Below are 57671 nucleotides of genomic sequence, written 5' to 3' on the forward strand. Positions count from 1 at the left end.
AAAGATTAAAGATTAAAGATTAAAGATTAAAGATTAAAGATTAAAGATTAAAGATTATAATGAAGGTAAAACGTCATGAAAAAAGTGATATTAGCTGTAATATTCACTGGATTTGTTACGTCAGAAAGTGTGCAAGGCGAACAGTGGAAACATGAATGCGTTGGATACTATCAGATAGATTTACCCCCGGGGCTTGAAATGGCTTTGTATGCTGTTAAAAATGTCATTAACCCACCGAAAGAACCGCAAAGTAGGCATAACGTTCTCGTTCAGCTTACAAGAAAGGCAGTAATAACATTTGGTGATGCTGTTTACGAAAATGGTGATGATCGTACTCAAGCTCAATTTACTGAATTTGAATACGAAAAATACAAAGTCGGTATCTCATCTGAAGATAAAAATGAAATAAAGTTTTCAGATTATAGAAAAAAAATCAAGGAGGACTATGAATTTAATGCAACCGCAACAAGATTGTTAGAACGAAAAAACTCAGAATTTTCAGGTGAACCTATCATTTCCGAAAGCGAATTCAATCGTCGATATGGTTTTTTAATTTAAGATTATAATAATGCATTTGTAGTTTACGGTTTCAGAGGATACGAAGTTCACTTTAATAGCGGATATCGACTTTATCAATTTTGGGCAGATAGAGATAGTTATTTCGAAGACAAATCACAAACTGCTCAAAACCAATGGCATAAGAAAGAGCCTGAAGTTAAATCTCTACTGAGCCGTTTTAGCCCACGAGAATTATACGAAGTCCCTAACAAAAAAGGCTTCTGTATTCCTTATGGATTCATCGCCGATGATTCCGGTCAGGAACCACATAATATGGCTGTGACATACCGTCTTAAAGAGCATCCGGATGTCACTATATTCATCCAGGATTTGGGTCAGGAACCGAGTGATGGATTCATAAGACCGAAAAATGAGAGTGAAAAAGATTTCATTACATACCTTTGGGAGCGCAAATATCAGTGGGGTTCAGTCTATAAGGATTTGATTAGTCCAAAGTGGCGCACTATTGAAATGGATGGGCGTAAAGGTTTAGGGACTTTCGCGATGGCGGAATTCAGTGATGGCCGCGTTGATTATGGCTACGCAGCGTATGTACGTGGCAATCACAACGCCAGAAACGTGCAGCCTGACCTGTTGGTTTACGTTATGCAGTACAGCGTACAGGCAAAAGATCGCCCTCCAATGGATAAGAAAGAGTTGGAGAAAATGGCTGAACGCATCGTGGCCTCAGTGAAACGGCGCTAACTTTGAGCAATATATTGCGCCGTTGCAGTAAGCGTATCAGCCTGCAACGGCGCAATGATCTGAAATGAATCAAACACAACCACCACAAAATGCCGCAATGCGATCGCATCCCGTCTCTAACCGCTCCATGCTCGTGGCATACGACAAACGGATAAACGGGCTCATGCCGTACGCCGCGCCCTGCACCGTCACCACGTGCTGCTCCTCAATCAGCGCCAGCACAAAATCGGCATCATTGGTGATCAATCTGCCACCGGCGCTGGTTTTGCCGATGTAGCCCGCGATATTCACAAACAGATAAAATGCGCCCTGCGGTTTGTGACAGCGCAGGCCATCAATCGACGTCAGGCGCTCCAGTACATAATCACGGCGCTGGCGATAGATGCGCGCGCGCTCCTGCAGCAGATCCTGCGGGCCTTCCAGCACCGCCACCGCCGCGGCCTGGGTTAAGGTGCAAACGCCGCCGCTGTTCTGCGTATTCACGTTGCTCATCGCTTTGATCAACGGCGCCGGGCCGCCGCAGAAACCCAATCGCCAGCCGGTCATGGACCAGGCTTTCGACACGCCGTTCACCGTCAGCACGCGGTCAACCAGGCGCGGCTCAACCTGCGCCAGCGTGTAAAAATGCACATCGTCATAAATCAGGTGTTCATAGATATCGTCGGTCATGATCCACACCTGCGGATGGCGCAGCAGCACCTCGCCCAGCGCGTGCAGCTCCGCTTGGCTCGCCACCGAACCGGTGGGATTGCTCGGGTAATTGAGCAGCAGCCATTTGGTTTTGTCGGTAATGGCGGCGTCTAAATCGGCCGGCAGCGGTTTGAAGCCGTTCTCCTGCGTGCAGGGTAGCGCCACCGGCACGCCACCAGCGAATCTGACGATATCGGCATAGCTGATCCACGACGGCGTCGGGATCACCACTTCATCGCCCGGATTGATGGTCGCGAGGATCGCGTTAAAAATGATCTGCTTAGCGCCGCCAGCGGTGAGGATCTGGCTGACGTCGTAATCGAGCTGATTATCGCGTTTGAACTTCAGCTGGATCGCTTTGCGCAGCGCCGGCGTGCCGTCGGTGGGCGGATAGCGCGTATCCCCGGCGCGCGCAGCGGCATAAGCGGCTTCAATCGCGTGAGGTGGCGTGGGGAAATCGGGTTCACCGGTAGAAAGCGCCACCACATCAATGCCCTGCGCCGCGAGATCGCGGGCCTTTTGGGTCATGGCAACGGAGGCAGAAACGGTCACATTCTTTAATCGATCGGCTATCTCGGGCATGGGTTAATCCTGGCTCAGTGTCAGCATGAACGGCTTGCAGCAAGCTGCAAACACGACGTTTACCAGAGGATAGGTTTTTGTCCGAAGCGGCGGTTAATAGTGCTTTGTTGTGGTGATATAACACAAAGCGATGACTGAACCGACCGCACACTTTCGCCATAAAGATGGCGAGCCTGATGTGGAAATGCGCGGCAGGTCACGCGCTAGCGCCTGACGCAATGTTAATAGAGTGTTACTTTGAGTGCCGGTTAACAGCGCGCAACGCCCGTTTACTCACTCCCATCATCGCCAAATCTAATGAGTGAATCGCACCATACCAGTGCAAAGGTCGCTGTTTTACCCTCGCCGTCACGGCAACTATCCAACTCAGCACCTGCCGTAGGAGGCACTGTGGCTCTACCCTCCTGTCTGAGTTCATTCGCGAAAGCTTATTTGGCATCAACTTTGCTTGATACCCGCTATGCGTTCTGTTGGAGGAAGCGTTCATGAATCTTCGTCGCCTGAAGTACTTTGTTAAAATTGTTGATGTGGGCAGCCTGACCCAGGCCGCCGATATTTTGCATATTGCCCAGCCCGCGCTGAGCCAGCAGCTGGCTACGCTGGAAGGGGAAGTGAATCAGCAACTGCTCATTCGTACCAAGCGCGGCGTGACGCCGACCGAAGCCGGGAAAACCCTCTATTCCCACGCGCAGGCGATTTTACGCCAGTGCGAGCAGGCACAAAGCGCCATCGAGCTGGTCGGCGCGTCACTGAGCGGCAGCGTCTCAGTGGGCTTAGCGCCGGGCACCGCGGCACAAAACCTCGCATTACCGCTGATGATGGAAGTGCAGCAGCAGCATCCCGGCATCGTGCTCTACTTCAATGAGAACTTCGGCACCACGCTGAGCGAACTGATCATGAATGGCCGCATGGATATGGCGGTAATTTACGATCACCGCACCATTCACGGCCTGCGCTTTATGCCGCTGATGAAAGAGGATCTCTACTTCGTCTGTCCGTTCAGCCTCGCGCAACCGGTGAAAGAGATCCCGCTGGCGCAGGTGGCGCAATACGATCTGTTCCTGCCGCGCGTCTACAACATCATGCGCAAAGTGCTCGACGATGCCTTCGTACACAACAATCTGCAGTACCGCGTGAAATGCGAGATCGAGTCGCAAACCACGCTGAATGCCGCCCTGAGCGCCGGTCTCGGCACCACCATCATGCCGGAATCCGCAGCGCGCGCGATGCTGAAAAGCGGCGATGCGTGGATGGCGAAGATCGTCGATCCGGATGTGCAAGTGTCGCTGTCGTTCTGCATGTCGGATCACCTGCCGCTGTCACAGCCGGCCGAAGCGGTGAAATCGATCCTGCTGTCGCTGATGTCGCGCCGCAACGTTGAGAATCATCCTCTGACGTTGGTGGGATAAGTCCCGCTTATTGCCGCAAAGCGAAACCCTCTTACTGCCCGTATTGCGAACGCGCTAGATTACGATTTTGCCCGCTCGGGCGGGCGTGTTTCGCTTTGACGGGAATTCCATGGATAAAACCGCAATACCGCTGCCGACGCTGCGTGCGCTGGCGCGCAAGATGCAATCCTCCGGGCTGAACAGCCTGGCGCTCGATGGCAAGCACTGGTCAGTGCGGTTAACCTTCGCCGCCACGCCAGCCACGCCCGCGCCTGTCACGCTTCCCGCCGCAGAAATCCCCCTCATCCCGCAACGCATCGGCGCACCGATGCCCGGCACGCTGCTGCGCCGCCATCCGCATAGCCCGCAGGATTTTGTCGCGCCTGGCCAGCACATCGAGGCCGGTGCGGTGGTGGCGCTGGTGCAGGTTGGCCCGCTGTATGTGCCGGTGATCAGCCCGGATAGCGGCACGGTGCAGTCGTTCGCGGTAGAGCATTTGTCTGCGGTGGAGTATGGCGAGGACGTGTTGATGTTTCGGTCGCCATGAATGGCGGCCCTGCGGGGTTATAAGGGGCGCTTATTGCCTCAAAATTTTTATGTCTTATGCCCTTGCGGCATAACTGCATACAGTCAAAAGACGCCATAACGAGGAGAGGCAGATGCCATTTTCAGATTACAAAACCGCGCTGGTGACCGGCGCATCGGCGGGAATGGGCGAAGCGATTGTTGAGCGCCTGTGCCAGGAGGGCATCACCGTGCACGCGGTGGCGCGCCGTAAAGAGCAGCTGGCAGCGCTGGCCGATCGTACCGGCTGTATTCCGCACGCGGTGGATGTCAGTGACATAAAGGCGCTGACCGCGCTATGCCAGGATCTCGAAATCGACATTCTGGTGAATAACGCTGGCCTGTCGCATCCGGGCTCGATCCTCGATGCCGATGAGAACGTGATTGAAACCCAGGTGGACGTCAATCTGCGCGCGGTGCTGCATCTGTGCCGTTTGCTGGTGCCGGGCATGGTGGCGCGCGATCGTGGCCACGTCTTCAACATCACCTCGATTGCTGCCATCTACAACTTCAACGGCAACTCGGTGTATCACGCCACCAAAGCCGGCGTGCATGCCCTTTCGCGCCAGCTGCGCGTCGATTGCTACGGCGCGCGCGTGCGCATCACCGAAATCTGTCCGGGCCGCGTCGCCACCGATATCTTCGGCAACGTGTCAGGCGATCACGAAGAGGCGCGCCGCCGCTTCATTGATGGCTTTGAATTGCCGCAGGCCAAAGATATCGCCGACTGCGTTGCTTTCGCGCTCGCGGCACCGCTGGCGGTAAATATCGGCAACATCGAAATCACCCCGACATTACAGGTGCCGGGCGGTCTTTCCACCATGCGACCGGGCGACCACAGCGCGTAGCAGGCGATGATGAGGTAACAGAATGGCTCTCGATTTCAGCAGTGTGATAACCGGCCAATACGGCCAGATGATCGTTGACGGAACGGTGATCACCCTTGAACTGGCGTTGGGTGCCTGGCTGCTGGCAATGGTGCTGGCGCTGCTGCTGGTGGTAATTCGCCTGACTGAAAACCGCATCGCGGTTGGGCTGGTCAAAGCCTATGTCTCTTATCACCGCAATGTGCCGACGCTGATCCAGTTGATGATGTGGTACTTCGCCATTCCTACGCTGCTGCCGGAAGCGCTGCAGATGTGGATCAACAACTACAACGCCGAGTTCATGTTCTCCCTCACCGCGCTGGGTCTGTGTCAAGCGGCGTACTTCTCCGAAGATATCCGCAGCGGCCTGCGCGCCATTCCCGACGGGCAGAACGAAGCCGCGCGCGCACTCGGCATGAGCTACGTGCGCGCCATGCACGGCGTGATTCTGCCGCAGGGCATTCGCAATGCGATGCCCGCGATGATCAACCACACGGTGCTGCTGTTTAAAAACACCAGCCTGGCGATGGTGATTGGCGTGGCGGATCTGACCTATGTAACGCGCGATATTGAGAACCAAACGTTCCGTACCTTCGAATCCTACATCGTGGCGACCGTGGGCTATCTGTTCTTCTCCCTGCTGCTGATGGGCCTTGGCGCACTGCTGGCCCGCCGCTTCCAGCGCGTCTATGCGAGGTAATGGCGATGTTTGAGATGTTCACCATTTTGCATGACAACGGCATGCTGCTGTTGATGGGGCAATACCCAAACGGTCCGATTGGCGGCGTGCTTTGTACGCTGCTGATCTCGGTGCTGGCGGTGCTGCTGGCGTTTCCGATTGGTGTGCTGCTGGGCCTGGCGCGTCTGTCGCCGTGGCGCTGGCTGAGCTGGCCCGCCACCGGCTGGGTTTACCTGCTGCGCGGCATCCCGCTGATGATGGTAGTGTTCTGGACTTACTTCTGTGTACCGCTGCTGATCGGCCACAACATCAGCGGCTTCGCCACCATGCTGTGTACGCTGGTGATTTATGAGAGTGCCTATATCGCCGAAATCGTGCGCGGCGGCATTCAGGCGCTGCCGCACGGCCAATACGAAGCCTCGCGCGCGCTGGGCATGAGCCACCTGAAAACCCTGCGTCTGGTGATTCTGCCGCAGGCGCTGTTCAACACCCTGCCCAGCCTGGTTAGCCAGCTGGTGTCGATTATCAAAGACAGTACGCTGGGCTATGTGATTAACGTGCCGGAGCTGACCTTTGCCGCCAATCAGGTGAGTAATCAGCTGCTGACCAAACCGTTTCAGGTGTTCGCCATTGTGGCGCTGAGCTATTACCTCATCTGCTTCAGCCTCACCTGGCTGGCCAATAAACTCGAAGCGCACATTGCGCAGAAACGTCGTCAAGCGCCGCAGCCAACGCCCAGCGTGGCGCCCGCGGTGATGCTGACTAAAACCTCCTCGCAATAAGGAAACCGCATGGGACCGATGATCATGTTTAATCAGGTTAATAAATGGTACGGCGCGTATCAGGCGCTGACCAACCTGAGCGCCGAGATTAATCCCGGCGAAGTGGTGGTAGTGTGCGGCCCTTCCGGCTCGGGCAAATCGACGCTGATCCGCACCGTTAACCGTTTAGAACCGATCGATGACGGCCAGATTGTGTTTGATGGCACCGATATTCACGGCAGCAGCACGCGCCTCAATCAGCTGCGCACGCGCATCGGCTTTGTGTTTCAGAGCTTCAACCTGTTCCCGCATGTGACGGTGGCCGAGAACATCATGATGTCGCCGATGAAAGTACTGGGCGTAAAGCGCAGCGAAGCGCGTCGTCAGGCGGGTGAATTGCTGGAGCGCGTGGGCTTAGCGCATAAAGCCGATGCTTATCCGGCGCAGCTTTCCGGCGGCCAGCAGCAGCGCGTGGCGATTGCCCGCGCGCTGGCGATGAAGCCGCCGGTGATGCTGTTCGATGAACCGACCTCGGCGCTCGATCCGGAGATGGTCGGCGAAGTATTGTCAGTGATGCGCGGTCTGGCGCAGGAAGGGATGACGATGATGTGCGTGACCCACGAAATGAACTTTGCCCGTGAGGTGGCGGATACCATCTGGTTTATGGACCAGGGACAGATTCTGGAGAAATCACAACCAGAACAGTTCTTCACCCAGCCGCAGCACCCGCGCGCGCAGCGCTTCCTCAGCGACCTGCGATCGCATTAAGGGGGATATTTTTTCACTATCGCCATTTTTAATTAAAGTTTGGTCCTAACTTGTCGTTCTTCTTTATGCCACCACCAGGAGAAGACCGATGAAAACAGCATTCGTATTATTTTCTGGTTTGCTATTTGCCCAAGCCGTTCTGGCAGAGGGCGGTACCGTTACTTTTACCGGTGCGATAGTTGAGCCTGCCTGTACGACGATGACCAATAGCCAGCATGCCGCAGTGCAATGTAGCCAGAATGGTGTCGATAAAGTGCGTCAGGTTAGATTCAATAAGCAACAGCAGACGCTGCCGTTTCAACTCGGCAATGTCAGCGTGCAATCATCGGGTCATATTAAAGCTGTTGAAGTGATCTATCGGTGAGTCATCACTGACAATCTTCCCCCGTCAGGGGGAAGATTATTTATTGATAGGTCAGTGTGAAAGTCGCGGAACTGTTAGCTGTGCCGGGTGTAATGGTTGCGGTCGTTTGGTAATAACGCGCCTGAAGCGGAATGTTATAATTCCCCGCGCTGGCCGAGGTTCCGGCAACAATATTAGTGCCCAGTTGCACAGGCGCATTGTTAAACAGCAGCTGCACGCCCACTCCACTTGCCGTATTGGCACCTGATGTCAGATTTAATACCCCATTGGCGGAGTTTTGGGCATTTCCATCAATTTTCACATTGATGCGGGTGCCGGCATTACAGTTAAGCGGAAGGGTAAAATTACGCGTAAAGCTGGCATCGGGTGAACTGCCCGTCCCACTGAACGCACGCTTATCCACATTGCCCATATTCACGGCGATGGCAGTATTACTGACTGAACACGCCAGCGTTGTGACACTAAAACCATTCATAAGAATCGTCGATCCCGGTGAATGCCAGAGCGCCTGGTTGTTGCGCAAAATAAACGCTCCGGCCTCCTGCGCGGTAACCATCCCCGAACCGGTTGGCCCCGTTTTATAGAACTGTAGCAACGCTTGCTCGCGCAGAGGTTGTCCCGCCATTAAGCCATTGACCGAACACAGCAACCTATTGTTCGCATTACCATCTCCCGTACCGGTTCCATCAACCCAGCCACTAAAGTTATTGCAGTTGTTCACTGAGATGGCACCGATAGCAAAGCCTATTCCCGCAATATTGGTGCTGTAAATTCGTCTGCCTCCAATGGTCGTGACATAGTTACCGGTGCCTTTTACGCCCACACTTTGATAAGTCAACGCCGGTGCCGTGTTAGTACAGTTAAACGTGTTCACCGCACCCGAGGTGATCTGGCTGCCAATCAACGATCCCACCGGTAAATCGCGTTGAATCACAATGGCAGGAGGAGAAATTGTCGTCGCTGCTGTGGTGGTGATACAGGTATAAGCCTGCGCAAAGTTAACGTACAACCCAATGAAAAATATGCTCGGTAATAAAATAAATAAACGCATAAATGCTTCCTTTAGCGGCATTGTGCCGTCACAGAATTGACACCAGACTGAGCCTTTCCTAACGTAAACGGAGCCTGACATTCGCCGCCCTTCCAGTTCACCTTAACCACGCCCGCTGCGGGCACGCCGCTGAGGTAAACATGTTGTTTGTCATCAACGATGCCATGCGAAAGGGTTTCGCCGTTGGCAACGCTGGCACGTGCGCCGAACGGCACTTGACGCCCACGCAAGGTGACGACCATTTTTGCCCCCGATACCGTGAGATAATTGGCTAATGCTACGGCCCCCTGCGTAGGCACCACTGTTTGGCTGTCACTCAGCAGATCGACGTTATCGCCGAGCGAATTGGCATCAAGCGAAAGCGAGGTGCGGCGATAAGGTGTTACGTTAGGTACGACGGCATAACCTCTGCCATCAGTCAGCACGCCGGTTTGGTTGAGCACGCGAACTGCTTCCGCGTCTTCAGCGCGCACTAAGGCCATGGTGTCACCCAACGGCTGGCTCAGAGTCACACCATAGGGATGCACCACGATGCCGCCCGTTGCGCCGTAATTCAGTTGTCGGGTATTACGCGAGTAGTTATAGCCAGCCTGGTATTCGCCAAAGCGTGCTTTATAGTTGACTGACGCATTGCCATTGGCGCCAACCCCTTGATTGGTGTAACCCTGCTGCACGCTATAGCTCAGGTTATTGTCTGCCAGTGCAGTGCCTGACAACCCCACCGCGCCAGTGGTTTTATCGTGATTGTCGGTGCTGCCCGAGAAGTTCAGCCAGCTTTTGGGTAAAAATCGGTCAAAGGGAATCTGCACCGCCAGCGAAAAAATTTGATCGTGGTTGGTGTAGAACGGCGTCTGTGAATAGCTGTAGTTAAAGGAGTAATTGATGGCGTTGAAGCTGGAGTTATAGCCCAGCGTCAAACTGCGCTCCTTTTCTGTCACGCCCCAATATTGTTGCTGGTAAGCGGAGAGAAAAAGACTGCCATAATCACCCAACGATTGATTAACGTTGAGTTGGGATTTACTGCGTCTGTTATGGCTATAACGCCAGTTTCGCCATTCGCGTCGGGCTTGTTCAACTTCATTGCGGTTGTTGGGATTACCCCGGAAACCCGGCGGTAGTGTATTCGCGTAATAGCCATTAGCTTCATTAAAATCGTAATAACCAGAGGTGGAATAACGGTAGCCTGCCAGAGTAAAAGTGGTGCCGCTCATTGCGACATCTTTTGCATATTGAAAACGAAATGAGCCACCGCGATGAGTTTCTTCCATTAAACGGGCATTGGCGAATGTCCCGTCCAGCGAAATCGAACCCAATAACCCCAGACCTTTCCCCACACCAACCGATGCTGACGTGTAATCACCCGACAGGATAGATCCACCATAAACGGTTGAGCTATAAGGCAAACCATAGATAGCTGTGCCTTGTATAAAGCCCGGCTTTTTTGCCGATCTCCCGGTTGAACGATATTGCCCGGCCGTGAAAGCATATTTGAAACGCCCTTCACGCTGCATGATAGGCACCGCAGAAAATGGCTGAACAAACTGTCGGACGCTGCCATTCGCTTCTTTTATTACCACCTCAAGATCGCCACTGGCCGAGGTAGGATAAAGATCGTTTATGGCGAAAGGTCCGGGTGGCACATAGGCTTGCCAAATGATGTTACCGTCCTGACGAATGGTAACTTGCGCATTGCTCTGCGCAATGCCTCGTACAACGGGTGCGAATCCTCGTAAGCTTTCAGGCTGCATATTGTCGTCTGAGTAGAGCTGAGCTCCACGAAAGGGGAAGCTATCGAATACCTCTGATGGCGTATAGCTCTCTCCCAATACCAGCTGGCTTTTCCAGGGTTTGATGTCACGCTGAACGTAGGTATTAATACTGTTCCACTTATCATTACCCTGACTATGGCTATAGGTGGTGTAATTGCGCGCGCGCCAGGCCCCGAGATTGATACCGCTACGCAAATTGAGATACGCGTTGTTATCACTTCCCTGACGATAATCACTCCAGTTATTGGCACCTGAATAGCCATAATTCATAAATAGCGCGTTGACACCATCGTCCCACTCCTCTGGGCCAACATACCCTTGTGCGTTTTGTCGCACATATTCTTGTGGAATGGAGACATTTAAGCGTTGCTGGCTTAAATCAAAGCGGGTTTGCGCCTGCGGGATGATGGCAGCGATATTCGTCACTTCCTGCGCAGGTGAGATTTTCACGAAAGCCGGTGTGGCATTCTCTTTCACGCCCCACCGCATAAAATCGGCTTTCATTAATAGGGGCTGCAGACCCTTCGCACCGGGTTCAAAGCGTATGCTTTTTGATCCAACAAAATTGTCGTTCAGGTAAACGTCGGCGTTGTAAACGCCCGCCGCCTGGCCTCCACTGTGGCTAAAAGTGGAAAGATCCAGATTTGCACGCTGGCCGCTGTGTCGTTCCACCGTGTCAGGATCAAAATAATCCTCTGCAGCCACATCATTAATGGGTATTGCAGCCAGTATTACCATGTTAAGTAAGGTGCGCTGAAAAGCAGGCCTCAGCGTTAAAGGTATATTTTGTCTCATCGACATGGCCCTCTCCTTTAATCGGTGCCCACTTTTAATGTTTGTTCTGCTGTAATGCCGCCGAAATCATTAATCGCTCGCCAGCTCACCGGATTGCCAACGTGCACTTTTTGGCCAAGAACGATTTCCTGTGAAGGCAACACCATCGGCGGTTTGGTCATAGTTGAACCGTTTACGGTCAGGTCGTAGAGCGAAACGCTGTAAGGCGTGGGATTAAACACGGCGAGTTTGCCCTCACGCTGGCGAAATTTGAGCCTGGTAAAAGCCAATGCGGGATCGCCGCTTAACTCTGCGGGCCGGTAAAATAACTTCATTTTGTTTTTAATGGTGATAACGAGATCGTTAGTGGCCTGACGATTGACCGTCGGGATAATCTTGATATTCAACCAGTGCACGGATTCCTGATCGTCTGGCAACGTGTGACCACTGTAGATAACGCGCACCGAATTCTGGCTATGAGGCTCAAGGCGGAAGAGCGGGGGCGTGGTGATGAAAGTGTCATCAGCGGTATCACTCTCTTCCTGACTGCTAACCCAGGATTGAATTAAATAGGGACGGTCGTCTGGATTAGTCACACTTATCGCGGCCAGCTTGTTTTTACCGTCATAAACCAGGCGTGTGCCACCAATCTGCACACCAGACTGAGCCATAGGCGACAGGCACAAAAGTGCCATGGCCAATGGCCAAAGACTTTTTTTAAACATCCATCTCTCTCCGTGACGAAAGAAAGAGCCGCATGACGCGGCTCTGAAACTACTTAGTTGTAAGCAATGGTGAAGGTCGCCGTGGAGTTTGCTGTACCCGCAGTAACTGGCGTGGCCGTAGCGTAATATTTCGCTATGTAGGTCAGTACATTAGGGCCGGCTGCCGTGATTGGACGATCAGCCGATTTGCTGGCGATAGGGATGAGAGTGGAACTGTCTTGCTCATACAGCGCGACACCCACATTAGTGGCAGTTTGCCCTGAGTTCAGAGCGAGGATTTGGTTATTTCCCGCAGAGGTTGCGCCATCGAAACGTACGCTGGCCGAGGTTACCGCAGCAGGACAACTTGTCAGATTAATGTTGAAGCGAGTCGGTGCCGCGGTGACACCGGCTCCGGTGAAGGTTTTGCTCGAAACGGTGCCCAGATTCACGGTTTGGTTGGCAGAGCCAGTATCCACCGTGCAAGCGTTATCGGTAATTGTACCCGTGAAATTAATCGTGCCATCAGCAGCAGTTGTCGTGCCAATAAATCCAAGAGAAGCCGTAATTGCAACCAATACTGCGAACTTGCTTTTCATGATTAAGCCTCAAAAATCGTCATAAAAAATGTCTCTGCTCAAGCAATGAACTTTCATTTCCACAGCAGATAAAACATTAATCGAAGTAATGTTGGAGCCCTTCGACCGCTTTAAGTAAATGACAATTTTCAACCTATTGAAAGTTTTTTTGATTATTCGTGCTTAATTTGAAATATAACCCTAAAAAAATTAGCGCAACGGTTAATTTACAGATCTTTGATCTTTTTTAAGATCCTTTTTTAGAATAAAAAACTTAACATTTGTATTTTAACGATCTAAAGATCTAAAAAATCACCTAAGACAGCATTTTATGCGAATGAGACAAAATGTGACTTCTCCAGGATATGTCTTCTTTTTCTGCTATTACCGTCAAAGATGCTCCTTTATTTTCAGGAAGACAGCATGAATTCGGTTTTTATTTGTACAATAGTTATAAGCCAGGTTTAACTATTACAGAAATAAAACTGTTATATTGCGTTGGGTTAATGATGAGGGGTGTGATTATTGGTTGCAGACAGAATATTGTTCTACGCCTGGTATAAAAGCGCATAAAGGCGCCAAAAAGCGCGTAAAAACGCAGAGAAATCGAAGATAAAATGGCATCAAATTTTTAGGTAAAGCGTGAAAAAAACGGCAAGTATGACGCCTGAACTGATATCGCATCAAGCCAGCGCTTTACACACTTGCCTATCTACAGGTCGCCTCGTAAGCGTATGTGTTGTTGTCCATCTAGCGGTATTTTCGTCCTATCCCCCTTTTAATCTTGTTCCTCGCAAGTCGTTCCTGCCTTGCTTTTTTCAAATCACTTAAAAGGTTTAAGACCCGTCTCAAGCGCTAACAACTTCTCCCCGCGTGAGAATTCCCCCTCACCTACTTCATGACCCCCTTTTAGCCAAAACACGAGAATTTTATGGACAACACACGTTCGTCAGCGTCACGCGCCGATGCCTCATCCCGCTGGATGCGACCGCTCATCTTTACCCAGATTGCCGTCCAGGTGGGCATGGCACTCACACCCTTTTGGGCATTATCTGTTGAAGCCGCCATCCGTCCGGGCGAAGAGACCTCACTCAGCAGCGCTGCCCAGCAGGCCAGTGGACTGGCTGAGGCGCATCAATCCGGTAACCTAAGCGGCTATCTCAGCCAGCAGGTCACTGGCGCCGCCGTAGGCCAGGCGCAAGAATGGCTAAAACAATGGGGAACCGCACGCGTCGAGCTTGGCACGGATGAGCACTTTAAGCCGCAGACTGGCTCGTTTGACCTGCTGTTACCGCTCAATCAGACGCCGGACCGCCTATTTTTCGCTCAGCAAGGCCTGCGCAATAAAGACGGTCAATTTACTGGTAACCTCGGTCTCGGCCAGCGTCACTTCACTAGCCGCTGGATGTTTGGTTACAACGCCTTTTACGACCAGAACATTAGCCGCAGCCATAAACGAATGGGCATTGGTGCCGAAGCGTGGCGCGACTATCTCAAGCTTTCCGGAAATGGTTATTATCGCCTGAGCAGCTGGCGCAACTCTGTAGATGTTGAAGATTACGATGCTCGCCCGGCAAACGGGTTCGACCTTCGGGCCGAGGCCTGGCTACCCGTCTACCCGGCGATTGGCGGGCGTTTTATGTACGAAAAATACTACGGTGAAGAAGTTGCATTGTTCAGCAAAGAGAGGCGCCAAAGTAACCCTGCTGCCTTCACCGCAGGTTTGAGCTATACCCCGGTGCCATTGGTGTCGTTCACACTGGACCATAAAGCCAGTGGTCATCAGCGCGAATCCCAATTAGGCCTCCAGTTCAACTATCAATTGGGTCAGACGCTCAGTAGCCAGCTCGATCCCAGCGCCGTAAATCTAAACCGCACTTTAGCTGCTAACCGTATGGCGCTGGTTGAGCGTAATAACAATATCGTGCTGGAATATCGCAAACAGGAGCTGATTCAACTTGGCCTGCCGACCGAAATCAATGGCCGCAGCGGTAAAACCGTGGCTCTGAATTACAAGATCATCAGCAAGTACGGTCTGGCATCAATTATCTGGAACGACGCCGCGATCGTCGCTGCGGGTGGTCACATTCAGGACCTGGGTAACAACCAATACCAAATCGTGTTACCGCGCTTTATCGCTGGCGGCCATAACCGCTATACCCTAAGCGGCGTGGCCATAGACACACGTAATAACCGTTCGAAAGTTTCCTCGACTGTGGTCAACGTCAGTAGCCCGGCGATAAATGCCAGCACTAGCACGCTGAGCGCCTCGCCTGCCACTTTGCTTGCCGACGGTAAGGCCACGTCGCAGATCAGCATCCTGCTGCGCGATGAAAACGAGCAGCCAGTGACCGATGTGGCTGCGTCCATCGCGCTAAGTGCTACCGAGTTGAGCAACGCCCCGGAGAAAGCCGGTGTTGGTGCTCGCCCCAGCACCCATGCGGCTACCGCTGCCGCGAAGACGCCGGTGTTGAGTGCTGTCACAGAAAAAGGCAATGGCGAATACCTCGCCACGCTAACCGCCGGTACGCGTGCAGCAGACGTTAAACTCAGTGCCACCATCGATACGCTGCAACTGAGCCCGCTGACCATTAAACAAATTAGCGACACCGGTAGCGCCACCGTGGCTGACGGCGATCTACGTCTGACACGGGATAATGTAGTGGCCAACGGCAGTGCCATTGCTCGCGCAGAAGCTCGCGTGACAGATGCTATGGGCAACCCGGTTGCGGGTGTGACCGTGACCTTTGCATTGAGTGGCTCCGCGCAAGTCGCAGCAGGCAGTAGCCTGACGGCCATCAGCGACGACAACGGCTTGGTGGTAATAGCCTTTACCGATACCGCGGCAGAAACCATTACAGTTACCGCGTCTACCGCCAACGGCAGCGCCAACGCCCTGGCGAATTTCATTGCCGACGCATCCACCGCCGCACTGGATAGGAGTAACCTTACAGTTGATCGAACCACTGCCATCGCCAATGGTAGCGATTCTGTCACTTTCAGCGCGCTGATTAAGGATGCCAATGGCAATCCAGTACCGGGCGTGAAGCTCAACTGGCACAGTAACGGTGGTGCATTGAGTGCTGCTGTGAGTCAGAGTGGCAAAAACGGTATTGCCATCGTCACCTTGAAAGATACTGCGGCGCATGATGTGCAGGTACAGGCACAGCTTGGCACGCAGGCCGCCGTGGATGCACCCGTCATCAGCTTTACCGCCGATGCCGCTAGCGCCACCATCGACGCGCGCGACTTTATTGTGGATAAAACCAGTGCCGTGGCCGATGGCAGCGATCTCGTGACTTACACCATTACTGTGAAGGACAAAAACGGAAACCCGCTGCCCGCACAAGTTGTAAACTGGCAGACCTCACTCGGAACACTTAGCCAGACAACAAGCGTGACAGGGCCAGACGGCAAAACCCAGGTCACGCTGACCTCAACCCAAATGGGCCAGGCGGGTGTAAGCGCAGCGCTGGTTGGCAAACCCGCGCTAAGTGCCGTCCTCGTGACTTTCGCCGCCGATGCCAGCAGCGCGCGAATCGGCAGCGGCGATCTGACCGTGGATAAAACCACCATTGTGAGTAGCGGCACGGATGCAGCACGCTTTACGGCGGTGGTTAAAGACGCTAACGGCAACCCAGTGGCGCATCAGCAGGTCAACTGGACCAGCAACCTTGGCAAACTCAGCGATGCAACGTCTGTCACCAACGTCAACGGTGAGGCCACGGTTACCTTCACCGGTACCACTGTAGGGTCGGCGCAGATCATCGCTGCGGTCAACGGCAACCCGGCAAATGCACCGAGGGTAAACATCGTCGCCGACGCGGCATCGGCCCGTCTGGACAGCGGTGATCTCACCGCCAACAAAACTAGCGCGCTGGCTAACGGCAGCGACAGCGTGTCTTATACGGCACGGGTCATCGATGCCGCCGGTAACCTGGTGAGTGGCGTAACCGTTGGATGGAGTAGCGATCGCGGCACGCTGAGCAGTGCGGCCAGCGTGACTGGTCCGGACGGTAAGGCAACCATAACGTTAACGTCTACGGCTGCAGGTAACGCGCAAGTAAAGGCGGTGGTGAACAGCCGCGCAGCGGTTAATGCGCCGGTGGTTGACTTCAAGGCTGACGCCGCTTCGGCTAGCATCAGCGACGGTGATTTAACGGTAAACAAAACCAGCATCACAGCGGGCACTCTTGACATGGCGATCTTCCGCGCCGTAGTGAAAGACGCCCACGGCAACCCCGTAGCCAACCTGCCTGTGTCTTGGGCAACCAGCGGTGGAACGCTGAGCGGTACGACGTCTACCACCAATACCGCTGGTGAGGCCACTATCTCACTCACCGCCACATTAGCAGGCACCGTGCAGGTTAACGCTCGCGTCAACAGCAGCGCGGCTGTGAATGCACCGCCAGTGACGGTGACGGCAGATACCGCCAGTGCACAAATCGCCAATGGCGGTGTGACGGCGGACAAAGTCAGCGCCATCGCGAATAGCGGTGAGAAAATTACTTACAGTGCAACGATTAAGGATGCCTATGGCAACCCGCTGAGCAATTTATCTGTGAGCTGGAGCACCGACCGCGGCAACCTGGCGCAGAATAGCAGTAAAACCAACGTCTCAGGCGTGGCGACGGTAACGTTAAGCTCAACGGTTTTGGGAGCAGCTATCGTCACGGCGCAGCCGGGTAGCGGCACGGCGGTGGCGGCGACGGCGGTGGAGTTCACGGCGGAGACCAGTAGCGCCAGCCTTAACGCCGGTGATCTGATCGTGGATGCACGACAAATTCCAGCGGACAACACCAGTAAAGCGACCTATACCGCACTGGTGAAAGATCGCTATGGCAATCCCGTGAAAGGGCTGCTTATCAACTGGACCACCAACTTTGGCCAACTTAACGGGCAAACACAGCGCACAGATGATGAGGGAAAATCGCATAATACCTTGCAATCAGGTGCACCAGGCAAAGGGATTGTCAGCGTGAGTGTCGGAGCCAACGCGCCAGTTACCGCACCGGAAGTCGAATTTGTGGTCGATAGCTCCACCGCCACGATTACATCAATGCAAACCTCTAAAAACGCGGTATACGGTTTTGGTGGCGAGAATCCAGTGATTAGCGTGGTGGTAAAAAATGCGCAAAATCAGGCGGTACCCAATTACAAAGTTAACTGGTCGACCGATATTGGTAGCATCGATAGCGAATCATTCACTGATGCTACAGGTACGGCGACCGCCACTCTTGATAGCTTGCATGTGAACAGCAATAAGAGACAGGGCACTGTTCAAGCGTTGCTGGCTAACACTTCTCAGAAAACGATCAGTCAGACCATTACTCCGGTATACAGAGCCGGCAATCATCAATACCTTGCCCTTGCCTATGACTCGACTGGGGTAACACCGCCTGTTCAGGAGGTGAGAGATTTTTGTAACAATATGGGTGCCCATCTAGCTGGTTCCGCAGAATTGGCCGTATTTGCCCAGGAAGGCGGCGACTTTGTTGAAGCCAGAACGCTGTTAACACAAAGTGGATTCATCAGCACTTGGTATGCATTGAGTGATAGCTGGAAAGGCCTCAAAGGCAATTTCGATTCCACCCTAGGCACCGTAGGAGATATCGCCTCAAAATCAACAGCTCCTACTGTTTACATTGTTTGCACGCGATAAGTCATTCGGTATGCTCATTTTGGGTCGGCTGGACATGCCGACCCATTTTCTTTACCGCCCCCTTAGCACGTCACCCACACTGATCCCGCATCCGCAGACTTCACGCACTGCTCCACCCATCGCACGCCCATCAAACCGGCATGCGCGCCCGGATACCAGAAGTCTTTCAGGAATGCCTGATCGCCACGATCGGTGGCATCCATTGCCAGCGCAAAACGGCGATAGAGATTGGACCAGGCTTCAAAAAATCCTTCCGGATGTCCGCCGCCAATACGGTCGTCAGCCAGCGCACTCGGATGCAGATAACCCATGCCGCGCTCGAGAATCTGCACCGGCTCGCCCTGCACTTCATAGCGCAGCTGATTCGGCTGCTCATCCCACCACTCCAGGCTGGCTTTCTCGCCGATCACCCGCACCTTCTGGCCGTGCATCGAACCGCAGTTCACCGCCGATACCCACATAGTGCCGACTGCGCCGTTGTCGTACTCCATCATCACGAAGGCGTTATCCTCCAGCGGCGCACGGGTTTTGACAAAGCTCTGGCGGCTGCACAGCAGGCGTTTGATCTGCAGATGCGGCACCATGGTTTCGGCGATAAACAGCGGATGCGTCGCCAAATCGCCCAGCACATAGCTCGGCCCGACGAAGCGCGGATCGACGCGCCACTTGGTGCTCTCGTTCTGCAATTCTACCGCTTCGTTATGGAAGCCGTGCGCGAACTGCATGTTGATGATGCGGATCTCACCCAGCAAACCTGCGGCAATCATTTCGCGTGCCTGATGAATCAGCTGATGTCCGGCGTAACCATAAGTCACACCGATGATTTTCTTCTTCTCAGCACACAGCTGTTCCAGCTCATCGGCCTCGGCAGCGGTGAAGCACAGCGGCTTCTCACACACCACATGGAGACCCGCATTCAGTGCGGCGCGGCAGATGGCGAAGTGCGTGTTATTGGGTGTGGCGATCGACACCGCTTCGATGCCGTCGGCGCGCGCCGCTTCTGCCGCAAACAGGGTTTCGTAATCTGCGTAGCAGCGATCGGCTTCGATACCTAGCGAAGTGCCAAAGGCGCGGCCGCGCTCGGCGTTGATATCGAATGCGCCTGCCAGCAGCGTGAAGTTGTTATCACGCGTGGCCGCCGAACGGTGAATGTAACCAATCTGGCTGGTGCCGCCACCGCCAACCATGCCCCAGCGCAGCGAGCGATCGAGAGCTTTAATGCCGTTGATCATGTTGTTCTCCTCAGAATCCGACCGATTGCAAATAGTGCAGGCTGGCGGTGACGTCACGCAGGCTGGTGTCGGCATCACGCGGATCGCGCTCCTGCTCGACGGTGATCCAGCCCTGATAATTGCGCTCCGCCAGGAAGGCGCGCACCGCTGGATAATCAATTGCCCCTTTGCCAATCGGGCACATCACGCCTTCTGCGCAGGCGGCAAAGAAATCGACGCCGCGCGCAATCACGTCGCGCCATACCGCATCGTTAACGTCTTTGAAGTGCAGATAATCGATGCGATCCCAGTAGCGGCTGAGGTAAGGAATCGGATCCATGCCGGAGTAGTACAGATGGCCGGTGTCGAGGCACAAACCAGCGACTTCATGCGGAATGTCTTCCACCAGCTGTTGCAGCTCGTCGGCGAACTCAATGCATCCGCCGGCATGCGGATGGATCACCGCACGCACGCCGTATTCGTTCCAGGCAATCTGGCTCAGCGTGGTGATGTGCTGCATCATGCGCTGCCACGCTTCAGCTGACAGGCGCGGCGCCTTGGCGGATTGACCGGCGTATTTGGCGCGTTCTGGATTACCGAAGTCGATAATCACCAGATAAGGTGCGAGCTTGTTGTCCGCATGGGTTTTGGTCGCGGTCGGTACCAGAGACAGGTTACGACAGATGTTGTGCGTCAGTTCAACCATCGCCGGGAAATTGGCTTCACTCACCAAATCATCAAAAATGGTGCCCGCCACCAGCGACAAGTCGTGCGCTTCCAGCTGCTGACGCAGTTCGGCAGGCTCAACCGGCAGATAGCTCCATGGGCCCAGCTCAATGCTTTTATAACCGGCCTGCGACGCTTCACTCAGGACTTTCTGCCACGGCGGCAGGAAGGGATTTTTCGGGTCATCAACGCCCCAGCTACAGGGCGCGTTAGCAATATGGATAGTCATGATCGTTCCTTGAGGTAGTGGATGGCGCAAGTATCAAATAAATATTTCATCATCAACAACCATGAAACATTCATTTTTTGATAGCGATCATAGTATTTCGCATCATTAAAATGATAGAAAATATATCAAATACAGCAACGACGCGGCCTACAGGTTTTCACGCGTGACGATATCAAACGGCAGGATGATCTGGGAGAAATGATCGCCCGGCTGCGCATGATGCTGCTGCACCATCTGCGCCAGACGCATGGCCATTTCGTCGATGCGGTTGCGGATCATCACCGTAATGGTGCCATCAATCAGCGCCAGCTCGCCCTCTTTCACCGGACCGTGACATATCAACGCCACCTTACGCTGCGGATGCTGGCGCAACGCATGAATCACACCCTCAATGCCGCCGCAAGGCGCGAAGATCAGCGCCAAATCGGCATGTTCTTCCAGTAACTGACGCGTGGAACGGTAGCCGCCATCAATCGATTCGTTGGTCTTCAGCGGCTCCAGCACGCGTCGCGCGCTGTCCTGTTCACGCAGATAGGAGCGGAAACTGATCTCATTGCTCTCCTGACAGATAAAGCGATGGTCGCCCACCAGCACGCCGACCGACCCCGGCTGATGCAACAGGTGCGTGGCAATCCACGCGGCGGTGCGTCCGGCTTTCTGGTTATCCAGACCAACGTAACCGGCGTGACCGCACGGCGAAAAGTTGGAAAACAGCGCATAAACCCGCACGCCCTGACGCGATATGTTTTCTATCGCATGGCGAATCAGCGGGTGGTCCAGCGCAACTAAGCCAACCGCATCCACCTGCCCGGCCAGCGCATACAGCGAGGCCACCACCGCTTCCACATCATCAATGTCGTGCCAGGTAAAAAGCGGTTCGCTGCCTGCCGGATGAAACGGCTGCGTATGCTGGCGCAGCGCATCAGTGAGGGAATGATAGAACGAGTAGGATTTTGACAGCAGGATAAAGCCCATGCGCAGCGTCACGCTGGCGGCAGGCGCGGTGCCGCTCAGCAGCGGCACATTGCCGATGCGATAACCGAGGCGATTAGCGGTTTCCAGCACCTTCTGCTCCGTTGCAGCGCGCACCGGTGCACGACGATTTAACACGCGATCGACGGTCGCCACGCCAACCCCGGCGGCGGCGGCAATCGCGGTCATGGTGATTTTACTCATGCGCTACTTCCCTGAATGAAATGATAATAAATTATCAAAAATAATGCCTTAACCTGCGGTAAATCACCAATCATCCCGCACAGAAATCATCAGTAATTGGCTTCGAGTGATAGAGAATCTCTCATTATTTTGATCGCTCTCGCAAAAATGAAATAACTCATTTCATCTTAATACCATTCAGAATAAATGTTTGATATTCATGTGCGTATTCAAAGCGGTCCGGCTGATGGTTTCACATCAGAATACGTGATGAAGCGCGTAAAAAGATCAGTATGGTCATCATCAAAGTCCGCACCGCTTAACGCTCAGGAGAAAACAATGAAAATCGCTTTTGATGTGGATGTAATCAGGGATCTCGGCATCACGCGCATGGTGCATCAGGTGGCGGAATGGGGCTACAAGTACATCGAGCAGTCGCCGCACCCGCAGATCAACCCGTTTTATAAACATCCGAAAGCCAGCCGTGAAATCATGCGCGAATACAAAAACGCGCTGAATGCCACCGGGCTGGAGATCTCCTCGTTCATTACCGTATATCGCTGGTCCGGCCCGGATGAACTGCGTCGTCAGGCGGCGGTGAAGAACTGGAAACGCATGATCGAGATTGCCGTCGAAATGGGTGTGCAGGTGATCAACACCGAGCTTTCGGGCAATCCCAACGAGCCAGAAATTTGTGAAGAGATGTTCTATCGTTCGATGGAAGAGCTGCTGCCGATCATCGAACGTGAAGGCATCCGCGTCGAAATTCAGGCGCATCCGTGGGATTTCTGCGAGCAAAGCAACGAAACTGCAGACATTGTGAAGTCGTTCCGCAGCGAAAACGTGAAATACATCTACAGCGCACCGCACACCTTCTATTACGACAAAGGTGTGGGCGATGTGAAGAACATGCTGCATTACGCCGGCGACGATCTTTCACATATGCTGATCGCCGATACCATGAACCACACTAAGCACTGCCGTTATATCGTCAACCCGCCAGGCGTGGATGCCACCATCCACCAGCACGTGGCGGTCGGTGAAGGCGAAGTGAATTTCGATGCGCTGTTTGAAGCACTGCGCGAGATGAATTTTGCCAACCGCACCTTTAAGGTTGGCGGCGAGTCGATTATCTCAGCGGCGCTGTTCGGTTATCCGGAGAAGATGAAGTATCAGGCGGTGGAAACCCGCGAACTGATTGAGCGTGAGCTGTTGGGATAGTTGAGTGCGCGCTGATGCCCTCACCCTAACCCTCTCCCACCGGGAGAGGGTTAGGGATGGTGCGGCTTGCTCGATTGATCCCTTCTCCCGCTGGCGGGAGAAGGTTAGGATGAGGGCCCGCTCTATTGGAATGCACGCAACATGAAAGCAGTGACGCTGGCCGAGCTGGCAAAACAACTGGGCGTCGGTGTCGCCACGGTTGACCGGGTACTCAACGATCGCGGTGGCGTATCGCCCGCCATGAGCAAAAAAATCCTGCAGGCAGCGCGTGACGCCGGTTTAAAACGCATTTTGCCCGAGGAGCATCGCCATCCGTGGCAGATCGAAGTGCTGCTCAGCGGCAACGCCTCCTTCTTCTTTCAGCAATTAGCGCAAGACTTTGCCAAACTCGCCGACCAACTCGGTTATCGCCGCCTGCGTCTGCATCGCACGCTGATCCCGGAAAATGCACCGGAAAAACTCGCCGCACACATCACCACCAGCAGTAAAAAGATGGATGCGCTGATCGTCTTCGCCCATCAAAACCCGCTGATCTACGATGCGCTCGCCGCCTGTAAAGCGCGCGGCGTGCCGGTGATCACGCTGGTCGCCGATCTGCCCGATGCCGCGCGGCTGTGCCACGTCGGTATCGATCAATACAAAGCCGGGCGCACCGCCGGTTTGATGCTCGGTAGCATGCTGTCGCAGCCGGGTGAAGTGGTGTTGATGAGCGGACGCGCGGATTACGCAGCCCACCGCCTGCGCATTGAGGGCTTTCAGGCGGTGCTGGCCGAACGCTTTCCGCAGCTGCGCCTGCGCGAGATTCTTGCCGGTCAGGATGAGCGCGAACGCATCAGCCGCCTGTTAGAAAAAACGCTGGCCGCCTCGCCGCCGATTGTCGGGCTGTATAACACCGGCATTGGCAACACACAGGTGCACGAAGCGCTGGCGCGTCATCGTCTCGACGGTAAAGTGCTGTACGTCACGCACGAGTTGTACAGCACCACACGCCGACTGTTGCAGGATCGCGTGCTGAACCTCACCCTCGATCAAAACACCCTGCGCCATGCTCAGCTTGCCTTAACGCTGATGCTGCGGCATCTGGAAGAGGGCGACATCCCCGACACCTATCAGCCTGGTAGAGTGGACTTTATGCTGTTTACGCAAGAGAACTTTACATAATCGGACTTTGCGTCCCACCGCCAGCGCGGTTAAATCGCCTGTATCACGCGCTGCTACACTCAGTAGCAGCAAAAATACAATCACAACAAGGCGAAACCACTATGTCGGAACATCAGTATCAGCCCGCGAAAGTCTGGACCTGGGACCCGGAAGCCAAAGGTAACGGCGCGAAAACCAACCGTCCAACCGCCGGGCCGACGCATGACAAAACCTTGCCGGTCGGCAAACATCCGCTGCAGCTATACTCGCTCGGCACGCCAAACGGCCAGAAAATTACCATCCTGCTGGAAGAGTTGCTGGCGGTGGGTGCCAAAGACGCCGAGTACGATGCCTGGCTGATCCGTATCGGCGATGGCGATCAGTTCTCCAGCGGTTTTGTCGATGTAAACCCGAACTCGAAAATCCCGGCGCTGAGCGACCATTCCGTCACGCCACCGCAGCGCGTGTTTGAATCCGGCAATATCCTGCTCTATCTGGCCGAGAAGTTCGGTCACTTCCTGCCGACCTCGCTGGCAGGCCGCACCGAAACCCTGAACTGGCTGTTCTGGCTGCAAGGTTCTGCACCGTACCTCGGCGGCGGCTTTGGCCACTTCTATCACTACGCGCCAGAAAAAATCGAATACGCCATCAACCGCTTCACGCTGGAAGCTAAACGTCAGCTGGACGTGCTGGATCGTCAGTTGGCCGACCATCGCTTCCTCGCCGGTGACGAATACACCATCGCCGATATCGCCACCTGGCCGTGGTACGGCAATCTGGTGCTGAACAACCAATATGGCGGCAGCGAATTCCTTGATGTGCAGTCGTACAAAAATGTGGTGCGCTGGGCAAAAGAGATTGCCGAGCGTCCGGCGGTGATTCGCGGGCGTAAAGTGAATCGTGCCTTTGGTGCCGAGCCGCAGGATCAGCTGCTGGAGCGCCATGATGCCGCCGATTTCGATAACAACACTGAAGACAAACGCCAGGCGCGAGGAGAGAAATAATGGCTGCATATGTGGTGTTTATTAAGGACGAAACCTTAGACCAGGACGAGCTGACGACGTATGCCGAGAAAGCCGGACAGGCGCGCGGCGACCATCCCATCACCCCGTTGGCGTTTTATGGCGCCCTGGAAACGCTGGAAGGCCCGGAAGCGGAAGGCGTGGTGGTGCTCGAATTCCCGGATGCTGAGGCGGCGAAAGGCTGGTATTTCAGCCCGGCGTATCAGGAAGCCAAAGCGCATCGCCTGAAAGGCGCGAAATACCGCGTGCTGCTGGTTAATGGCGTAGAGTAACTAACGTAAGGTCGCCATTCATGGCGACCTTTGCAAAGGTCACGCTTACCCCAACTTAAATAACGAAATCGCCTGCTTCAGCGCATTGGCCTGCTGCTGTTGCTGCTGCGCCACTTGCAGCGTTTCGGCCACGTGCTGCACGTTATGATGCACGCTGTGATCAATGCTATTGATGCTCTGCTGAATCTGCTCAATGCTCAAATTCTGCTGCTCACTCATCGCCGACAGTTCCGTCACCAGCTGCGATAACCCGCTAATACTGCTGTGAATCTCGCGCATGGTTTGCGCCGCATGCTCCACCTGCACGGTGCCGTGTTCGGTGCTGGTGGAACTGGCATCCATCAGTTGACGGATTTCGCGTGCCGCACTTTCGCTGCGCATCGCCAGATTACGCACTTCGCTGGCGACCACGGCAAAACCGCGTCCCTGATTACCGGCACGCGCCGCTTCCACCGAGGCGTTCAGCGACAGAATGTTGGTTTGAAACGCAATGCCGTCGATCAGCTCCAGGATGATCTTCACCCTTCTCGACTCTTCGCTGATTTTCTCCATCGAGCGAATCGCCGACTGGATATTCTCTTCACCACGCGTCGCCACCGCGCGGGTTTCACTCGCCAGCTCGCACGCGCTTTGCGCTTTGTCCCGGGTTAAGCTGGCAGCGATACTGATTTCGCTCATAGCGCTGGCCGCCACTTCCAGCGCTTGCGCCTGCTCGTCGGTACGCGTCGAGAGCGCGGCGTTGCGCTCCAGAATGCTGTCGGATTCCGCCAGCAGCTGACCGACGCCGTCGCTGACCTGATGCAAAGTGCCGTGTAGGATCCCAAGCGTAGTACTGAAGGTGCGCGCGAACGGCGTTTCACTCTGCTGAGTATCGGCACGCAGCGTGAGATAACCGGCTTGCTGATTAATGTGTGCCGCCAGTTGCGCCACTTCGCTGGCCGAGCGCGCATCCGCTGCCATCTGGCGTGCAATCACCAGCAGCATCGCGGTTTGCACCACGACAAACAGCGCGTGGAAAAACACCATGTCCCAGCCGGGATGATGAAACACCACCACGCCAAACAGATCATTTTCCTGCAGATAATTGAATAACACATGATGCGTGGCTGCCGCCGCCGCGCCCATCACTAACGGGCGCACATCTCGCCACGCCAGCAGCGCCGACATCAACACAAACACCGAGAAGTGGTACTCGGTTGCGCCACCGCCAACCTGAATAAGCAGCCCAGCCCAGCCGATTAACAGCGCGGATAAGACCAGCCGCGACGTGAGCGTACCGCGCAGCGCGGTGCCGAAAAACGTCGCCAGCAGCGCCAATACCAAACCCGCAATTAGCGCCACCAGCACGCTGTCATTGAGCCAGCCAACGGCAAGTGCAATCGGCAACAGCGCCCAACTGAGGAACACCGCCAGGCTATCCGCGCGCTGTGCGATACGTTTGAGCGAAACCATCTCCACCGGCGAAGCCGCCGGGCCTGACAAGGGCGTTGCGATCATGACATTTTTCCACACCAGAAGTTGATCGTAGAGCCCCAAAATCGTGGGGCAAAGCGCACGGACTCAGTGGTAAAAAACATCGGCAAGGCGGGAGGAAAGTTTAGTTGTGCTGATTAACGACGCGCAGAGCTGTGAGTATGATTACCTAAACCATGCAACACAATTTCATTCCCTTCAGCGTAGAAAGCGATAGACTTGTTAGCAATGAATGCTCTCAGAACATTAACGGATAGATGCTAACTATGGATTCACCTTGCACTCTCAGCGTCCTGGTCACGGCTCACAATTGCGAAAAATACATTGTTGAGACGTTAAACAGCCTCAAAAAGGCCTGCTCTGGCGTTGAGGATGCGGTCGAGGTTGTGGTGGTGAATGACGCATCCACAGATAACACCAGCGCGTTGCTGCACAGCTTTGCCGCTTCATTCAGCCAGGTGAAAATCTTTGACGTGATGTTCCGTAACATCGGCAAAGTGAGAAATTTCGGCGTCAGCAAATGCAGCGGCCATTTTGTCACGATGCTGGATGGTGACGATCAGCTTTTGCCGAACTCTTTTGCTGACATCGTGCAGTTTTTGCAGGCGCAACAACCCGATATTCTGCTGGCGCCGCTGAATGAAATTTATGAAAAGAAGACCAAACTACACCAGTGGAAAGGTTTGCAGGTTAACGCCTTGTCGCAACATCAGGTGATTGAAAAATTCCTTATCCATCGTGATATCCAGGCGCATTTTATCGGTCAGTTTATTAAACGCTCGCTGTTGGAAGATAACCATTTCCCTGACTTCAGTTGCTACGAAGATGCGTATTTATTCCCCTCGATTCTGAGAGCCAGTCAGACGATATTTTTAGCGAAGCAGAGCCCGTATCTCTATTTCAAACGAGAAAAAAGTCTCTCCAGCGCGCTGGATGCCGATAAAATATCGATGCTGATCAAAGCCACGCAACAGATGGATAATGTGCTCGGTGAAAGCTACCGCAACCTGCTCGCTTGTCACTGGATCAATCTGGCGCATAAGTTTTATCCGCTGATTAACGATGAACATGAGAAACAGGTGGTGAAGCAGGCGATTGAAAACGTCTCTTTCGTTTCATTTTTGCTGGACAGTAAAGTCAGATTTAGTTTGAAGAAAAAATATCTGAGAATGAAATTGCGGAGAATGAACTGAAGCGTTGAGAAAATCGGTCGCCTTCAATGGCGACCTGACAAATATTAGATATGCGTTCGGGGCTTATGCTGCATCAGCGCATAGCTCATAATAATCGATGCCATCAGAATAAACACTGAACTGCTTTGAATCCATACGGTATCAGTCAAACCGAATATAAAAATGGAAACAGGAAGCAGCGCAACATCCAATGCCCGACGACGTATTGCCGCCACAATTAAACCGACATAAAAAAGAATCAGGGTGACAGCACCCGCGATACCTTGCAGCGAAAGCGTTTCTAAAAAATCATCGTGCAAGTGATACATCACATTTTTATAAGCCTCAGGATTAGCGCGTTCATAGGTTTTAATATAAACGCGCGCTTTATCCGTTCTGTCATCCGGACTTTGCCCCAGCAGCGACCAGGAAACGCTGTGATAGCCACTTTTCCAGATCGAGAAGCGCGCACCAATTGAGGTATCATTATTTTTCTGATAGCTGTCTATTTCGTTCTGGATGTTGTCCAACCGATGCATAATGGAGCTGGGCATGAAGAACAGCCCCCCCGCAATGCAAAGAACTAAAATCACCAGCGAATATTTTCCTGCCCAGCGATGAACCAGATAAAAACAGAGCAAGTATAAAACGGGCAGCACCAACACCGCCGCACGTGACTCAGTGAGAAACATCAGCAGCATATTCACCACAAAGATAGCGGTGAACAGCAGGATTTGATTAAGGCGGCGAACTATGACCTTATTCACAATAAACAGGGCAGTTAATGCTAACGCCGTCATCAGGTATGAAACGGTACCGGCTGAATCGGTGAGTAATTTAATGCGTTGCTGCGTCTGAGCATGTTCGTACCAGCCGGCGCCCAGCGTCAGCAGCAAGCCAAATATTAACAAGCACACGCTAATGCGCAGGACTTTCGCTGACAAACAGTGACGCCACGCAATGAAAAAATAGCTGACAAAAGCGGAGATAATGAAAAGTTTACCGCCCTGAAAATAGTTATCCACTACATCGCTAAAATAGGCATCGGCATAAACACGCGACCATATTACCCTGACTATGCCCAATAATAGAATGGGAATAGCGACGATGAAAGCACTCTTATCGATAATGAATTTTCTTTTTATTCCCTGGGCCAGCAGAAAAAATAGCGTTAAATAACCCACCAGATAAAATGTTTTCTTAGGATATGCGGGGATAACTAACGAGGTCGCAAATGCCAGGGTTAACAGCAGAAAGCACAGCTGATAAATATTGCTTTCGGTTAACAGCGGCTTTAAACGTAAAGTCTGCACTCAAAAATACCTCATTTTAAAATACTTAATGCGCCAATAGAGTGCCGGCATCCATTGATGACTACGGAACAAAAATTTGTACATTCTCTTCGCTTGTTGCGCGTTTTTCGGTGTTTCAAAAGAGACGTCGGCTAATGGTGAAATCTGATAAAGATCGCGATAGTAATGGCCAACGTGCTGTTGATTCCACCGCTGCCAGGGTTTATCGGCACCCGCATAATGCAATAAGCAGGTATTTTTCGGCACATCCTGTGTATAACCGCTATCATCGTGTGAGAGCATATTAATGGTGTTAAAGCGCGTTTCCGTAAATATCACACGGTCCTCAAGCAACGTATTCAACGCATCCTGATCAAGATACTGGAATTGTTTTCCCTTTTCGCTAAGCAAATTAAAAGCGCGTTCACTGATCTGCTCGCGGTTCCACTTTTGAACATCAATCAGCATCATGCCGGCATTAAAATAGCGCTTTCCACGCAAGCCCACCTTTTCAGCCAACTGCGGTTGCAATGCCTGAATCTCGCCAACCACCAAGGCAATAACGTCAGCTGGCATGGCAATCTGCCATAATTCATCAAGAGGATTCAGACACACCATATCGGCATCGAGATAAAGCAATTTAGTGGCATGCGGCAAGATAAGCGGAGCGAGAAAACGATAATAGGTCGCGCGAGTGAACAACTCTGTGGTAGGGAACGCGCTAAACAAACTATCCTGAATATGATGCAGCGTTAACCCATGTGGCGATCCAGCGAATATTTTTTCCAGACGCGCAGTATCAACTGCAGATATTTCCGAAGAGATAAGATGAAAGTGATAACGAACATCATTGGCATGCTTGATTATCGACATGATGGTAATCAGCGAGTGGCCAATGAATTTACCATCAACACCAAAAAAAATATGCCGGTCGCTGTGCGCGGGAAAAAGGTGCTGAGAATTTATGGTGTTGAGAATCTCTTTATCCATCCTGCACTTCTCTCCGGTCGAAAGCATGCGTTCTGTTAATGCATCATGCCTGAGCAATCATTAACCAGAGACAATTCTGGTTGCAGCCGGAGTTTATCAGTCAGAGTTAGGCAAATAAAGCGAAGTGGAGGAGGAATAAATCGGGTTTCCAGCGTAAAACTCTCCTGCGAGCAGGAGAGTTTTGGTAAATAAAAATGTTATTTCGCCGCGAACTGCGCATAGTTCTCAGGCGTGATGGTTTGATACGGAATCCAGTTGAACTCCTGCACTTTCTGCTTCTCCAGCAGCGCTTTAGTCACCTGCACCGCGCCGGTCGCCTGCCCTTTCGCGTCCTGGAAAATGGTCAGCGTCATTTTGCCGTTCTTCACGAACTGCTGACCATCCGGCGTGCCGTCGATACCGGCGACCAAAATCTTCTCATTTTTCGCCTGGTTGAGCGCCATGATGGCACCAATCGCCATTTCATCATTATTCGCCGCGATAGCGTCAATCGGGCGCTGATTCAGCAGCCAGCTCGATACCACATCCACCGCTTCGTTGCGCTGCCATTTGGCGCTCTGCTTTTCAATCACCTTCATATCCTTGTATTTGGCAATCACGGCTTCCACCGCGCGGGTGCGTTCACGCGCTTCCTCATTCGACAGCGCGCCCATCAAAATCGCCACGTTACCTTTGTAATTCATCTTCTTCGCCAGCGCTTCCATCTGCATTTCGCCGCCCAACGCCGAGTCTGAACCAACATACGCCATGTCGGTTGGCAGTTTCACTTCTGGCTTACGATTGACGAAGATCAGCGGAATGCCGGCATTTTTCGCCGCGGTAATCATTGGCAATACGCCTTGAGTGTCCACCGGATTGAGGATGATGGCATCGACACCCTGATTAACAAAATCATCCACCTGCTGCACTTGCAGCGCGACATCGCCTTTGGCATCAACAAACTGGCTATTGAGCTGGTTAGCTTTCAGCTCTGCCTGCATCTGGGTGCGCAGAATCGAGACGAAGTTGAGATCGAAGTTAGCCAGCGCGACGCCGACGGTGAAGGTTTTAGCGCTCACGCTCAGGCTGAGCAGCAGCGCGCAGAGGCACAGCATCACATTTCTGATGTTCATGGGTTAGTCCTGTAGGGTTAAGATATTATTATTCATTTCATGAAGTTAATGCCGGGTAACAGGCGAATACCCGGCGGCGGAACCGTCAAAGCGTGAAATGATCGCGGAACTGCTGCAGCGCGGCGCCACTTTCGCCGCTGGCCCAGCCTTCCAGCGCCACGGTGCCCTGATAGCCAACATCGTGTAGCGCACGGGCGATGGCGCGATAGTTAATCTCACCGGTGCCCGGCTGCTGACGCCCCGGCACATCGGCTACCTGAATTTCACCTATCGCCGAACCACAACGGCGAATCAGTTCGATCAAATTGCCTTCGCCAATCTGCGCGTGATACAGGTCGAGGTTCATCTTCAGCGCCGGGCTGTTAACCGCTTCCACCAGCGCCAGCGTGTCGGCCGCCAGCGCGAACGGTGTACCGGGATGATCAACCGGCAAGTTAAGGTTCTCCAGCGTGAAGACGCGTCCGGCGCGCTCGCCCAGCTGCGCCACTTTGCGCAGCGTGTCGGCCGCTTTCAGCCACATCGCGCCGGTCACCACCTCAACCGGTCTAACCGGCAAACCTTTGTCATCCAGTCCGGTACCGTGCAGGTTCAACGCCGGACAGTTGAGCCGCTCGGCCACCGCCAGCGACGCTTCAGCACTTTGCAGCAGTTGCTGAATCTCATCATCATCGGTCAGGTTGCCGCTGAGGTAGCCGGTCATTGAGGTGAAACGCGCGCCGGTTGCCGCCAGCGCATCGATATCTTTATTGGCCCAGCCCCAGATTTCGACGCCAAAGCACAGTGCATGAATGCGTTTCACGCGCTCGACAAAAGGCAGATCGAGAAACACCATTTCGGCACATACCGACAGCTGATAACCGGCCATTAGCGCGCTCCCAGTTTGATGGGTTGCTGCTGCTGCACCGAGTCGATACAGGCCAGCGCGATTACCAGCGCGTTGCGTGCATCTTCACCGGTAGCGCGCGGCGTTTCGCCACTGCGAATGCAGCGGGCAAACTCGGCCATCTCCGCCACATAGGCTTCGCGCAGCAGGTCTGAATCCATGCGTGAGGTTGCAATCGCGATGCCATCCTGGTGATAGCGCACACAGTTGTTAACGTTGATGTGGCCCGCCTGCAGCATGCCTTTGCTGCCGAACACTTCGCCGCGCACATCGTAGCCGTATACCGCCTGGAAGTTGGCTTCAGCGGTGGCGATCGCGCCGTTATCAAAGCGGATGGTAACCACCGATGTGTCGAGCAAGCCCTTGTCTTTGAAATCCGGACGCACCAGCGCATCGGCCAGCGCATAGACTTCCACCGGCTTCGCGCCAGGGTTGAAGTGCAGCAGCGTGTCGAAATCGTGGATCAGGGTTTCAAGGAAGATCGTCCACTGTGGGATGCGCGAAGGATCGTGCAGGCCCGGATCGCGCGTCAGCGATCGGCTCAGCTGCGTGGTGCCATTTTCACCCGCTTTCACCGCCGCGATCGCTGCAGCAAAGCCGGAATCAAAGCGGCGGTTAAAACCGACCTGCAACACCACGCCGGCCGCTTTTGCGGCAGCAATTGCACGATCCGCCTCTTCCAGCGTTACCGCCATCGGCTTCTCACAGAACACATGTTTGCCCGCCTCGGCGGCAGCGATCACCCATTCGGCGTGCGTGCGCGCTGGCGCGGCAATCGCCACCGCCTCAATTTCGGGATCCTGCAGCAGCGCATGCAGATCGCTGTACGCTTTAGCGACGCCGAGCTTATTAGTCAGCGCGTCGGCCGCGCCCGGTTGCGGATCGGCCACCGCTGCGAGGATCGCACCCGGCACGCGCCAGGCCAGATTTTCCGCGTGGAAGCTGCCCATGCGACCGGCGCCAATCAGGCCGACGCGTACTGGCTTAAGATGAAATGTCATGACCTATTCCTTATTGTTTTGGATATGCTCATTCGAGCGTATGGATGTGCAATCGGTAGTGCAAAGGCGATGCCAACTGCAATTCGCCGCTTTGTGTGAGGCATGACACAGATATTGCTCACAATTTGGCAACAAAATTTACATGTCAACTTCACATGTCAATAAAATGGACATTCCATCTTGTTCAGGAGTGTCACATGCGTGCCAGTGAGCGTTTGCCGTTTAAAGATGAAAGCGATCCGATCTTCAGCTTGCCGGACAGCGCGGAGGTGGGCGAATGGGATACGTTGTTGTGGCAGGGCTGGCACAGCTTCGAACGCGGTGAACAGCCCGGCTGGATGCGGCACAGCATTTTGCAGTCGTGGCGGCGATCGCAGCAGCGCGCGATCGATCCCGCCACCTTTGCCTATGTCTCGCCACCCGCTGCGGAACTGGCGGCGATCCTTGAGCACAATGCCGAGTTGATCCTCGCGGCGCGCAGCATCATGGAAAACCTGCTGGCGTATAACCCGGATGGCCACATCAATCTGACCGATGCGCAAGGCGTGACGCTGCACTTCTGCGGCGCGGATCTGACGCCGGTCGGCAGCATCCTGCGCGAAGAAGTGCTCGGCACCAATTGCACCGCGCGCTGCCTGATTGAGCAGCGGCTGGTGTACGTGTTGAGCGGCGAAAACTGGAAGCTGGATCTGCGCAAACGCCATCGCCAATGTGCTGCCGCACCTGTGCGCGATGCCAGCGGCCAGCTGCTGGGCGTACTCACGCTGACCGCCACGCCTGACAACTTTAATGCGCATACGCTCGGCACGGTGCAGGCGGCAGCGGAAGCGGTTGGTCAGCAGCTGATGCTGCGCCGTTTGCTGGCCGAGCAGCAGTCGATCCTCGAAACCCTGAACGAAGGCGTAATCGTCTGCGATCGTCACGGTCGCATCAAAACGCTGAATCGCTATGCGCGCCAGATCTTTAGCGGCCTCGATCCCAGCGCCGGACCGATCGACGTGCTGCTGCAACCGCAAGGCGGATCGCTGCTCACCATGCCGTTCTGCAATGACCGCGAGCTGCAATTTATGCCGGATGGCGTGCATCCCCTTTCCTGCCTGATTTCGCTGATGCCCGCGCCAGACGGCGGCCGCGTGCTGTCGCTGCGCGAGAATAAACGTATCCGCGCCATTACGCGCCGCGTGATGGGCGTCGGCGCCAGCTACACCTTTGAGATGATTCGCGGGCACGCGCCGCGCGTGCTGCAAGCGATTCAGAAAGCGCGCGCCAGCAGCCGCAGCGACAGTACGGTGTTATTAACCGGCGAAAGCGGCACCGGTAAAGAGCTGTTCGCGCAGGCGATTCACAACGCCAGCCCGCGCCAGCAGGAAGCCTTTATCGCGCTGAACTGCGGCGCATTGCCACGTGATTTAGTGCAGAGCGAACTGTTTGGCTATGTCGACGGCGCTTTTACCGGATCGCGACGCGGCGGCTCGGCGGGCAAATTTGAGCTGGCCGATGGCGGCACCTTGTTCCTTGATGAGATTGGCGAGATGCCGCTCGAAGCGCAAACCAGCCTGCTGCGCGTGCTGCAGGAGGGCGAAGTGGTGCGAATCGGCGCGGCCCATCCTATCAAGGTCAACGTGCGCATCATCGCCGCTACCCACTGCAATCTGCTGGATGCGGTGGAAAAAGGCGCGTTCCGCCGCGACCTCTACTATCGCCTGAATGTGATTTCGCTGGAGATCCCGCCGCTGCGCGAGCGTCAGGAGGATATTCCCGGCCTGGTGAATACCTTTATTCAGGCGCTCTGCACCCGGCTGAAGCGCATCGCGCCGCAGCTCTCCGCCGAGGCAATGCGCTGTTTGCAGGCGTGGCACTGGCCCGGCAACGTGCGTGAGCTGGAGAATCTGGTCGAGCGCATGGTGAATTTGTGTGAAGGGTTGGAGATTGAGCGCCACGATCTGCCGGAAGAGATGGTGCAGCGTAACGCGCCTGTCGCCAGCGAATTGACCTCGCTGCAGGAGAATGAGCGCCAGCATGTGATGCAGGTGGTGCGTGAGCAAAAAGGCAACCTGCGCCAGTCTGCCCAGCTGCTGGGGATTTCACGCACCGCGCTGTATAACAAGCTGCATCAGTGGCAGGTGGATGTGGCGGGATTGCGGCGCGGTTAGGTGCGACTTGTTGCCCTCACCCCAGCCCTCTCCCACTGGGAGAGGGAGCTAGTCGGTGCACTATTCAATTCTCTCTCCCTGTGGGAGAGGGTTAGGGTGAGGGAAAAAACTACAACGACGCCCCACCACAGATCACCAACTCCTGCCCGGTAATCGCATCGGCGGCAGGCGACAGCACAAACCCTGCCAGCGCCGCCACTTCCTGTGGCTTGATATAGCGCCCCATCGGCGGCAGCTTTGGGGGTGAACTGGCGCGGCCGGGCTGCAGCAGCATGGGCGTCTCCGTCGCCCCCGGCGCAATCACATTCACCGTGATGCCTTTGGGTGCCAGTTCCGCCGCCCAGCTGCGCGCCATGCCCACCATTGCCGCCTTGGTGCTCACGTACTGGCTGCGATTCGCCGCGCCGCGTGACGTGCGGCTACCAACCAGCAAGATACGATCGCCCTGCGCCATCTGCGGCTGCAAGACATTTGCCATTATCTCCGCCACCTGCACGTGCAAGTACCACAAACGCGCGCTCTGCTCCTCATCCAGCTCACCGAGCGGCGCAGCCGCCATCATGCCTGCGGCATGCACCAGCGCATCCACCTTCGGCAGCGCCAGTAGCGCCTGCTTCAGTAGATTGGCATCCAACAGATCCACGCTGACCGAGGTGAACGCTGGATGATCGTTCTGCACCGACGTGCGGCTAAAACCGGTCACCTGCCAACCTTGTTGCAACAGATGATCGGCGATGGCGGCGCCTATGCCAGAGCTGACGCCAGTTACCAGCGCGTGTCGCTGCCTGCTCATCCTTTCACCCAGCTTTCATCGACACGCACATATTTAATCGCCTGACGAAAATAGGTGTAAGCCACATGCAGCGCGCCATCGTCACTCTGTTTGATGCTCGGATAGGAGAACTCGCGGTTGAGTTTTTGCTGCGAATTATTGGTCATGCAGTAGCCGTCGCCCTCGTCGAGATTACGCTGCCATGGCCAGCTTTTGCCGCCATCGGCGGAAATCGCCAGCGTCATTGGCGCGCGGGGTGCGCCCCAAAACGCGCTGCGTCCGCTGTGCACCAGCGGCTCTGCCGCCACCGCCACATCGCCGTCATCCTCTTCATCTTCAATTTCGTCATACAGCGATAAGCGGCGCTCGCTGGCATCTCTGGCGCTCATGGCATTAAACACCAGCGCCAGATGGCCGTTGTGCAATGTCGTGACCTGAATCGACGAGTTGTTGTTTGGCAAGTCAGTCGCCAGCGGCGCACTCCAGCTTTCGCCGCCGTCGATCGAACGACTTTGATAGATGAAATCGGCCCAGCGGCTGCGATACAGCGCCAGTAAGCTGCCATCCTGCAGCAACGTGATGTTCATATGCACGCAGCCCAGGCTGTCTGGCACCGCCACATCGCGCCAGCTTTGGCCTTTATCACTGGAGATTTTCACCGCGCTGATATCATCGTTACCTACCCATTTCACGCCAGGCTGAGTTCGGCAATAAAACACCGGCAGCAGCCAGTTACCGTTTGGCAGCACCACAATCGGCTGGCGAATAAAGGTGCCGGGCTGATCGAGCAAGGTGTCGATTGCCCCCCAGCTGCGGCCAAAATCGCGTGACTGACGATAGCGCACAATCGCGGTGTCCTGATTGCCGGATTTCTGCGCCGTCCACAGCAGCCAAAGCACCTGTTCGGGATCGAGGAACAGCAGCGGATTTTGCTCCGATCGCGTGGGATCGTCAGAGAGTTTTTCCGCCTCGCTCCACTGTGTGCTGCCGCTTTTCAGCCGCGAGCACCACACAGAAATATCGGCGATCCCTTCCTGCGTGCCGCCAAACCACACACACAGCAGGTCGCCATTGGGTAGCGGCAGCAGATTCGCCGCATGGTTCTGCGGGCAGACCGACGGCAGCATCGCCGTGAGCTGTTGCGCATCCTGCGCGTGCGGATGGAGGTTACCGCTGCGTTCAACGGTAAGGGTTAAATCACTCATTTCAGGCTCCACTGTTTTGCATTGAAGATTTCGGGGCTTTTTTCACATGGGTTTGGCTTGAAGGGATCAGGCGGTCAATCACCATGATGACCGCCGGCGTGATCAACGCCACGTACATGTTGTTGATACCTAATGGATCGCCGAGCAGATACCACACTGACGTCATGACGCACGCACCAATCAGGCCTGCATTGGCGCCGCGCGTGCTTTTAAAGAACGGCAGGTAAAAGGCGATGATTGCCACCACTGAAATCGACAGCCGAATAGCGCGGGTGAAGAAGGAGAGCTTCAACACTTCCGGCACGAACAGCACGAAAATCAGCGGCAGGAAACCGATCAGCAGCGACAGCCAGCGCGTCATGCGGAACTCACGCTCCGGCGTCGGATTGCGATAGGGCACGTAGAAATCTTTTACCACCAGCGAGGCAATCGCCAGCGCTACGGTGCTGACGCTGACAAAGATCGACGCCACGAGTGAGGTGGTGACAATCCCCGCCAGCCAGGGACTCATGTCCTGCAGGAACACCGGCAGCGCATAGAGACTTTTAATATCGGGATGCAGGTATTTCGCCGCCACGCCAATCAGCGCGATAGCAATGGCAATCGGCATGCAGAAGAAGAACGCCACCCAGGTTGCACGTTTGGCGGACTCAGCACTTTTGGTCGAGGCAATCGCCTGAATCACAAACTGAGTACAGAAGATCGAGCCGATAGTACCAATCATCCAGGCGAAAATAGTGCTGCCGCCAACGTTGCCGTCCCACGTCCAGTAGAAATGCGGCATCTCTTTGATCATGGGGCTGACGCCGCCGGTCATGTGCAGGGCCACGCCGAGAATGATCAGAATCCCGATATATTTCAGTCCGCTGTGCAGCAGCGTGACCCAGGCGATGCCTTTCATGCCACCGAACATAAAATAGAACGTACTGACGATCGCGGTGATCACCGCAGCGGTAGTGAGATCGAGGTTGAGCACCGTTGAGATCGCCGCCGCACCGCTAACGTAGTTACCGACGTTAACCAGCAATAGCGCATAGATCATGATTAGCGAGATGATGTTTTTGGTGGAGTTGCCATAACGTTCAGCGATCGCCGCAGAGATGGTGATTTTGCCGGTATTGTAGATGCGCTTTACCAGCAAAAAACCAAACAGCGGGAAACCGATAGCGGCACCAATCACCGACCATGAAGCGGCAAAGCCATCTTCGAAAGCTGCCTGAGCCGTACCGATGGTGGATTTGGCGCCGATGTATTCCGACATCAGCATCACGCCCACCACAAATGCCGGCATCACATTGGAGCCAGCCATAAAGTCGCCGCTGTTTTTACTGCGCAGACGCCAGGTGAGCCAGGTGGTGAACAGGATGTACGCAATGACAATCCCGACAATAATCACCATCCCTTCTGTAGAGAATTGTTTCATTTCAGCCTCATCGATAACGTAGGGTCGTGGAACGCGCTGGGCTTCACGCGTCCCGTTGATGAGGTGGCCGATGTTGTTATTCACCGTGTCTACGCACTTCGCCACCCCACTTATGCTTATGATTCATTTCGCTCAAAGAAGAATGAATTTACGCATATTAGAGGCGTTTTATAGGCTAAACAGGGCTTAATTTGTTTGATGCTGCTCACAAAGCATCAAATATGATTACAAATAATCAAAATCAACGCATTTATTACAGCGCCTTTGGATCGGCACCCGACAGCGCCGGTAAAGGCGTGAACAACCCGATTGGTCAGATTTGGAGTGGCGCGATGATGCTGGAGCACCTCGATTACGCCGAAGCGGGCGCAGCGGTGTTGGATGTCATCGAGCTTACGCTGGCGGCGGGCAACAGCCTGACGCGCGACCTCGACGGCCGCGCGTCCACCGAGGAGCTGGGCGCGGCTATCGCTGCTGCGTTGTAACATCCAGGCGTGCCCTAAAGAATCTGCACTGTTTCCGCATGCCAGTCGTGGGGTAACGGCTGCGGGCGCGTAATCACCACGTTATGCAACTGCAGATTCTCCACGCCGCGCGCAAACACGCCCGGCAAGCCATCCGGATAGGCGGCAACACCGTACGCTAAGCCCGATGCGCTATCCAGTTTGTACGCATTGTCGAGGCCCATGCCGGTCGGCGATTCGGGATTACACGGCGGCCGCACATCGTAATGCCCTTGATCCGCACCTGCTGCTACTACTTGCCGCAGCTGCACATTCGCCAGCATCACATCACGAATCTGTCCCGGTTGTTCCGCATGCAGGTTAATTGCTCCTTCCATCACACCGCTGACGTTGCTGAATTGCAGTTGCTCAATGCTGCCCGGCGCTATCGCCGGATCGCGTGCGCGCACTGAAACAAACAGCGCATCGGCTTTACCCCAATGGCACGGCGGCGCGTGACGGCAGGCCAGCGTGATATTGCTGAACAGCAAACGGCGGAACTGGCCGCCATCGCGCGACAGCAAGCCAATCGCGCGGTTGGAATCAAAGAGGGTGCAGCCGGAGACGGTGACATCTTCCACATCATCGAAGGTTTCGGTGCCGATTTTGAACGCGCAGCTGTATGAGCGCAGCAGGCAGTTGCTGATCATGATTTGTCGCGCGGCACGTCGCAGATGCGCGGGTTTTTGGCTGGTTTTGATGCAGATGGCATCATCGGCCGCGCTCAGGTAGCTGTTGCTGACAAACACCGCTTCACAGCTGTCGATATCCAGCGCATCGGTGTTCGGCATGCTCATGCTGTTATTGATGGTGAGATGGTCGACATGTACATGGCGGCAACTCACCAGATGTACCGTCCACATCGGCGCCTGGATGATGGTGAAATCTTGCAGCGTCACCTGCTCGCAATCCTCAAACACCACGATGCGCGGGCGCTGCGCACGCGGCAGGCGATAACCCTGCTCGTCCTTTTCCGCAGCAAACCACGTATCGCCGTTACCGTCGATCACCCCTTTGCCACTGATGCTGATATTGCGCTGCCCGACGGCGTACAGCAGCACATGCTGCGACAGTTCAGCCTGGCTCTGCGCCAGCTGCTGCTGATAATCCTCAACGCGTGAGCTGGCGAGCAACGTGGCGCCCGCTTCGAGATGCAGATTAATGTTGGAACCCAGCGTTAGCGTGCCGAGATGATAGCGGCCAGGCGGCACTGATAAGGTGCCGCCGCCGCGCGTTGCCAGATGATTGAGTGCGCGCTGGAAGCAGTGTGTATCCAGCGTTTCGCCATCGGCGATGGGGTAGAAATCAGCCAATGAAACGTGCATGCGGTTCTCCTGAATAGCGGCGATGCGCTATTGCAGCACGCGCCGCATGACCAAAACCTTTTGCTGGTGGACAAGATGGTTATTTCACCGCGCCTTCGGTGACGCCGCTGATAAATTTGCGCTGGAACACCAGGAACACCGCCACCAGCGGCAGGATGACAATCATCGCGCCCGCCATCAGCACCGGAATATCGATGGTGTTTTTATTCTGGAAAAACATCATGCCGATCGGCAAGGTGCGCAGCTCATCTTTATTCACCAGAATCAGCGGGATAAGGAACTCGTTCCACGTCCAGATAAACAGCAGCAGCGCCAGCGTGGACAGCGTTGGCCAAATCGCCGGCACCAGCAGGCCCCAGAGAATTTTGCGGCGTGATGCACCATCCATCACCGCCGCTTCCACCAGCTCGCGCGGCACCTGCTGCAACGCGGTGGCAATCATCAGCGTGGTAAACGGCAGCGACAAGGCAATTTGCGGCAGAATCAGCGCCAGATAGGTGTTGGTGAGGCCCATCCAGCGCAGCTCGTGATAGAGCGGAATAATAAAGGCTTCACTCGGTAGCACCATTCCAAGACCCAGCAGCGCGGCAACCACCGTTTTGCCGGGGATCTTCAGCCAGGCGAAACCGAATCCCGCCAGAATGCCGAGCAGGATGCTGCAGATCACCACCGGAATCACCACCAGCACCGAGTTCATGAAGTAGACGTTGAAATGTCCCTGCTGCCATGCGGTGATGTAGTTTTTAAAATTGAGCGACGAGGGCAAGGTAAACACGCCCTGAAATAGCTCCATCTGGGTTTTGAACGAGGTCATCAGCGCCATTAAAAACGGCAGGATGGTCATCAACGCGACAATCCAGATCAGCGCGCGTGAGACAGTTGGCGTGCCGCGCATCAGTGACGCTCCCGTAGACATAGATGAATTAAGCCGTTGATCATTAACACAATCAGCATACTGAACACCGCCACGGCGGAGGCATAGCCGAAGTAGTGCAGGTCAAAGCCCTGCTTATACATAAAGATGTTGGTCACCATAGTGGACGTGCCCGGCCCGCCTTGCGTCATCACGTAAACCAGATCGAAAGCTTTCAAGCTGGCGATCACCGTCAGCAGCAGCGCGATACGCAGTTCCGGACGCAGCGACGGCAGCGTAATGCGCATAAATTTCTGGCGGCGTGATGAACCATCGAGATCGGCCGCTTCCAGCAGCGACGGATCCATGCGTTGCAAGCCCGCCATAAACAGCACCAGGCAGAAACCGAAGAAGTACCAGGTGGCGACAAAGCCGACCGCGGGTAGCGCCCAGGTAAAATCACCCAGCCACGACTTCGCCAGCTGCGGTAAACCCACGGCGCGCAGGAATTGATCGATAGGGCCAAACGCCGGGTTATACAGCCAGCGCCACACTACGCCGAGCACCGCCATCGGCATGATGTACGGCAGGAAGAAGAGAATACGCAGCACGCTACGCTCTTTGTTATTGCGCGTCTCATACAGGAAGCTGCACAGCAGCAGTCCAACGCCAATCGGAAACAGCGTGTAGAACAGCATCAGCAAGGCATTATTGCCGAGCGCCACCCAGAACACCGGATCCTGGAACATGCGCAGATAGTTGCCCATGCCGATGAAAATCGGCCACGAGGTGCCATCCCATTCGGTGAAGCTGATCCCTAACGAGGCCAACAGCGGCATCAGCAGAAACACCGCATACACCAGCACCGCGGGCAGAAGATAGAGCGCATTGCGCCAGGCAGATTTATTCAGCATAACCGTACTCGCTTGCGGGCCTGTTCGCGGCCCGGCCACTTACGCCGGGCCGTACGTCATCAGTGCTTGAGGGTTTTCAGGTAACGTTGATAGTTGTTATCGAAGTTGATCACCATCTGGTCGGCGGTTTGACGTCCCGCCAGCAGCAGCTGCACATTCTGATTCAGCTCGGCGTTCATGGTTGGCGTGGCCCAGTCGAGATAATGGCCGAGACCATCGTTGTCATTTAGCGTCACCCACACCTGATACGCTTCTGCCAGCAGCGGGTTATCCGCCGGAATCTGCGCATTTTTGCTGGTGCCGGCCGGCAGGAAGCCCACTTTCAGCCAGCGGTTCGCCATCTCATCTGAGACGATGTAATCGATGAACTTCGCTGCGGCATCCTGCTGCGCTTTGTCTTTGGCGGTGCTGGTGATGGAGAACGCCAGATCGGTGCCGCCCACCATCAGTGGATGCTGCACGCCCTCGCCCGCTGGCATCGCAGCGAAGTGCAGATCTTTGTTGTCTTTAAACTGGCCGAGATACCAGGTTCCGCTCACCAGGAACGCTGCCTGACCATTCTGGAACAGGGTCGCCGCATCGTCGTGCCCAATGCCCTGGAAGCCGGGGAACAGATAGCCTTTGTCGTTCCAGCCCTTCATCATATTGGCGGCTTTCACCAGCTTGTCGTCTTTGAACGTGCCGCCCACGTCGTAAATCAGATCGTCGAGTTTTTTCCGGTCGCTGCTCTCAATCTGCGCTTCCCACAAGGTGCTGAGCAGCTGCTGGCCCATGTTGCCGTCGAGCAGGCCGAGCATCATCGGCGGTGTACCGGCGGCTTTGAGTTTCTCCATCGCCTGTTCGAGTTCCGGCAAGGTTTTAGGCACCGCAACACCGGCTTTATCCAGCAGCGCTTTGTTGTAGTACAAACCCACCATCTCGCCAAGGCTCGCCACGCCGTAGAGTTTGCCGCTGCCGAAATCTTGTTTATCTGACCAGCGGTTACGTTTCAGGATTGAATCCGGGAAGCGCGTGGCCCAGCCGTAAGTTTTGGCGTAATCATCCAGCGGCCACAGCAGCTTGTCTTTCACCAGCGAGCCCATATCGCCGCCGCCCTGATTCACCTGGGCGATTTGCGGGCCGTCACCGGCGGTTAGCGCCAGCTTAAGCGGAATGCGCGTGTCTTCGAAGGAGTGCACCGAACGCTGAATCACAATGCCCGGATTCTTTTGCTGGAACGCTTTTACCGCTTCATCCACCGCTTCGGTCTGCTGCGGATAGTTGTAAATGTCCCACTCATTCAGGGTAACGGCCTGCGCGGCTGCCATGGTCGCACCGAGCAGAATCCCGGCGGAGACCAGACGCGACACCGTGCGCAGTGAGCTTTGCAAACGGGAAGGACGATTGGTTGAATCACACATCATGCTCGGTTTCTCCAACAGATGACTGGCATCCCTTCATCTCGACACCTGCGATTCCCGGCAGGTTGATTCAGCAGCGACAACGCACATAATTCATACTTACTTTATGCACAAAAGAAAGTCAAACATCGCCACTGCGGAATTTTTGCTCTGTGATACAGTGCAAAGAGTAAGAAGAAAAGCCGCCAGAACAGCAGAGGATGCTGCGATTCAGCGCGCAAACCGGACAGCGCCGCACAGTAAAGCCTGAGCATCGGTATAAATCACTCAGCCAAGAGAGACGCATTAACTCACTGATAGAGCATACGAAAATCCTATAGTTATCATCACAGCAATAGATAAGCGAAAGGCAATGTGCTTTCAACCAGCGCTCATACCGGCGTTGCGCGTGAGTTTGTCAGCCGCCCAGTCATGCTTTGTGGTTATAGTTCGCATCAGCTTTGTGCGCCAGCGCAATTATTACATCTTGAAAACTAAGTCGGCTTTCTTTACCGTAAAATCTGTTCATCTCCTGACCACAGAGGCTCCACCATGACGGCTGAAGGTGTTATTCGTCGCGCCAGCGAGGCAGATTTTCCCGCCTTGTCGCGCATCTGCTTAGAGACCGCCAATGCCGGCACCGATGCCAGCGCGCTCTACTCCGATCCCGCGCTGCCCGGCCTGCGCTTTGTCATTCCCTACGCGCGCTTTGCGCCCGAATTTGCTTATGTGCTGGAACAGCACGGCGAGGTAGTCGGCTACGCGGTCGCCGCGCCCGATACGCGCGCCTTCGAAGCAAAGTTGAATACTGATTGGTGGCCACAGCTGCAACAGCTATATCGCGATTACGCGCCGCAGGCGGCGCTCGACAGCAAAGTGCTGGAAGCGATTCATCAGCCCGATGCGGCAGCGGATCAGCTGGTGACGCAGTGGCCTGCGCATCTGCACATCAATCTGTTACCCGCCGCGCAGCAAGGTGGCTGGGGCCGCAAGCTGATTGAACAGCTGCTACACGATCTGCGTGCCGCGGGCGTGCCGGGCGTTTATCTCGGCGTCAGCCTGCAGAACGAGCAGGTGTGCGGCTTTTATCAGCGCCTTGGCTTCACGCCGATTATGCGCAGCAACGCCATTTATATGGGCCAACTTCTCTGATTCGAGGCATCGCATGACCAGCCTGCATCTGCAAAACGTTAAAAAGTCCTACGAAAATGTAAACGTGATTCATGGCATCGATCTCACCATTAACAGCGGCGAATTCGTGGTGTTTGTCGGTCCTTCCGGCTGCGGGAAATCTACGCTGCTGCGCATGATTGCCGGGCTGGAGGAGATCACCGACGGTAAGTTGCTGATTGAAGGCGCCGATATGACCGATCAGCACGCCACCGAGCGCGGCATCGCCATGGTGTTTCAGTCCTATGCGCTCTACCCGAACATGACGGTGCGCGGCAATCTGGCCTATCCGCTGGAAGTGATGAAGCGCCCGAAAGCGGAAATTGAGCAGGCGATCAAACAAACTGCGGCGCGCCTGCATCTCACAGAATTTCTTGACCGCTTACCGCGCGCGCTGTCCGGCGGACAGCGGCAACGTGTGGCGATTGGCCGCGCGATAATCCGCCATCCGCGCATTTTTCTGTTTGATGAGCCGCTGTCGAACCTCGATGCCGAGCTGCGTTTGCAGATGCGCATCGAGATTGCTCGCCTGCACGCTTCGCTGGGCAACACCATGATCTACGTGACGCACGATCAGCTAGAGGCGATGACGCTGGCGGATCGCATTGTGGTGCTGCGTCAGGGCCGCATTGAGCAGGTCGGCGCGCCGATGGCGCTGTATCGCGATCCCGACAACCTGTTTGTCGCCGGGTTTATTGGCTCGCCGAAGATGAATTTCCTCACTGCCGAAGTGGCCGCGATCGCGCCGGGCGCGGTGCAACTGCGGGTGCCGGCGCTGGGCATTAATCAGCTTACGTTGCCGATCGCCGCGTCGTGCCGCGAAGGGCAGAAAATCACGCTGGGCGTACGTCCAGAGCATTTCCAGCCAGTGAGCAGCAACGATGATGTCCTGAGTTTTAGCGGCGAATTGTCGTTTAGCGAGATGCTGGGACACACCAATTATCTCTATCTCGATATCGGCGAAGAGAAGCTGCTGGTGATTGAGGAGCGTAACGTGGCGGAACACGCGATTGGCGAGCGGCTGAGTTATCAACTGCGTGCCGAGCACTGTTTATTGTTTGATGAGCAGGGTTTGCGACTCAGATAAGGTAAAAGCCGCATCTTTTCGTCGCGGCGCGATAAATCGCGCCGCGACGGAATGGGCGGGGATTTATCGCGTGATTCATTATTGCGGTGCGATCTCTTCATCGGCCTGTGCGGCCAACAAATCCAGCAGCTTATTCACCGCAAACCCGGCAGCGCCCTGCGCCCACATGCGGTTGGATTCCGTAAGGAACTGCAGCGGCGTCATGTGCGGCGTCAGCTTCAAACGGTAGGTCTGGAAACTCTGCGTAACGTGGTCGAGCAGAATGCGCGAAGCCATTTGCGGCTCCATCGCCAGATACACCACGTCCGGATCGTAAGCCACCGACAGATTCGCCAGCGACATCCCCAAATGCTGCCCGGCCTCGGCCAGCGCGCTCAGCACCTCCGGCGTTGGACGCGCATCGAGATCGCGCAGCGTATGCGGCACCTCTTCTTTGGTGGTGGCCGCCACGCGCTGCAGAATCGCCTGCGACGACGCCACATCCTCCAGCAGACGCTCAGAACCATCGCCCAGCAGCGACACGCCAATCTCCCCAGCTTTGCCGTGACGACCACGATAAAGCTGGCGATCGAGCAGAATCCCCGCGCCGATGCCTTTGCCGAACGTAGCTATCACCGCCGACTGCGCATGGCCGAGCTGACCAAACACCAGCGCCGCCATCGCCAGCGCGTTGGCATCATTTTCAATAAATACCGGCAGCGAGAAGCGCTCTTCCAGCAGACGGGCAATCGGCACGTTATCCCAGCCCAGCGCGCGTGACAGCACGCAAACGCCATTGCTGGCATCGACCAAACCCGACAGCGCCAGACCAATCGCCCCAACCTTTTTGCCCTCAACGCCACGCAAAAACTTCGCCAGCGCATCGCCGAGCTGTTTGGGCGTCATCGCGCCGGAAGGAATTTGCTGCTCGCCGATGATGTTGCCGCTGAGATCGGTCAGCACCATCAGGTTGCGTTCGGCATTAAGCTGAATCCCCACCACGCTGGCGTGATCCGGATTGAGGCCGAGCAGCGTTTTGGGCCGCCCCATTGAGACGCGACGTAGCCCCAGCTCCTGCACGATGCCGCCGGTCAGCAGACGATTGGTGGCTTGCGACACCGTCGACATGCTCAGGCCGCTGCGCACTTTGAGATCGGATTGACTAATAGGCGCATTTTCGACAATCAGCCGCAGAATGCGCGCGGTTACGTTGGGAGCGCTCATGAGCCTCTTTATCTGAAGTTAAGCGGGAAGTGTCAGGCTGAACTGCATGGCCAGGCGAAGCGCACCGCTTAGGGCATCGCCCTGCGGCGGCACCAGCAGCGCGGCGATATCCGCCGGTAGCCACGCCTGAATGGGCGCGGCTAATCCGCCCATCAAAGCCAGCTTGCCGTGGCTGCGCGCCAGCAGCGGCTGCACCATCTGCACGATATCCGCGGCGGATTGCTGCACCAGCGCTGTGCCGTGCACATCGCCCTGCTGCGCGGCAGCGAAAACCTCAGGCACCACGCGGCCCCAATCAGCGGGTGTCGCCTGTTTCGACCACATCAGCAGCTGTTCCGGGCTGTTTTGATAGCTTGCCATGATGCGCTGCGTTAACGCCGAGGCGGGCACAATCTCTTCGTGCGCCAGCAGCGCCAGCCGCAGCGCGCGTTGGCCGAGAATCGCCCCCGAACCGGCATCTGACAGGGCAAAACCCCAGCCGCCGAGCAGCGTGAAGTGCGTGCCATCCCAGGCCGCGCCCTGGCTGCCGGTGCCAATAATAAACACTGCGCCTGGCGCACCAGCGTGCGCACCGGCACAGGCGATTTCGACATCGGTAAACAGATAGCGCGCCTGACAGCGTGGCTGCCAGCTGGCGAGACGGCTTTGCACCGAGGCGACGTTCGCGCCCGCCAAACCGGCGACGATCACCGTGCGGTCGCGCGCTTCAGCGGGTAAATTCGCCTGCGTAAACAGATCGTCAATGACCTGATCAATGGCCATGATGGCGGCATCAAACTGCGACCAGACGTTAGCGGGACCGCCTTTGGCTTCCGCCAGCAGGCGTCCGGCGCTGTCGGTCAGGCGTCCACGACAGTGCGTACCACCGCCATCAATACCCAGCATTAGTGATTGCACGCGCTTCCTCCTGCCAGCCCGAAACGGTATGACGCTTATAGATGTGCGAAAGATAGGGGAAAAAAACTTAAATCGCAATAATAAATAAATAGGCAATCCGTATAGTTAATTAAAATAGATATAAATCATATAAATAACAATTTTTCACCAATTGAGATCAGCCACACGGATTGACATTAGTTTTTCTGTCGTAATAAGTTAGCGGTCAGATTATCAGCAGCCTGACAGGTCGGGCGGCTTAAAGGCAACGGGCTTCAGGGGTACAACATGAAAGTGGGCATTATTGGTCTGGGCTTTCGGCTTTCCCATGTGGTGAAAGAGTTCAACAAAGCCGACACAGCGTTTTCCGTGGTGGGTTATGTCGATCCGGCTCCGGCGGGATTACCGAATCTGCACAGCTTTGGCATCGACGCGGGCACCGCGTTTGCTAGCGTGGATGCGCTGTTGCAACACGGCGGCTTTGATCTGCTGCTGGTGGGTTCGCCGAACTTTATGCACCTTGAACACATTCGTCAGGGCTTAGCAGCCGGCTACACGGTGTTCACCGAGAAGCCGGTGGTGATCAACGAAGAGCAAACCATGGCGATGGCGCAGCTGGTGCAGCAATATGGTCACGAGCGCATTCTGGTCGGCTTGGTATTGCGTTACTCGCCGCTCTATCGCGACCTGCTCACCGCGCGTGATGAAGATCGCCTTGGCGAAATCACCTCAATTGAAGCCACCGAACACATCAAGCCGTATCACGGTGCGTTCTTCCAGCGCGACTGGCGCCGTCTGGAGAAGTACGCCGGCCCGTATATTCTGGAAAAATGCTGCCACGATATCGATCTTTACCAGGGTTTGGTCGGCGAGCGTCCGGTACGTGTTGCCAGCTTTGGCGGACGCAAAAACTTCACCCCGCAGCACGCGCCTAAAGGTGCGGTAACAGCGCAGTCAGAGGTGTATCACGTTAAACCGAGCGGCTGGTCGAGTACCGATGCGGTGTTTGACGGCGATGCCGACATCGTCGATTACCAAACCGCGCTGATTGAGTATGCCGGTGGCGCGACCCTCGCCTTCCATGCCAACCTTAACGTACCGGATGAGTTCCGCCGCTTCTGCGTGATGGGCACCGATGGCATGGCCGAAGGTGACTTCGTGCGTAACTACTTCCGCGTGCACAACGCGCGCACCGGTGCGCGCGAAGTGGATACTGAGTATGACGGCAACGCCTATGACGGCCATTACGGCGCAGATGCGCTGATGGCTGAAGAGATTGTGAAACACATTACACAGGGAACGCCGCTGAAGGTTTCAGTGGTGGACGCACTGGAGGCGGGCCTCACTGCGATCAAAATCGATGAAGCGCGAAAATCGAAAACCGTGGTGGATATGACGGAGAGTTGGAAAAAATTTGACGCCAACCTGGGGAAAGCAGCAACCGCGTAAGACACGCGCAATAAATTGCGCCGCTACAAACCGTTATACAATCCGTAGCGGCGCGATTCATCGCGCGATGTTGAAGTTAGGTAACAGTTTCGTTTTCCAGCTTCTGCCGCTTACGCAGATGCGGGAAAATCGTCATCCACACGCCCACCACGATCAGCGTGCCGATGCCGCCAATCGCCGCCGCGGGCACTGCGCCCATCCATGCCGCCAGTAAACCTGACTCAAACTCGCCGAGCTGATTCGAAGTATTAATGAAGATGGCGTTGACCGCATTCACGCGGCCACGCATGTCATCCGGCGTATCGAGTTGCACCAGCGCGCCGCGAATCACCATACTGACCATATCGAAGCCGCCCAACGCCGCCAGCGCGATCACCGACAGCCACAGCTGCGTGGAGAGCGCGAACACCAGCGTCGCCACGCCAAAACCGGCCACCGAGCCGAACATGATCATGCCGACGTTCTTTTCCAGCTTGTGACGACTCAGCCACACGCCAACCAGCAGCGCACCGACCGACGGCGCGCCGCGCAGGATGCCCAAGCCCCACGGCCCGGTATGCAGGATATCTTGCGCGAAGATCGGCAGCAGCGCGGTGGCGCCGCCCAGTAGCACGGCAAACAGATCGAGTGAAATCACGCCGAGCACATCTTTGCGATCGCGGATAAAGCGCACGCCCGCAAACAGGTTCGGCAGATTCATCGGCAAGCGCGCCTGCGGCGGCCGCTCATAGCGCAGTCGGCTCACCAGCACGATGGAGAACAGATAGAACAGCGCCGAGACGCCATACACCACTTCCGGACCGGCGACATAAAGGAAGCCACCGAGCGTTGGGCCGATAATAACCGCCGCCTGTCCGCCCACCGAACTGGCGGCCATGGCGCGCGCCAGAATCGGTGGCGGCACCAGCGCCGGCAGCATCGAGGTAATCGCTGGCCACTCAAGCGCCTTGGCGACGGAGATCAGAAACACCAATCCCCAAATCTCGATCTTGCCCGCCCAGTTCATCAGCGTGAGCGCAACCAGCCCCAGCAGCGCCAGCCACTCAATAAATTGTCCGAGCAATACGATACGACGACGGTCAAGCTGATCGGCCAGATGCCCGGCGGGCAGCGCCAGCAGTACAGAAGGCAGAAACTGCATCAGACCGATCATGCCGAGCGCCATCGCGCTGTGGGTCAACGCGTAGATTTGCCAGCTGACCGCGACCGAAAACATTTGAAAACCAAACGATGAACAGGTGCGCGCCAGCCAAAAGGCGACAAACGACCTGTGCCGCAGCAATGAATCCTCTGCTGCGGAGACTCGAGAACCCATAGTTTTATCCCATCCTAAACAATTACATCGGTTAGCGTCGTTGCACCAACCTGGTGAAAAGCCACGTTGCGGCTTCCGCTTTATTTTTTCAGGCCACAGAGTGCGGCATCTTACTGAGCCAGGCAATGGCTAGCCGTGCTGTTTAAAAACAGAAGCTTATCCAAAAATTAGCTAAGCATGGAGCTCTTAATATTAGCAGGCTGATGGTTATGAGATGAAAATATCCAAAAGTTTCCCAATATGGCAATAGTCGATTAATTCATCCTGCTCAGCGCCTAATATCTCTCTATCAGTGACAGTTAAAAAAAGGTGATCTTGATAAACAAAACGATCTATATTGACTGTGTTTAGATTTCATTATCCCGCCGTCCTTATAATAATTAAGACGCTCCAGTTAATTAATTTATTCACAGAGATAAATGGAAAACAGTTCTTATAATCCTTATGTTACTGAGCGCATCCATCGCTTCGACGGGGCGCTAGCTGGCGTGTGTTATTCAGCCCCCTTTATGCATTGCGAACAGGAAAACACAGCAATACTTAATGGACGCAACATAATTTCGCTGCATAATCAGTTGCCGGATACACCCGAATTAATAATCATCCCGTTAACGGGAAATAACCTTATGCGTTTTTTACAGGATCCGGAAATTTATTCCAGCCTGCAGGATGAGAATGTACAGCTGGCAATCAATTATGCCGATTTAGTTCAGCAAGATAGTGCTTTACGTAGGGCCGCAGAACGTTTCTCATTTTGGCTCTATGATTTGGCACCGCCCGGCACCTGCTGGAAGAATATCGCAACGTTTCCATTTAGCGGTATTGCGTTGACCGACGAGTTTTTTCACGATAATTATCTCAAGTTCAGCTTTCCTTTTCTGCTGGAATCCTGTCGTGAAAGAGAAGTGGAAGTAATATTACGCACGCCACAGTTAACGTTGCCCGCTGAGCACTATGCTCAACTTAATTTGAGCGGCTGGCAGGAACAACGCACCAGCAGCACGCTGTTTGAAGGGTAAACGTTTACACAATGTGTTGCTCTTAGGTGTTGTGGCCCGATCTAACCGGACATAACACCTTTATTCCCTCATAAAATGTCGCAGTACTTCCCTTCAACGAGTGCAAAGCACTAAAAATATCAAACCCTTTAACGTTTTTAAGATAAAATTTAACGCAAAGGGAACATCTCGCCGCACGGAAAGCGTCGCTCGAACCGTTTCGTTATTTCGTACTCTATGTCGGGAAGCAACCCAACGCGTTGTTTCCTTTTTAGTTTTTAATGGCAAAGAAAGAGGTCAATATTATGGGGAAAGCTTCCTCATCTTTTGGCGTAATCCGTTTTCTCACAGTGCTGTTTGCACTGCTGACGGGCGCGTTTATGCTGGTTGGTGGCGTTTGGTTAGCCGCCATTGGTGGTTCCTGGTACTACGTTATTGGCGGTGTGGTCATGTTGATCACCGCTATTCTGCTGTGGCGCCGTAGCGGCTCAGCATTACTGCTGTACGCATTGCTGCTGTTGGCAACGCTGGTGTGGGGCGTGTGGGAAGTCGGTTTCGACTTCTGGGCGCTGGCACCGCGTACCGATGTGCTGGTGATCTTCGGCATCTGGCTGATTCTGCCGTTTGTGTATCGCGGTCTGAATAATGCCGGCAAAGGCGCTCTGGCGCTGCTGTCAGTGGCGCTGCTTGCCAGCGTACTGGTGCTGGCGTGGGCGGTATTCCACGATCCGCAAGAGCTGAACGGTGAAATTCCAGCGACAGCAGCCAATGCTCCGCAGGCACAGCCGCTGAGCAACATCGCTGATGCTGACTGGCCGGCGTATGCGCGTGACCAGCAAGGCACCCGCTTCTCCCCGCTGAAGCAGATCAACACCGGTAACGTTAAAGAGCTGCAGGTTGCCTGGCAGTTCCAGACCGGCGATTTGAAGACGCCAAACGATCCGGGCGAAATCACCGATGAAGTCACGCCAATCAAAATCCGTGACACCCTGTATCTCTGCTCACCGCACCAGATTCTGTTTGCGCTGGATGCCAAAACCGGTAAGCAGAAGTGGAAATTTGATCCGGGCCTGAAGCCGAATCCAACCTTCCAGCACGTTACCTGCCGTGGCGTTTCTTATCACGAAGTGCCTGCTGCGGCCGATGCGGCCAATACTCAACCTGCGCTGTGCTCACGCCGCATTTACCTGCCGGTGAATGATGGCCGCATGTTCGCGCTGGATGCGGAAACCGGTGAACGTTGTGCTGCCTTTGGCAACAACGGTGAACTGGATCTGCAGCACAAGCAGCCGGTATTGACGCCAGGCCAGTATGAGCCGACGTCGCCGCCGGTCATCACCGACACCACCATCGTGGTCGCGGGTGCGGTCACCGATAACTACTCTACCCGTGAGCCGTCAGGCGCCATCCGTGGCTTCGACGTTAACACCGGTAAACTGCTGTGGGTGTTCGACCCGGGTGCCAAAGATCCAAACGCGATTCCAGCGGATGAACACAGCTTCACCATGAATTCACCGAACTCATGGGCACCAGCGGTGTACGATCCGAAACTGGATATCGTTTACCTGCCGATGGGTGTGTCAACGCCAGATATCTGGGGCGGCAACCGCACACCAGAGCAGGAACGTTATGCAAGCAGCGTACTGGCGCTGAACGCCACCACCGGTAAACTGGTGTGGTCGTATCAGACCGTGCATCACGATCTGTGGGATATGGACCTGCCGTCGCAGCCGACGCTGGCCGATATCACGACTAAAGATGGCAAAACCGTACCGGTGATTTATGCACCGGCGAAAACCGGTAACATCTTTGTTCTGGATCGTCGTACCGGTGAGCCGGTTGTCCCTGCGCCGGAAACTCCGGTTCCACAGGGCGCCGCCAAAGGTGACCACGTTGCACCTACTCAGCCGTACTCCGAACTGACCTTCCGTCCGAAACAGAATCTGACGGACAAGGACATGTGGGGCGCGACCCTGTACGACCAGCTGGTGTGCCGTGTGATCTTCAAGCGTCTGCGCTATGAAGGCCCGTTCACCCCGCCGTCTGAGCAAGGTACGCTGGTGTTCCCAGGCAACCTTGGCATGTTCGAATGGGGCGGTATCGCAGTTGACCCACATCGTCAGATTGCGATTGCTAACCCAATGGCGCTGCCGTTTGTGTCCAAGCTGATTCCGCGCGGTCCGGGCAACCCGATCGAGCCACCGGCTGACGATAAAGGCGGTTCAGGTACCGAAACCGGTATCCAGCCACAGTACGGCGTACCGTACGGCGTGGAGCTGAATCCCTTCCTGTCACCGTTTGGTCTGCCATGTAAACAACCGGCGTGGGGCTATGTCTCCGCAGTTGATCTGAAGACCAACGAAACCGTGTGGAAAAAACGCATTGGTACGGTTCGCGATAGCGCGCCAGTGCCACTGCCGTTCAAAATGGGTATGCCAATGCTGGGCGGCCCAATCACCACCGCCGGTAACGTGTTCTTCATTGGTGCTACCGCAGATAACTACCTGCGTGCGTTCGACACCAATACCGGTGAAATGTTGTGGCAGGCACGTCTGCCAGCAGGCGGCCAGGCAACGCCGATGACCTATGAAGTGGATGGCAAGCAGTACGTTGTTATCGCTGCCGGTGGTCACGGTTCGTTTGGCACCAAGCTGGGCGATTATGTGATTGCTTATGCACTGCCTGATGCGAAGTAAGTTTTCGCGTTGAGATAACAAAGCGGGCTTAGGCCCGCTTTTTTTATATTTAACGGTTGCCATGAATGGCGCCCTACATGTTAGGTTTTACGCAGCACTCGCGCGTTCAGCAATGCGCACAGCGCCATGATCACACAGGTCGCCAGAAACACCGGACGCATACCAAACGCGCCGCCAATAAAGCCGCCGAACAGCGGGCCTGAAACCTGGCCGACATACTGCGCCGAAGTTGAATAACCCAGCATCTTGCCCACCTGCGACTGCGGTACGCTGTAACGAATCAGCGCGGTGACGCACGGCATCAATCCACCCAGCGCCATACCCATCAGAAAACGCAGCACCACCAGTTGCCACGCTTCGCGGATAAACGCCTGCGGGATCAGCAGCAGCGCACAGGCTATCAGCCCATACACCAGCACGCGACCATGCCCGACGCGATCGGCCAGCCGTCCCAGACGTGGCGCGGAGATAATGCTGCCGAGCGCGGCGGCGGCCATCACCAATCCGGCGGTGACGGTGATGGCGTGATCGCCGTCAACAAACTGGCCGATATACAGCGTGATGATCGGCTCGATCGACATATTGGCGAAAATCAGCAGCATGCCCGACAGCCACATTAGCCGCACCACCGGCAAATTGAGTGACTTCGCATCGTCAGCAATCTTCTGTGGGGTTTTCTTGCCAGAGGAGCGCGGCACCTCTTTCAGCAAAAAGGTCGTTGCGAGGAAGGCGAGAAAAATCACCGCGCCGGTCAGCCAGAAGGTGTGACGAATGCCAATCAGCGGCGGCAACACGCCGCCCAGCAGCGGCCCCACCACGTTGCCGGCCATAATGCCGGATGACAGCACGCCGAGCGCCCAGCCGGTTTGTTCTTTCGGCGTTTGCGCCGCCACCAGAATGGTCGATCCCGAGGCGTAGCCGCCGAGCAAACCCGCCAGCAAACGCAGCGCCACCAGCTGCCACGGCGCGGTGGCCATACCAATCAGCGACATGGCAATCGCCATGCCGAGGCTGGCGCGGATCAGCATCAGTTTGCGGCCATAGCGATCGGCCAGTTTGCCCCACAGCGGCGCGGTCAGGGCGGCGCTGAGGAAGGTGGCGCCGTAGGCCGCACCCGACCAGCGCGCAATTGCCGCCGGTTCCTGCACGCCGAGTTGCTGCACGTAGAGCGGCAGAAACGGCAACAGCAGCGTCATCGCCACAATGGTGCTGAACGAACCCAGCACGCAGATACACAAATTTCGCTTCCAGTGTTGCTGTTCGGGCGCTAACGCGAGTGGAGGTTGCTGCATGGTAATATCCCTGTTTTTTGCTTTTTTAGCAGGCTAACAGTGACGCTGCGCAGAAAACAGAGTAGCGCGGATAATTGCCAGGCGGCGCAGCATTGTTGCCAGATAACAACAATTACGCTGTACCAAGGGTGTTGATTAACGCATCGCACAGCAAGGTGGCCGGCGAAGAGGGTTGCGGCTGCTCTTTCAGCAACAGATAGCTGTGCAGGCGATCCATTTGCCAATCTGATAGCACCTGCTGGATTTCGCCGCGCGCTAAGGCATCTTGCGTCATATAAGCGGGCAGATAAGCGATGCCGGTGCCCGCCAGTGCGGCATTAAGCAGCGCCATGCTGTTGTTGGCGCGGAAACGGCTGTGCACATCCAGCGCCAGGCGCTGTTTATCACGGCGAAACGGCAGCGCGGCGGTGTGCGCGGGGCCATGAAACAGTAGCAAGTCGTGGCGCGTCAGGCGGTCGGGATGATCGATGGGCGCATGCGCCGCCAGATAATCTGGCGTGGCGTATAAGCCCCAATCAATGCTGGCGAGTTCACGATAATTAGCCGCGTCGGGCGCACGCGCGCGGATCACAATCGCCACGTCGGCGCTGGGTTGCGGGTCATCGCTGGTGGTGAGGTCGAGATCGACGTTGATGTGAATATGGCGGCAAATAAAGTCATTCAGCGTGGGGACCACGCACTGACAGCCGTAGGTGATCGGCGCCTGCAAGCGCACGTTGCCTGCGGGCAGTTGATGTACCTGCTGCACAAAGGCGTCGGCGCGATGCATCTCTTCCAGCATGCGCACGCAGAACGGATAGTAGGCCTGGCCGAGCTCCGTCAGCACCACTTTGCGCGTGGTGCGCTGCAACAGCTTGATGCCGAGGCGCACTTCCAGTCGCGCCACTTCACGGCTGACGTGCGATTTGGAGACGCCTAAGGTGCGTGCGGCTTCGCTAAAGCTTTGCCGTTCCACGACGCGTGCAAACAGCATCATGGCGGAGAGATTGTCGCTGTTGTCCATGTTCTCTGGCAGTTAAGAGAGTGAGAACAGCAGCTTACAACAAATCTCCGAGCCCGGTCGCCATGAATGGCCCCCTACGCAACGGCCAATGGGAACAATAAACGATCCGGCTCGACGCGACGCTGGCGGCGCAGCTGGCCTGGCGTCACCATGAAGTAGTTTTTGAAGGTGCGAGTATAAGCCTGCTGCGTATCGAAGCCGTAACTCATCGCCACCTGCAAAATCGCCTCATCGCTGTTAATCAGCGTCAGCGCAGATTCGGTTAACCGGCGCTGGCGAATGTACTCGGCCAGTGAAAAGCCGGTGTGCTGACGGAACAGACGTTGCAGATGCCAGCGGGAGTATCCCGAGCGGCGTGCGACTTCATCCAGATGCAGATCGTGCCCTAAGTTATTCTCTATCCAGTCCAGCAAACTACGGATAAATTCGCGCTGATTCATGGGATTCTCCTGCGTTGGCAATATGTCCAGTGCCGCCACAATAGCGCGTTAAATTTATCCCTTAATTAGCAGAAAATTAGCGCAGAATTAGCAAGCGGGAAAACGGGTATAATTCTGGCCTAATTATCTGTCGCTACACTGCGTTCAGTTAAGTTGGAGGGCATCATGCGTGTGCTGCTGGTAGAAGATGACGAAATGATTGGCGCGAATCTGCAGCAAGCGCTGGAAGCGGCAGGTTGGTCGGTGGATTGGG

50 protein-coding genes (1 of these 50 running past the window's edge) are annotated in these 57671 nt (G+C 55.2%); 23 read left to right on the top strand and 27 right to left on the bottom strand.

Annotated elements, in window-relative coordinates; genetic code table 11:
- Positions 1-75 precede the first annotated feature (75 nt).
- Positions 76-558, top strand: a complete 483-nt coding sequence (locus MWH02_RS16795) for a hypothetical protein (protein WP_271461081.1) — start codon at positions 76-78, stop codon at positions 556-558.
- A 168-nt stretch (positions 559-726) separates the two neighbouring features.
- Positions 727-1263: a T6SS immunity protein Tli4 family protein gene (locus MWH02_RS16800; protein WP_271461142.1), complete on the top strand. Its 537-nt coding sequence runs from the start codon at positions 727-729 to the stop codon at positions 1261-1263.
- 69 nt (positions 1264-1332) lie between these two features.
- Here the strand turns inward: MWH02_RS16800 and MWH02_RS16805 are convergent, their stop codons facing one another.
- Complete coding sequence (locus tag MWH02_RS16805; RefSeq protein ID WP_271461082.1) at positions 1333-2535, bottom strand: pyridoxal phosphate-dependent aminotransferase; 1203 nt, start codon at positions 2533-2535, stop codon at positions 1333-1335.
- 485 nt (positions 2536-3020) lie between these two features.
- Here MWH02_RS16805 and nac point away from each other — a divergent pair, with 485 nt between their 5' ends.
- The 7 genes from nac (at position 3021) to MWH02_RS16840 (ending at position 7925) form a co-directional block, all read left to right on the top strand.
- Positions 3021-3944: a nitrogen assimilation transcriptional regulator NAC gene (gene nac / locus MWH02_RS16810; RefSeq protein WP_049851333.1), complete on the top strand. Its 924-nt coding sequence runs from the start codon at positions 3021-3023 to the stop codon at positions 3942-3944.
- Positions 3945-4053: 109 nt separating this feature from the next.
- Positions 4054-4470 (top strand): acetyl-CoA carboxylase biotin carboxyl carrier protein, encoded by a 417-nt coding sequence (locus MWH02_RS16815; protein WP_271461083.1) that lies wholly within the window; start codon positions 4054-4056, stop codon positions 4468-4470.
- Between the two features lie 112 nt (positions 4471-4582).
- A complete protein-coding gene (locus MWH02_RS16820) occupies positions 4583-5335 on the top strand; it encodes an SDR family oxidoreductase (RefSeq protein WP_137385023.1) in 753 nt (250 codons plus the stop codon).
- 22 nt (positions 5336-5357) lie between these two features.
- The gene (locus MWH02_RS16825; RefSeq protein ID WP_271461084.1) at positions 5358-6053 is read left to right on the top strand and encodes an amino acid ABC transporter permease; all 696 of its coding nucleotides are present in this window, start codon (positions 5358-5360) and stop codon (positions 6051-6053) included.
- A gap of 5 nt (positions 6054-6058) precedes the next feature.
- Positions 6059-6814, top strand: a complete 756-nt coding sequence (locus MWH02_RS16830; RefSeq protein ID WP_137385021.1) for an amino acid ABC transporter permease — start codon at positions 6059-6061, stop codon at positions 6812-6814.
- Positions 6815-6823: 9 nt separating this feature from the next.
- A complete protein-coding gene (locus MWH02_RS16835) occupies positions 6824-7561 on the top strand; it encodes an amino acid ABC transporter ATP-binding protein (RefSeq protein ID WP_101762314.1) in 738 nt (245 codons plus the stop codon).
- An 88-nt stretch (positions 7562-7649) separates the two neighbouring features.
- Positions 7650-7925: a YmdA family protein gene (locus MWH02_RS16840; protein WP_271461085.1), complete on the top strand. Its 276-nt coding sequence runs from the start codon at positions 7650-7652 to the stop codon at positions 7923-7925.
- Positions 7926-7965: 40 nt separating this feature from the next.
- On the opposite strand, the gene MWH02_RS16845 is transcribed toward MWH02_RS16840, so the two are convergent.
- Genes MWH02_RS16845 through MWH02_RS16860 form a run of 4 tightly spaced genes read right to left on the bottom strand, consistent with a single transcriptional unit; the run spans position 7966 to position 12822 of the window.
- On the bottom strand, positions 7966-8976 hold the full coding sequence (locus tag MWH02_RS16845) for a fimbrial protein (RefSeq protein ID WP_271461086.1): 1011 nt from the start codon (positions 8974-8976) through the stop codon (positions 7966-7968).
- Positions 8977-8987: 11 nt separating this feature from the next.
- A complete protein-coding gene (locus MWH02_RS16850) occupies positions 8988-11546 on the bottom strand; it encodes a fimbria/pilus outer membrane usher protein (RefSeq protein ID WP_271461087.1) in 2559 nt (852 codons plus the stop codon).
- Between the two features lie 11 nt (positions 11547-11557).
- Entirely contained in the window at positions 11558-12244 is a 687-nt protein-coding gene (locus MWH02_RS16855) for a fimbrial biogenesis chaperone (protein ID WP_101762318.1), read from the bottom strand.
- 53 nt (positions 12245-12297) lie between these two features.
- The gene (locus tag MWH02_RS16860) at positions 12298-12822 is read right to left on the bottom strand and encodes a fimbrial protein (RefSeq protein ID WP_101762319.1); all 525 of its coding nucleotides are present in this window, start codon (positions 12820-12822) and stop codon (positions 12298-12300) included.
- 910 nt (positions 12823-13732) lie between these two features.
- On the opposite strand from MWH02_RS16860, the gene MWH02_RS16865 reads away from it, so the two are divergent.
- The gene (locus MWH02_RS16865) at positions 13733-18463 is read left to right on the top strand and encodes an Ig-like domain-containing protein (protein WP_271461088.1); all 4731 of its coding nucleotides are present in this window, start codon (positions 13733-13735) and stop codon (positions 18461-18463) included.
- Positions 18464-18525: 62 nt separating this feature from the next.
- On the opposite strand, the gene MWH02_RS16870 is transcribed toward MWH02_RS16865, so the two are convergent.
- From MWH02_RS16870 to MWH02_RS16880, 3 genes are all read right to left on the bottom strand, one after another.
- Complete coding sequence (locus tag MWH02_RS16870) at positions 18526-19695, bottom strand: Gfo/Idh/MocA family protein (protein ID WP_271461089.1); 1170 nt, start codon at positions 19693-19695, stop codon at positions 18526-18528.
- Between the two features lie 10 nt (positions 19696-19705).
- Positions 19706-20629, bottom strand: a complete 924-nt coding sequence (locus MWH02_RS16875) for a TIM barrel protein (protein WP_271461090.1) — start codon at positions 20627-20629, stop codon at positions 19706-19708.
- Between the two features lie 147 nt (positions 20630-20776).
- On the bottom strand, positions 20777-21805 hold the full coding sequence (locus tag MWH02_RS16880; protein ID WP_271461091.1) for a LacI family DNA-binding transcriptional regulator: 1029 nt from the start codon (positions 21803-21805) through the stop codon (positions 20777-20779).
- Positions 21806-22123: 318 nt separating this feature from the next.
- Between MWH02_RS16880 and MWH02_RS16885 the strand changes: the two genes are divergently transcribed.
- The 4 genes from MWH02_RS16885 to MWH02_RS16900 all read left to right on the top strand — a co-directional run bounded on the left by MWH02_RS16885 (position 22124) and on the right by MWH02_RS16900 (position 25439).
- The gene (locus MWH02_RS16885) at positions 22124-23005 is read left to right on the top strand and encodes a sugar phosphate isomerase/epimerase family protein (protein ID WP_007888450.1); all 882 of its coding nucleotides are present in this window, start codon (positions 22124-22126) and stop codon (positions 23003-23005) included.
- Between the two features lie 141 nt (positions 23006-23146).
- Positions 23147-24166 (top strand): LacI family DNA-binding transcriptional regulator, encoded by a 1020-nt coding sequence (locus MWH02_RS16890; protein ID WP_222211658.1) that lies wholly within the window; start codon positions 23147-23149, stop codon positions 24164-24166.
- A 101-nt stretch (positions 24167-24267) separates the two neighbouring features.
- Positions 24268-25149: a glutathione-dependent disulfide-bond oxidoreductase gene (gene yghU / locus MWH02_RS16895; protein WP_137385013.1), complete on the top strand. Its 882-nt coding sequence runs from the start codon at positions 24268-24270 to the stop codon at positions 25147-25149.
- Positions 25149-25439 (top strand): DUF1330 domain-containing protein, encoded by a 291-nt coding sequence (locus tag MWH02_RS16900; RefSeq protein ID WP_192235922.1) that lies wholly within the window; start codon positions 25149-25151, stop codon positions 25437-25439. The genes yghU and MWH02_RS16900 overlap by 1 nt, the downstream gene beginning before the upstream one ends.
- A 45-nt stretch (positions 25440-25484) precedes the next feature.
- Here MWH02_RS16900 and MWH02_RS16905 read toward each other — a convergent pair whose 3' ends face one another.
- Positions 25485-26936 (bottom strand): methyl-accepting chemotaxis protein, encoded by a 1452-nt coding sequence (locus tag MWH02_RS16905; protein WP_271461092.1) that lies wholly within the window; start codon positions 26934-26936, stop codon positions 25485-25487.
- Between the two features lie 242 nt (positions 26937-27178).
- On the opposite strand from MWH02_RS16905, the gene MWH02_RS16910 reads away from it, so the two are divergent.
- Positions 27179-28105 carry a glycosyltransferase family 2 protein gene (locus MWH02_RS16910; RefSeq protein ID WP_271461093.1) on the top strand — a complete coding sequence of 309 codons (927 nt, stop codon included), beginning with the start codon at positions 27179-27181 and terminating at the stop codon, positions 28103-28105.
- Between the two features lie 44 nt (positions 28106-28149).
- On the opposite strand, the gene MWH02_RS16915 is transcribed toward MWH02_RS16910, so the two are convergent.
- The 5 genes from MWH02_RS16915 to MWH02_RS16935 all read right to left on the bottom strand — a co-directional run bounded on the left by MWH02_RS16915 (position 28150) and on the right by MWH02_RS16935 (position 33362).
- Entirely contained in the window at positions 28150-29397 is a 1248-nt protein-coding gene (locus MWH02_RS16915) for an O-antigen ligase family protein (protein ID WP_271461094.1), read from the bottom strand.
- Positions 29398-30366 (bottom strand): glycosyltransferase family 8 protein, encoded by a 969-nt coding sequence (locus MWH02_RS16920; protein ID WP_101762332.1) that lies wholly within the window; start codon positions 30364-30366, stop codon positions 29398-29400. It lies immediately after the preceding gene.
- A 197-nt stretch (positions 30367-30563) separates the two neighbouring features.
- Complete coding sequence (locus MWH02_RS16925; RefSeq protein ID WP_101762333.1) at positions 30564-31478, bottom strand: substrate-binding domain-containing protein; 915 nt, start codon at positions 31476-31478, stop codon at positions 30564-30566.
- A gap of 85 nt (positions 31479-31563) precedes the next feature.
- Entirely contained in the window at positions 31564-32343 is a 780-nt protein-coding gene (locus MWH02_RS16930) for a TIM barrel protein (RefSeq protein WP_271461095.1), read from the bottom strand.
- A complete protein-coding gene (locus MWH02_RS16935; RefSeq protein WP_271461096.1) occupies positions 32343-33362 on the bottom strand; it encodes a Gfo/Idh/MocA family oxidoreductase in 1020 nt (339 codons plus the stop codon). Before MWH02_RS16935 ends, MWH02_RS16930 begins: the two co-directional genes overlap by 1 nt.
- A 197-nt stretch (positions 33363-33559) precedes the next feature.
- On the opposite strand from MWH02_RS16935, the gene MWH02_RS16940 reads away from it, so the two are divergent.
- Positions 33560-35515, top strand: a complete 1956-nt coding sequence (locus MWH02_RS16940; protein ID WP_271461097.1) for a sigma-54-dependent Fis family transcriptional regulator — start codon at positions 33560-33562, stop codon at positions 35513-35515.
- A 109-nt stretch (positions 35516-35624) separates the two neighbouring features.
- Here MWH02_RS16940 and MWH02_RS16945 read toward each other — a convergent pair whose 3' ends face one another.
- Genes MWH02_RS16945 through MWH02_RS16955 form a run of 3 tightly spaced genes read right to left on the bottom strand, consistent with a single transcriptional unit; the run spans position 35625 to position 38915 of the window.
- Positions 35625-36308, bottom strand: coding sequence for an SDR family NAD(P)-dependent oxidoreductase (locus tag MWH02_RS16945; RefSeq protein WP_192412616.1), 684 nt, complete (start codon positions 36306-36308; stop codon positions 35625-35627).
- On the bottom strand, positions 36305-37492 hold the full coding sequence (locus MWH02_RS16950; protein ID WP_192412618.1) for a sialidase family protein: 1188 nt from the start codon (positions 37490-37492) through the stop codon (positions 36305-36307). The genes MWH02_RS16945 and MWH02_RS16950 overlap by 4 nt, the downstream gene beginning before the upstream one ends.
- A gap of 1 nt (position 37493) precedes the next feature.
- Positions 37494-38915 carry a sodium:solute symporter family protein gene (locus tag MWH02_RS16955; RefSeq protein WP_101762339.1) on the bottom strand — a complete coding sequence of 474 codons (1422 nt, stop codon included), beginning with the start codon at positions 38913-38915 and terminating at the stop codon, positions 37494-37496.
- A 191-nt stretch (positions 38916-39106) separates the two neighbouring features.
- Between MWH02_RS16955 and MWH02_RS16960 the strand changes: the two genes are divergently transcribed.
- Positions 39107-39400 (top strand): isocitrate/isopropylmalate family dehydrogenase, encoded by a 294-nt coding sequence (locus MWH02_RS16960; protein ID WP_271461098.1) that lies wholly within the window; start codon positions 39107-39109, stop codon positions 39398-39400.
- Between the two features lie 14 nt (positions 39401-39414).
- Here the strand turns inward: MWH02_RS16960 and MWH02_RS16965 are convergent, their stop codons facing one another.
- The 4 genes from MWH02_RS16965 to MWH02_RS16980 all read right to left on the bottom strand — a co-directional run bounded on the left by MWH02_RS16965 (position 39415) and on the right by MWH02_RS16980 (position 43913).
- On the bottom strand, positions 39415-40743 hold the full coding sequence (locus MWH02_RS16965) for a glycoside hydrolase family 28 protein (protein ID WP_271461099.1): 1329 nt from the start codon (positions 40741-40743) through the stop codon (positions 39415-39417).
- Between the two features lie 79 nt (positions 40744-40822).
- Complete coding sequence (locus MWH02_RS16970; protein ID WP_101762341.1) at positions 40823-41638, bottom strand: carbohydrate ABC transporter permease; 816 nt, start codon at positions 41636-41638, stop codon at positions 40823-40825.
- Entirely contained in the window at positions 41638-42510 is an 873-nt protein-coding gene (locus MWH02_RS16975) for a carbohydrate ABC transporter permease (protein ID WP_101762375.1), read from the bottom strand. Before MWH02_RS16975 ends, MWH02_RS16970 begins: the two co-directional genes overlap by 1 nt.
- Before the next feature lie 59 nt (positions 42511-42569).
- Positions 42570-43913 (bottom strand): ABC transporter substrate-binding protein, encoded by a 1344-nt coding sequence (locus tag MWH02_RS16980; protein WP_101762342.1) that lies wholly within the window; start codon positions 43911-43913, stop codon positions 42570-42572.
- Between the two features lie 528 nt (positions 43914-44441).
- Between MWH02_RS16980 and MWH02_RS16985 the strand changes: the two genes are divergently transcribed.
- Entirely contained in the window at positions 44442-45041 is a 600-nt protein-coding gene (locus MWH02_RS16985; protein ID WP_271461100.1) for a GNAT family N-acetyltransferase, read from the top strand.
- Positions 45042-45054: 13 nt separating this feature from the next.
- On the top strand, positions 45055-46146 hold the full coding sequence (locus MWH02_RS16990) for an ABC transporter ATP-binding protein (protein WP_101762344.1): 1092 nt from the start codon (positions 45055-45057) through the stop codon (positions 46144-46146).
- A 78-nt stretch (positions 46147-46224) separates the two neighbouring features.
- On the opposite strand, the gene MWH02_RS16995 is transcribed toward MWH02_RS16990, so the two are convergent.
- Both MWH02_RS16995 and MWH02_RS17000 read right to left on the bottom strand, forming a co-directional pair.
- Entirely contained in the window at positions 46225-47349 is a 1125-nt protein-coding gene (locus MWH02_RS16995; protein ID WP_210082029.1) for an ROK family transcriptional regulator, read from the bottom strand.
- 18 nt (positions 47350-47367) lie between these two features.
- Entirely contained in the window at positions 47368-48246 is an 879-nt protein-coding gene (locus MWH02_RS17000; RefSeq protein WP_210082028.1) for a glucosamine kinase nucleotide-binding domain-containing protein, read from the bottom strand.
- 267 nt (positions 48247-48513) lie between these two features.
- On the opposite strand from MWH02_RS17000, the gene MWH02_RS17005 reads away from it, so the two are divergent.
- A complete protein-coding gene (locus MWH02_RS17005) occupies positions 48514-49674 on the top strand; it encodes a Gfo/Idh/MocA family protein (protein WP_137384998.1) in 1161 nt (386 codons plus the stop codon).
- Between the two features lie 76 nt (positions 49675-49750).
- On the opposite strand, the gene MWH02_RS17010 is transcribed toward MWH02_RS17005, so the two are convergent.
- Positions 49751-50989, bottom strand: a complete 1239-nt coding sequence (locus tag MWH02_RS17010) for an MFS transporter (RefSeq protein WP_217550014.1) — start codon at positions 50987-50989, stop codon at positions 49751-49753.
- Positions 50990-51408: 419 nt separating this feature from the next.
- Between MWH02_RS17010 and MWH02_RS17015 the strand changes: the two genes are divergently transcribed.
- Positions 51409-52008 (top strand): hypothetical protein, encoded by a 600-nt coding sequence (locus MWH02_RS17015; RefSeq protein WP_271461101.1) that lies wholly within the window; start codon positions 51409-51411, stop codon positions 52006-52008.
- A 284-nt stretch (positions 52009-52292) separates the two neighbouring features.
- Positions 52293-54683 (top strand): glucose/quinate/shikimate family membrane-bound PQQ-dependent dehydrogenase, encoded by a 2391-nt coding sequence (locus MWH02_RS17020; RefSeq protein ID WP_271461102.1) that lies wholly within the window; start codon positions 52293-52295, stop codon positions 54681-54683.
- Positions 54684-54763: 80 nt separating this feature from the next.
- Here the strand turns inward: MWH02_RS17020 and MWH02_RS17025 are convergent, their stop codons facing one another.
- The 3 genes from MWH02_RS17025 to MWH02_RS17035 form a co-directional block, all read right to left on the bottom strand.
- A complete protein-coding gene (locus tag MWH02_RS17025; RefSeq protein WP_271461103.1) occupies positions 54764-55975 on the bottom strand; it encodes an MFS transporter in 1212 nt (403 codons plus the stop codon).
- 112 nt (positions 55976-56087) lie between these two features.
- Positions 56088-56978 (bottom strand): LysR family transcriptional regulator, encoded by an 891-nt coding sequence (locus tag MWH02_RS17030; RefSeq protein ID WP_271461104.1) that lies wholly within the window; start codon positions 56976-56978, stop codon positions 56088-56090.
- 74 nt (positions 56979-57052) lie between these two features.
- A complete protein-coding gene (locus MWH02_RS17035) occupies positions 57053-57418 on the bottom strand; it encodes a helix-turn-helix domain-containing protein (protein WP_008105596.1) in 366 nt (121 codons plus the stop codon).
- 165 nt (positions 57419-57583) lie between these two features.
- Between MWH02_RS17035 and MWH02_RS17040 the strand changes: the two genes are divergently transcribed.
- On the top strand, positions 57584-57671 hold the 5' end (the start) of the coding sequence (locus tag MWH02_RS17040) for a response regulator (protein WP_008105599.1). Its footprint extends 572 nt past the window's final position; the window shows 88 of its 660 coding nt (coding positions 1-88); its start codon is at positions 57584-57586; its stop codon lies beyond the right edge, outside the window.

The organism is Pantoea leporis (assembly GCF_028048155.1).
Lineage (GTDB): Bacteria > Pseudomonadota > Gammaproteobacteria > Enterobacterales > Enterobacteriaceae > Pantoea > Pantoea leporis.

Bases quoted from the DNA above. Each gene is read 5' to 3' on its own strand.
- MWH02_RS16970 (WP_101762341.1), bottom strand. From the start codon at position 41,638: ATGCGCGGCACGCCAACTGTCTCACGCGCGCTGATCTGGATTGTCGCG.
- MWH02_RS16880 (WP_271461091.1), bottom strand. From the start codon at position 21,805: ATGAGTAAAATCACCATGACCGCGATTGCCGCCGCCGCCGGGGTTGGC.
- nac (WP_049851333.1), top strand. From the start codon at position 3,021: ATGAATCTTCGTCGCCTGAAGTACTTTGTTAAAATTGTTGATGTGGGC.
- MWH02_RS16920 (WP_101762332.1), bottom strand. From the start codon at position 30,366: ATGGATAAAGAGATTCTCAACACCATAAATTCTCAGCACCTTTTTCCC.
- MWH02_RS16860 (WP_101762319.1), bottom strand. From the start codon at position 12,822: ATGAAAAGCAAGTTCGCAGTATTGGTTGCAATTACGGCTTCTCTTGGA.
- MWH02_RS16875 (WP_271461090.1), bottom strand. From the start codon at position 20,629: ATGACTATCCATATTGCTAACGCGCCCTGTAGCTGGGGCGTTGATGAC.
- MWH02_RS16990 (WP_101762344.1), top strand. From the start codon at position 45,055: ATGACCAGCCTGCATCTGCAAAACGTTAAAAAGTCCTACGAAAATGTA.
- MWH02_RS16985 (WP_271461100.1), top strand. From the start codon at position 44,442: ATGACGGCTGAAGGTGTTATTCGTCGCGCCAGCGAGGCAGATTTTCCC.
- MWH02_RS17020 (WP_271461102.1), top strand. From the start codon at position 52,293: ATGGGGAAAGCTTCCTCATCTTTTGGCGTAATCCGTTTTCTCACAGTG.
- MWH02_RS16945 (WP_192412616.1), bottom strand. From the start codon at position 36,308: ATGAGCAGGCAGCGACACGCGCTGGTAACTGGCGTCAGCTCTGGCATA.
- MWH02_RS17010 (WP_217550014.1), bottom strand. From the start codon at position 50,989: ATGGGTTCTCGAGTCTCCGCAGCAGAGGATTCATTGCTGCGGCACAGG.
- MWH02_RS16995 (WP_210082029.1), bottom strand. From the start codon at position 47,349: ATGAGCGCTCCCAACGTAACCGCGCGCATTCTGCGGCTGATTGTCGAA.
- MWH02_RS17030 (WP_271461104.1), bottom strand. From the start codon at position 56,978: ATGGACAACAGCGACAATCTCTCCGCCATGATGCTGTTTGCACGCGTC.
- MWH02_RS16965 (WP_271461099.1), bottom strand. From the start codon at position 40,743: ATGCACGTTTCATTGGCTGATTTCTACCCCATCGCCGATGGCGAAACG.
- MWH02_RS16805 (WP_271461082.1), bottom strand. From the start codon at position 2,535: ATGCCCGAGATAGCCGATCGATTAAAGAATGTGACCGTTTCTGCCTCC.
- MWH02_RS16835 (WP_101762314.1), top strand. From the start codon at position 6,824: ATGGGACCGATGATCATGTTTAATCAGGTTAATAAATGGTACGGCGCG.
- MWH02_RS16825 (WP_271461084.1), top strand. From the start codon at position 5,358: ATGGCTCTCGATTTCAGCAGTGTGATAACCGGCCAATACGGCCAGATG.
- MWH02_RS16820 (WP_137385023.1), top strand. From the start codon at position 4,583: ATGCCATTTTCAGATTACAAAACCGCGCTGGTGACCGGCGCATCGGCG.
- MWH02_RS16905 (WP_271461092.1), bottom strand. From the start codon at position 26,936: ATGATCGCAACGCCCTTGTCAGGCCCGGCGGCTTCGCCGGTGGAGATG.
- MWH02_RS16940 (WP_271461097.1), top strand. From the start codon at position 33,560: ATGCGTGCCAGTGAGCGTTTGCCGTTTAAAGATGAAAGCGATCCGATC.
- MWH02_RS16980 (WP_101762342.1), bottom strand. From the start codon at position 43,913: ATGATGTGTGATTCAACCAATCGTCCTTCCCGTTTGCAAAGCTCACTG.
- MWH02_RS16830 (WP_137385021.1), top strand. From the start codon at position 6,059: ATGTTTGAGATGTTCACCATTTTGCATGACAACGGCATGCTGCTGTTG.
- MWH02_RS16950 (WP_192412618.1), bottom strand. From the start codon at position 37,492: ATGAGTGATTTAACCCTTACCGTTGAACGCAGCGGTAACCTCCATCCG.
- MWH02_RS16885 (WP_007888450.1), top strand. From the start codon at position 22,124: ATGAAAATCGCTTTTGATGTGGATGTAATCAGGGATCTCGGCATCACG.
- MWH02_RS16900 (WP_192235922.1), top strand. From the start codon at position 25,149: ATGGCTGCATATGTGGTGTTTATTAAGGACGAAACCTTAGACCAGGAC.
- MWH02_RS16925 (WP_101762333.1), bottom strand. From the start codon at position 31,478: ATGAACATCAGAAATGTGATGCTGTGCCTCTGCGCGCTGCTGCTCAGC.
- MWH02_RS16910 (WP_271461093.1), top strand. From the start codon at position 27,179: ATGGATTCACCTTGCACTCTCAGCGTCCTGGTCACGGCTCACAATTGC.
- MWH02_RS16850 (WP_271461087.1), bottom strand. From the start codon at position 11,546: ATGTCGATGAGACAAAATATACCTTTAACGCTGAGGCCTGCTTTTCAG.
- MWH02_RS16935 (WP_271461096.1), bottom strand. From the start codon at position 33,362: ATGACATTTCATCTTAAGCCAGTACGCGTCGGCCTGATTGGCGCCGGT.
- MWH02_RS16870 (WP_271461089.1), bottom strand. From the start codon at position 19,695: ATGATCAACGGCATTAAAGCTCTCGATCGCTCGCTGCGCTGGGGCATG.
- MWH02_RS16845 (WP_271461086.1), bottom strand. From the start codon at position 8,976: ATGCGTTTATTTATTTTATTACCGAGCATATTTTTCATTGGGTTGTAC.
- MWH02_RS17025 (WP_271461103.1), bottom strand. From the start codon at position 55,975: ATGCAGCAACCTCCACTCGCGTTAGCGCCCGAACAGCAACACTGGAAG.
- MWH02_RS16890 (WP_222211658.1), top strand. From the start codon at position 23,147: ATGAAAGCAGTGACGCTGGCCGAGCTGGCAAAACAACTGGGCGTCGGT.
- MWH02_RS16930 (WP_271461095.1), bottom strand. From the start codon at position 32,343: ATGGCCGGTTATCAGCTGTCGGTATGTGCCGAAATGGTGTTTCTCGAT.
- MWH02_RS16955 (WP_101762339.1), bottom strand. From the start codon at position 38,915: ATGAAACAATTCTCTACAGAAGGGATGGTGATTATTGTCGGGATTGTC.
- MWH02_RS16975 (WP_101762375.1), bottom strand. From the start codon at position 42,510: ATGCTGAATAAATCTGCCTGGCGCAATGCGCTCTATCTTCTGCCCGCG.
- MWH02_RS16855 (WP_101762318.1), bottom strand. From the start codon at position 12,244: ATGTTTAAAAAAAGTCTTTGGCCATTGGCCATGGCACTTTTGTGCCTG.
- MWH02_RS16815 (WP_271461083.1), top strand. From the start codon at position 4,054: ATGGATAAAACCGCAATACCGCTGCCGACGCTGCGTGCGCTGGCGCGC.
- yghU (WP_137385013.1), top strand. From the start codon at position 24,268: ATGTCGGAACATCAGTATCAGCCCGCGAAAGTCTGGACCTGGGACCCG.
- MWH02_RS17035 (WP_008105596.1), bottom strand. From the start codon at position 57,418: ATGAATCAGCGCGAATTTATCCGTAGTTTGCTGGACTGGATAGAGAAT.
- MWH02_RS16840 (WP_271461085.1), top strand. From the start codon at position 7,650: ATGAAAACAGCATTCGTATTATTTTCTGGTTTGCTATTTGCCCAAGCC.
- MWH02_RS17005 (WP_137384998.1), top strand. From the start codon at position 48,514: ATGAAAGTGGGCATTATTGGTCTGGGCTTTCGGCTTTCCCATGTGGTG.
- MWH02_RS16865 (WP_271461088.1), top strand. From the start codon at position 13,733: ATGGACAACACACGTTCGTCAGCGTCACGCGCCGATGCCTCATCCCGC.
- MWH02_RS16795 (WP_271461081.1), top strand. From the start codon at position 76: ATGAAAAAAGTGATATTAGCTGTAATATTCACTGGATTTGTTACGTCA.
- MWH02_RS17015 (WP_271461101.1), top strand. From the start codon at position 51,409: ATGGAAAACAGTTCTTATAATCCTTATGTTACTGAGCGCATCCATCGC.